At 56.2% G+C, this 40,489-nt stretch carries 35 protein-coding genes and 1 tRNA gene; 33 read left to right on the top strand and 3 right to left on the bottom strand.

Going from position 1 to position 40,489, the window contains the following annotated elements; translation table 11 throughout:
* The first annotated feature begins 925 nt into the window (after positions 1-925).
* Both BR83_RS16460 and BR83_RS0111420 read left to right on the top strand, forming a co-directional pair.
* The gene (locus BR83_RS16460) at positions 926-1,339 is read left to right on the top strand and encodes an RNA polymerase sigma factor (protein WP_051618171.1); all 414 of its coding nucleotides are present in this window, start codon (positions 926-928) and stop codon (positions 1,337-1,339) included.
* Positions 1,312-1,818, top strand: a complete 507-nt coding sequence (locus BR83_RS0111420) for a DUF4367 domain-containing protein (protein WP_027357187.1) — start codon at positions 1,312-1,314, stop codon at positions 1,816-1,818. The genes BR83_RS16460 and BR83_RS0111420 overlap by 28 nt, the downstream gene beginning before the upstream one ends.
* A gap of 243 nt (positions 1,819-2,061) precedes the next feature.
* Here the strand turns inward: BR83_RS0111420 and BR83_RS0111425 are convergent, their stop codons facing one another.
* From BR83_RS0111425 to BR83_RS0111440, 3 genes are all read right to left on the bottom strand, one after another.
* Complete coding sequence (locus BR83_RS0111425; protein ID WP_027357188.1) at positions 2,062-2,811, bottom strand: fumarate reductase iron-sulfur subunit; 750 nt, start codon at positions 2,809-2,811, stop codon at positions 2,062-2,064.
* A gap of 282 nt (positions 2,812-3,093) precedes the next feature.
* Positions 3,094-4,944 (bottom strand): fumarate reductase flavoprotein subunit, encoded by a 1,851-nt coding sequence (locus BR83_RS0111435; protein ID WP_027357189.1) that lies wholly within the window; start codon positions 4,942-4,944, stop codon positions 3,094-3,096.
* The gene (locus tag BR83_RS0111440; RefSeq protein ID WP_027357190.1) at positions 4,941-5,579 is read right to left on the bottom strand and encodes a succinate dehydrogenase/fumarate reductase transmembrane subunit; all 639 of its coding nucleotides are present in this window, start codon (positions 5,577-5,579) and stop codon (positions 4,941-4,943) included. The genes BR83_RS0111435 and BR83_RS0111440 overlap by 4 nt, the downstream gene beginning before the upstream one ends.
* Before the next feature lie 384 nt (positions 5,580-5,963).
* Between BR83_RS0111440 and BR83_RS0111450 the strand changes: the two genes are divergently transcribed.
* The 31 genes from BR83_RS0111450 to cas2 all read left to right on the top strand — a co-directional run bounded on the left by BR83_RS0111450 (position 5,964) and on the right by cas2 (position 40,279).
* Positions 5,964-6,221 (top strand): RNA recognition motif domain-containing protein, encoded by a 258-nt coding sequence (locus BR83_RS0111450; RefSeq protein ID WP_027357191.1) that lies wholly within the window; start codon positions 5,964-5,966, stop codon positions 6,219-6,221.
* A gap of 187 nt (positions 6,222-6,408) precedes the next feature.
* The gene (rsfS, locus tag BR83_RS0111455) at positions 6,409-6,765 is read left to right on the top strand and encodes a ribosome silencing factor (RefSeq protein ID WP_027357192.1); all 357 of its coding nucleotides are present in this window, start codon (positions 6,409-6,411) and stop codon (positions 6,763-6,765) included.
* A 247-nt stretch (positions 6,766-7,012) separates the two neighbouring features.
* A tRNA-Ala gene (locus tag BR83_RS0111460) sits at positions 7,013-7,087 on the top strand.
* Between the two features lie 172 nt (positions 7,088-7,259).
* A complete protein-coding gene (locus tag BR83_RS0111465; RefSeq protein WP_027357193.1) occupies positions 7,260-8,924 on the top strand; it encodes an AMP-binding protein in 1,665 nt (554 codons plus the stop codon).
* Between the two features lie 422 nt (positions 8,925-9,346).
* Positions 9,347-11,830: a leucine--tRNA ligase gene (gene leuS / locus BR83_RS0111470; RefSeq protein ID WP_027357194.1), complete on the top strand. Its 2,484-nt coding sequence runs from the start codon at positions 9,347-9,349 to the stop codon at positions 11,828-11,830.
* A gap of 115 nt (positions 11,831-11,945) precedes the next feature.
* Complete coding sequence (locus BR83_RS0111475; RefSeq protein ID WP_027357195.1) at positions 11,946-14,045, top strand: sigma-54-dependent Fis family transcriptional regulator; 2,100 nt, start codon at positions 11,946-11,948, stop codon at positions 14,043-14,045.
* 156 nt (positions 14,046-14,201) lie between these two features.
* The gene (gene lpdA / locus BR83_RS0111485; protein WP_027357196.1) at positions 14,202-15,581 is read left to right on the top strand and encodes a dihydrolipoyl dehydrogenase; all 1,380 of its coding nucleotides are present in this window, start codon (positions 14,202-14,204) and stop codon (positions 15,579-15,581) included.
* 253 nt (positions 15,582-15,834) lie between these two features.
* Positions 15,835-17,469 carry a sodium:solute symporter family protein gene (locus BR83_RS0111490; RefSeq protein WP_027357197.1) on the top strand — a complete coding sequence of 545 codons (1,635 nt, stop codon included), beginning with the start codon at positions 15,835-15,837 and terminating at the stop codon, positions 17,467-17,469.
* Between the two features lie 52 nt (positions 17,470-17,521).
* Positions 17,522-17,968, top strand: a complete 447-nt coding sequence (locus BR83_RS0111495; protein ID WP_027357198.1) for an OsmC family protein — start codon at positions 17,522-17,524, stop codon at positions 17,966-17,968.
* A gap of 14 nt (positions 17,969-17,982) precedes the next feature.
* A complete protein-coding gene (gene gcvH / locus BR83_RS0111500; protein WP_027357199.1) occupies positions 17,983-18,366 on the top strand; it encodes a glycine cleavage system protein GcvH in 384 nt (127 codons plus the stop codon).
* A gap of 21 nt (positions 18,367-18,387) precedes the next feature.
* Entirely contained in the window at positions 18,388-19,278 is an 891-nt protein-coding gene (locus BR83_RS0111505) for a radical SAM protein (RefSeq protein WP_051618173.1), read from the top strand.
* A gap of 44 nt (positions 19,279-19,322) precedes the next feature.
* Positions 19,323-20,282: a radical SAM protein gene (locus BR83_RS0111510; protein ID WP_027357201.1), complete on the top strand. Its 960-nt coding sequence runs from the start codon at positions 19,323-19,325 to the stop codon at positions 20,280-20,282.
* A gap of 361 nt (positions 20,283-20,643) precedes the next feature.
* A complete protein-coding gene (locus BR83_RS0111515; protein ID WP_027357202.1) occupies positions 20,644-21,543 on the top strand; it encodes a CRISPR-associated protein Csx14 in 900 nt (299 codons plus the stop codon).
* Positions 21,540-21,920, top strand: coding sequence for a CRISPR-associated protein Csx15 (csx15, locus tag BR83_RS0111520; protein ID WP_027357203.1), 381 nt, complete (start codon positions 21,540-21,542; stop codon positions 21,918-21,920). The genes BR83_RS0111515 and csx15 overlap by 4 nt, the downstream gene beginning before the upstream one ends.
* Positions 21,921-21,960: 40 nt before the next feature.
* A complete protein-coding gene (locus BR83_RS0111525) occupies positions 21,961-24,270 on the top strand; it encodes a Cas10/Cmr2 second palm domain-containing protein (RefSeq protein ID WP_027357204.1) in 2,310 nt (769 codons plus the stop codon).
* Entirely contained in the window at positions 24,267-24,875 is a 609-nt protein-coding gene (locus tag BR83_RS0111530; protein WP_027357205.1) for an RAMP superfamily CRISPR-associated protein, read from the top strand. Before BR83_RS0111525 ends, BR83_RS0111530 begins: the two co-directional genes overlap by 4 nt.
* On the top strand, positions 24,872-26,035 hold the full coding sequence (locus tag BR83_RS0111535; RefSeq protein ID WP_027357206.1) for a hypothetical protein: 1,164 nt from the start codon (positions 24,872-24,874) through the stop codon (positions 26,033-26,035). The genes BR83_RS0111530 and BR83_RS0111535 overlap by 4 nt, the downstream gene beginning before the upstream one ends.
* Positions 26,022-26,522 (top strand): hypothetical protein, encoded by a 501-nt coding sequence (locus BR83_RS0111540; protein ID WP_027357207.1) that lies wholly within the window; start codon positions 26,022-26,024, stop codon positions 26,520-26,522. The genes BR83_RS0111535 and BR83_RS0111540 overlap by 14 nt, the downstream gene beginning before the upstream one ends.
* Positions 26,506-27,324: a type III CRISPR-associated RAMP protein Csx7 gene (gene csx7, locus BR83_RS15800; RefSeq protein WP_051618175.1), complete on the top strand. Its 819-nt coding sequence runs from the start codon at positions 26,506-26,508 to the stop codon at positions 27,322-27,324. The genes BR83_RS0111540 and csx7 overlap by 17 nt, the downstream gene beginning before the upstream one ends.
* Positions 27,317-28,195, top strand: coding sequence for an RAMP superfamily CRISPR-associated protein (locus tag BR83_RS15805; protein ID WP_051618177.1), 879 nt, complete (start codon positions 27,317-27,319; stop codon positions 28,193-28,195). The genes csx7 and BR83_RS15805 overlap by 8 nt, the downstream gene beginning before the upstream one ends.
* The gene (locus BR83_RS0111555) at positions 28,188-29,285 is read left to right on the top strand and encodes an RAMP superfamily CRISPR-associated protein (protein WP_157833010.1); all 1,098 of its coding nucleotides are present in this window, start codon (positions 28,188-28,190) and stop codon (positions 29,283-29,285) included. Before BR83_RS15805 ends, BR83_RS0111555 begins: the two co-directional genes overlap by 8 nt.
* Positions 29,286-29,314: 29 nt before the next feature.
* On the top strand, positions 29,315-29,908 hold the full coding sequence (locus tag BR83_RS0111560) for a hypothetical protein (RefSeq protein ID WP_027357209.1): 594 nt from the start codon (positions 29,315-29,317) through the stop codon (positions 29,906-29,908).
* A gap of 80 nt (positions 29,909-29,988) precedes the next feature.
* Positions 29,989-31,134 (top strand): hypothetical protein, encoded by a 1,146-nt coding sequence (locus tag BR83_RS0111565; RefSeq protein WP_027357210.1) that lies wholly within the window; start codon positions 29,989-29,991, stop codon positions 31,132-31,134.
* 36 nt (positions 31,135-31,170) lie between these two features.
* Positions 31,171-31,914, top strand: coding sequence for a CRISPR-associated endoribonuclease Cas6 (cas6, locus tag BR83_RS0111570; protein WP_027357211.1), 744 nt, complete (start codon positions 31,171-31,173; stop codon positions 31,912-31,914).
* Between the two features lie 132 nt (positions 31,915-32,046).
* On the top strand, positions 32,047-34,041 hold the full coding sequence (locus BR83_RS0111575; protein WP_157833011.1) for a TIGR02556 family CRISPR-associated protein: 1,995 nt from the start codon (positions 32,047-32,049) through the stop codon (positions 34,039-34,041).
* Between the two features lie 15 nt (positions 34,042-34,056).
* A complete protein-coding gene (gene cas7b, locus BR83_RS0111580; protein WP_027357213.1) occupies positions 34,057-35,028 on the top strand; it encodes a type I-B CRISPR-associated protein Cas7/Csh2 in 972 nt (323 codons plus the stop codon).
* A gap of 4 nt (positions 35,029-35,032) precedes the next feature.
* Positions 35,033-35,800, top strand: a complete 768-nt coding sequence (gene cas5, locus BR83_RS0111585; RefSeq protein WP_027357214.1) for a CRISPR-associated protein Cas5 — start codon at positions 35,033-35,035, stop codon at positions 35,798-35,800.
* 1 nt (position 35,801) lies between these two features.
* Positions 35,802-38,282: a CRISPR-associated helicase/endonuclease Cas3 gene (locus tag BR83_RS0111590; protein ID WP_027357215.1), complete on the top strand. Its 2,481-nt coding sequence runs from the start codon at positions 35,802-35,804 to the stop codon at positions 38,280-38,282.
* A gap of 68 nt (positions 38,283-38,350) precedes the next feature.
* Positions 38,351-38,854, top strand: a complete 504-nt coding sequence (cas4, locus tag BR83_RS0111595; RefSeq protein ID WP_027357216.1) for a CRISPR-associated protein Cas4 — start codon at positions 38,351-38,353, stop codon at positions 38,852-38,854.
* Between the two features lie 66 nt (positions 38,855-38,920).
* Positions 38,921-39,916, top strand: coding sequence for a type I-B CRISPR-associated endonuclease Cas1b (cas1b, locus tag BR83_RS0111600; RefSeq protein WP_027357217.1), 996 nt, complete (start codon positions 38,921-38,923; stop codon positions 39,914-39,916).
* Positions 39,917-40,015: 99 nt separating this feature from the next.
* Positions 40,016-40,279 carry a CRISPR-associated endonuclease Cas2 gene (gene cas2 / locus BR83_RS0111605; protein ID WP_027357218.1) on the top strand — a complete coding sequence of 88 codons (264 nt, stop codon included), beginning with the start codon at positions 40,016-40,018 and terminating at the stop codon, positions 40,277-40,279.
* Positions 40,280-40,489 lie beyond the last annotated feature (210 nt).

A 40,489-nucleotide genomic window follows, 5' to 3' on the forward strand; every position in this document is an offset into this window, starting at 1 on the left:
GGCCTGGTTTGCTGCCGTGTTCAGAGAAAAGTTGCTGGAAGCACGGGCGGAAATTCTGGCCCTTAAGAAAAAATATCCGTTTAACCGGTTTTGAGCGGTATTACCACCGGCTGCCTCTTTCGGGTAGCCGGTTTTTCTTTTTTGGGTTTTCGATGGAAATGCCAGCGGAATTTAAAAATTATTTTTATGATTACCGGTTTAAAATGAGAATTTCCTTTGTTCCACCAGTTGGTTGCTCCAATTTAATTTGAAGATTTTTCCCGAATCAATTTGAAAATCTACACATTACTAATGCCAATACAATGATAAATTTTAATTTTTTCACCTTATCCCTCCTAGTGTATTTGTTTATGAGATGAAAAAAGCCGGCACGAACACAATTTTAAGCTTTACCTGCTGGCCCTGTAACAGCTCACGGGCCAGGAGCCCCCTGAGATTACTGAAGAGTTCCCCGAACTGTATGCGAACTTATCCTCCAGTGATTTGCGGATCTGCTTATAGATTGTGGATGACACCTCCTTCCCCAAGAAAGGATTATTACTCCTGATTACAGAAAGCTAAGCAATTAAAAATTTAATCACATTCCAATCTCATTTTTCTAAATTACTTAAACACTTTTTCAAGCTTTTAAAACTGTGAAATTACTGTTCACTATAAAGACGGATCAAAAGAATTTTTGGATCCCTTATTTCTAAAAATGAAATGTTATATTTTTTAGAACTAGCTCCCCTAAAACATTTTTAGACAGAAGGAACTTTTATACATTCTGTAGAATGTTTACCAGGAAATAAAAGGATAAATCTAGATAAACGACCAGTATGCAAGGCCACGGTTTAAGGCTTCAGGGAGGCTAAGCGGGCCAGAATGCTGCAAAAAGAAACAGGCCCCCCTGTTCTCCAAAAAAGTTTCAGGGAGGGTTTTTCATTTGGAGAAGGAAACACTCCTGCAAAAATTAAAAAATAAAGATCCTCAGGCTCTGAGATTTCTTTACGAAATGTTTTATAAGCCCTTATTTCAGGCTGCTTTTTTTATCGTTAATGACGTTGGTCTTGCCGAGGATGTGGTGCATGAAGTATTTTTAAAGCTTCACCATAAAATTGATCAGCTCCAGGATCCTTCGAAGTTAGGGGTATGGCTTCGGCGGATGGCCGTGAACAAGGCCTGGGATATGGTCCGCAGCCGCGCTAAAGGTACGCTAATCCCCGAAGCAAAGATTGGTTATACTGATGAACAGTTTATTTCGCCGGAATTAATCTGTTTGGACAAGGAAGAAAGATTGCTTGTTCAAAAAGCCCTCAGGGGTCTCATACAATGGAAACCTTTCTTGGCGGCACATTAATGAACATCAGGACGGAATACAAGCATGATGAATCTGACCGGGTTCCGCCACCGCCGGAAGGCTTCCGAGAAATTACTGTGGAAAAAGTGAGGGTTGTTTCTTTGGAAGAAGCCAAATCAGCTTCACCTTTCCCTGTTGCCACACCGCAGTATATGCCTGGTGGCTTTAAACTTACCGAAGTTAAATTTCAAAAGTTGATCAAAAATGCGGCCCAGGTTCAGTTAAAATATACTGCTTCCGGTTCGAGATATTTCGAGATCACAGAAAAAAACACCCCCGCAGGTTATGTCCAGGGGTACGGATACGATATCGAAGATGCTGTTGTTCAGGATATTAAAATTGGGAATACCAGCGGCAAGATGATCGTATTTAAAGACAAGAGCCTAAAAATTAGGTGGATAAAGCTGGGGATAGTTTATCAACTGGAAGGAAATATTAGCAAAGAAGAAGCCTTAAAAATAGTTGAGTCTTTGCATTAAACAAATCACGGCTGGTGCTTTACTTTATATAAATTGCCGATGAATAAGACTCCGCGGGCTTGCTGGGTTCGGTTACCCCGTCATTGGTCAGGCTGTGCTCGCCTCTTACTCGATAATAATAGGCATAAAGGGGAAAAGGGACAACCGACTCCTTTTCCCCTTTACCACATATGGCTGGACAACCGGCCCCCTCTTTTACATGCGGCCGCCTCTGTCCATGGTTTTTAAGGAAAGCTTCGTAAACTAACCGGCCCTGGTTTGCGGCCTGGCCGCCAGGCCCGCCGCGGCCATCTTGCGGCGCACGTAGGCCAGCTGCATCTGCAGGGGCAGACCCATGGGGCAGTTATCTTCGCAGGCCATGAGGCCCACGCAGCCGAAGGCACCCTCTTCCGTGCCCACCACTTCAAAGTATTCCTGCGGGCTGCGCTCGTCCCGGGGGTCCAGCATAAACCGGGCCACCCGGTTTATGCCCGCCGCCCCGAGGAAGTCTTCCCGGATGTTGGCCGTGGCGCAGCCGGCAATGCAGCACCCGCATTCGATGCAGCGCTCAGCCTCGTAAATTTTCAGGGCCGTTTCGTTGTCCATACGCTCTTCCCGGGCCCGGGGATCGAACTCCCTGGTTGTGTGGATCCAGGCCTCCGTTTTCAGGGACATGTGCCTGAACCAGGTGCCCGTGTCCACCGAAAGGTCCCCTATCAGCTTGAATACCGGCAGGGGAAGGAGGGTGATCCTGGACGGCAGGTCTTTGGTCAGGGTCTTGCATGCCAGGCGGGGCTTCCCGTTGACCAGCATGGCGCAGGAGCCGCAGATGGCCGCCCGGCACACGAAGTCAAACATCAGGGAGGGGTCCTGTTCCTCCCGGATTTTATTCAAGGCCACAAACAGGGTCATGCCCGGCATTTCTTCGAGCTTGTACTCCTGCATGTAGGGCTTTATTTCCGGCGTGTTGGGGTTGTAGCGGAAGATGCTGAAAGTCAGCAGGCGTTCAGCCATGATTCTCCTCCTTATCATGTGCGTGGACTGAAATTCACCCGGGTAACGCTTGCCTTTAAAACTGGCTTGCCCTGCTTGCCGTTTGCACCCACGTTCGCTCCGGTTCGCCTCGCAGGCCAAACTGGCGCTCGGGCTTCAAGCTCCGGCGGGGTTCCCGGCCCATTCGGCTTCCTGCCTCAGGGGGCCGGTCGAGCGCATCCCGCGCTCGACCCCGCCTCCGCTTTCGCCCTCGCCAAGTTTGGCCTCTGCTCGCTCAAGTCGCTCACTTTGTGCAAACGGCAATCACTTTTTGTTCTCCTGGGTATGGTTGCCGGATTTTGCGGCGTTTGCCGCTGATGATTCGCCGTAACCCCGGTCCCCCGGCGGGAGTTCGGTGATCTTAACCGGTTCATATTTCAGCACCGGCAGTTCGGCACCCGGCGGCCAGTAGGCCAGGGTGCGCTTGAGCCAGTTTACATCGTCCCGGTAAGGGTAGTCTTCCCGGGCGTGGCTGCCCCGGCTCTCGGTGCGGTTTAGAGCGCCGTAGGCTATGCACAGGGCCAGGCGGATCATGCCGGGCAGCCTTAAGGCGGAGGCCAGTTCCGGGCTGGCGTACTTCCCGCTGGACCGCAGCCCCAGCTTTAAGGAGCGCCGGTAGAGCTCCTGGAGCTTGTCCACGGCCTTTTGCAGGTCGGGACCGTTGCGGAAAATACCCACGTATTCCATCAGGGTGTTTTCCATCTCCCTGCGGATCTCGTAAACATTCTCTTTGCCCAGCCGGCCGGAAATCAGGTCGTTGATCCTGTTTTCCTGGCGCTTGACGTGTTCGTTCACCAGCTGGAGGGGGCAGTCCAGGGTGGCTCCCAGGGTATACTCGGCCACCTTTTTGCCCACTATCATGCCGGCCACAATGGTTTCGGCCAGGGAATTGCCCCCCAGGCGGTTGAAGCCGTGCAGGTCCCAGCAGGCGGCCTCCCCTACGGCAAAGAGGCCCTTTAACCCGTAAGCATGGCCGTCGATGTTGGTTCTCACTCCCCCCATGCTGTAATGCTGGGTGGGACGTACGGGAATCAGATCTTCGGCCGGGTCAATGCCGGCAAAGTTCTTACATATATTGGCAATTTCCCGCAGGTTGGTGTAGATATGTTTCCGTCCCAGGTGGCGTATGTCCAGCCACAGGTGGGGCCCCCACTTGCTCTCCACACCGTAGCCCTTGCGGATATGCTGGATCATGCGCCGGGAGACCACGTCCCGGGAAGCCAGTTCCTTTTTCTTCGGCTCGTAGTCGGGCATGAAGCGATGCAGGTTTTTGTCCAGCAGGTACCCGCCGTCACCCCGGGCGCCTTCCGTGATCAGGATTCCCACCGGCACCATTCCCGTGGGGTGGAACTGGACCGCTTCCATATTGCCCAGGGGCACGACGCCCGTTTCCAGGGCCAGGAACATGCCGCTGCCCTCGTTGATCACGGCGTTGGTGGAGACCCCGTACAGCCGGCCGTAGCCACCCGTGGCAATGACCGTGGACCGGGCCAGGTAGGCGTGGAGCTGGCCGGTGCGCAGGCAGCGGGCTACCGCCCCGTAACATTTCTCCCCGTCGTGAATGAGGGCGATGGCTTCCATGCGGTCGTGGACGGTGATCCCCATCTTAATGACGATGCTGTCCATGGTGTACTGCAGGGTGTGCCCCGTGCCATCGGAAGTGTAGCAGGTACGCCACTTGGCCGTACCGCCGAAGTCCCGGGCCGTAATCAGCCCTTCGTATTCCTTCAAATCCTCTATTTCCCGGCCGTCGGGGAGTTTTTTCCTGCCGGCCACCACCCGGTTCCAGGGAACCCCCCAGTAGGCCATCTGCCGTACAGCAATGGGGGCGGTGTTGGCGAAGAGGCGGGCCACATCCTGGTCGCACCCCCAGTCGGAGCCCTTCACTGTATCCTCGAAGTGGATATCCGGGTTGTCACCGTAGCCCATGGCGCAGTTACCCAGGGATGCCTGCATTCCACCCTGGGCTGCGGTGCTGTGGGAGCGCCTGGGGGGAACCAGGCTCAGGATGATCACATCCAGCCCGTGAGTTGCCGCCTCAATGGCCGTGCGCTCTCCGGCCAGGCCGGCACCAATTACCAGGACGTCCGTGGTATGGGTTTGGTAGACGCTCATTGTGCACCTCCCAGCCGCATGAAGGCCCAGAGGGTGACTGCTCCCAGGGCCACAATGATTACCGTGATGGTTTTCAGCACAGCTCCGATGGTATGCCGGTTAATCCAGCCCCATTTTACAAACTGGCGGTAGAGGCCGAAGCCGGCGTGATACTCACCTGCCAGGAGCAGGATGATGTAGAACCAGAGAAAGGATTGTATCCGCTCGGCGCTGGTAACGGCCCGGATGGGCCAGCCGGTCAGGACCATCCAGACGTGAATTCCGGCCAGTACCAGGATGGCCATGCCGGTAATGGTCTGGAAGACCCATATCCAGGTGTCGGTATGCCCCAGCATTTTACTGTGGCGCAGGATAATGCGCTGTTCCTTCCATTTGTTGGGGATCCGCCGCCCGGCCACCACTATGTGCACCAGGGCTACCAGGAGAATAAAGGGGATACCGATGTAGGAAAGGTAGTATTCGTCCAGAAATGCGGACAAACGGTCAAAAGTTGTGACCCCGAGCAGTATGGCAGCCACAAACAGCATGTGGGTCCACAGGAAACCTACCAATAAAATGCCGCTGGCCAGTTCGACCAGATCCACCAGCATATCAGCCCGGGGATTGCGTGTGAGCAGTTTTTCCTGCGTATTCATGGAACCCTCCTTTCCGGTGGTGACGTTTGGTGATATTTTTTGCCGCGGCACCTGCAGTATTTTCGCAATTTTCGTGCCAAGCTTTCAAAGTTTGCGGGTGAGGGCCGGGGTGCCGGGAGCCTGAAAAAACTGGACCATTCAGGTATAATTAAGACTTATAAAATTTATAAGCCCTGCTAGCTTCTAAAAATATGAATTCTTAAAATTAGAAATGGTTATAATGTTATAAAACTTGAGGTAACTTTTGCCAGTGGAGGCTTCCTATTCTCCGGCAGGCACTGGTAAGAATGGCAGGGTTTTTAAGCCCGCGGGCAGTATGAGGCGCATACCTTTAGCAAATAATATGTGTGCATTCCCGGACAGGCGCAGGAAAGAGGTGAAAAGATGGTTCGCACGCTGTATGTGGGAAATTTACCCTGGGCGACCAGGGCTGAGGATCTGGAAGAGGCCTTTTCCCGCTATGGAGAAATTATCAGCGCCCGGGTAATCACAGACCGCCAGACCGGGCGCTCAAGGGGATTTGGTTTTGTTGAGGTGGCTGATGAGGATGCCGAGGCCATCATAGCTGCTTTGAACGGAACGGAGTTCAATGGGCGGGTAATTACAGTTAATGAAGCCAGGCCCAGGGAAGAACGTTCCTGAAAAAGCAAACCCCCCGGATCCTCCGGACCGGGAGGTTTTCTTTTTACCGGCAAAATTATCTTCTTTTTTTAAGCAGGAATTTTCTTTTCCAGTTAGAATACTATATATCCTAACCAGATGGATCCTGACTTAAATAAAATTAAATAAAATTAAATAAAATAAATTAAAAATTAAGGAGGCATGCCTTTTGACCATTGATCCGCAGGCGCTGGTTAAGGTTGTCGTTGAGGCGGCGGAAGATAAAAAAGCTTACGACATCACCGTACTGGATATCAGCAGGATATCCATTATCGCCGATTACTTTGTTATCTTAAGCGGGCGCTCTACAACCCAGGTCCAGGCCATTGCAGAGGAAATTATCAGGGTGGTACAGGAGAGGGCCGGTCTTGTTCCCCGGCAGGAAGGTATGCGGGAAGGGCGCTGGGTGCTGCTGGATTACGGTGACGTGGTGGTTCATGTCTTCCTGGAGTCTGAACGGCAATTTTATAACCTGGAACGTCTGTGGGGAGATGCCCGGGTAGTGGCCATGTCCGTGAACCTGTAAAAAATTTTGCTTTCAGGCTGTTGACAAACGGGCGGGCATGTCGTACAATTGTAGATGTCTGCAGCAAAGTATAAAATTTAATGACGGTGATGGGGAGCAGTAAGCAGCTTGCGGTGTCCACAGAGAGCCGCCGGTGGGTGCGAGGCGGTGAACCGGGTTGCTGAACTCGCCCCGGAGTTGCCCGGGGGAAAGTAAAAGTACTTCGGGCCGGTGTGTGACCGTTAGAGCACATGAAGAGGGTAAATATGGGGCTGTGGCGCAGAGGGAGCGCGCTTCCTTGGCATGGAAGAGGCCGCGGGTTCGATTCCCGCCAGCTCCACCATTTACCAAGTAGGGTGGTACCGCGGGAAAACCTCCCGTCCCTAAGAGGGGCGGGAGGTTTTAGTTTTACATACATCGTGGAAAGCGGGCCAGAACGGTCGTTTACTGTAACTTTATTCCTTTATTAAGTTAATATTTTAAAGTTTTAAAACATTATTTAGGAGGTCGGTGGGATGGACCGCTTTGACCAGCTTACCATGGGGGAATTGCTCGACAGGACAACTGCTCTTTACCCCGATAATGAGGCCCTGGTTTACGCGGACCGGGGGTTGCGCTATACATACAGGCAATTTCAAGAATTATGCAACCGTGTGGCCAGGGGTTTGATGGCTCTGGGTATAAAGCGGGGTGAGCACATCGCCCTGTGGGCTACCAACATACCCGAGTGGGTATTGCTGCAGTTTGCCTCGGCCAAGATCGGTGCCGTGCTGGTGACGGTAAATACCAACTATAAAACCAGGGAACTGGAGTACCTGCTGCGGCAGTCCGATGCCACCACCCTCCTGCTTATAAGCGGAACGAAGGAATCCAGTTACGTAGAAATGCTTTATGAACTGTGTCCGGAACTGGGCCATTGCCTGCCCGGCCGGCTGAATGCGAAAAAGTTCCCCATGCTGCGCAATGTGGTTTTGATAGGGGATGAAGAACATCCCGGTATGTACACCTGGGAACAGGTGCTGGGGATGGCGGGGGCCATTTCCGAACAGGAGCTGGCAGCCCGGCAGGCTTCCCTGGATCCCGATGATGTAATCAACATGCAGTACACCTCCGGGACCACCGGTTTCCCCAAGGGTGTTATGCTGACCCACAGGAATCTGGTCATGAATGCCAGGAGTGTGGCCGAGTGCCTTAATTTCAGCTCCCGGGACCGCCTGTGCATTCCGGTACCCTTCTTCCACTGCTTTGGCTGTGTGCTGGGAACCCTGACCTGCGTGGTGGCGGGAGCCACCATGGTACCCCTGGAAACCTTCAATCCGGTGCGGGTCCTGGAAACGGTGGAAAAGGAAAAGTGCACCGCCCTGCACGGCGTGCCCACCATGTTCATCACCGAGCTGGAAGTGCTGGATAAACAGCATTTTGATACCTCTTCCCTGCGCACGGGCATCATGGCCGGGGCCCCCTGTCCCATGGAAGTCATGAAGGCGGTGGTAAACCGCATGGGGATGCGGGAGATAGTCATCACCTACGGCCAGACCGAGGCCTCGCCGGGAATTACCATGACCAGGACCGATGACCCCCTGGAAATCCGGGTGTCCACCGTGGGCCGGCCCCTGCCGGGGGTGGAGGTCAAGGTGGTGGATCCGGCTACCGGGGAAGAGGTGCCCCGGGGCTACCAGGGTGAGATTTGCGCCCGGGGTTACAACGTGATGAAGGGTTACTATAAAATGCCCGAGGCTACGGCCAGCACCATCGACGCGGAGGGCTGGCTGCACACCGGCGACCTGGGGATAATGGATGAACAGGGGTACGTCCGTATTACGGGACGGATCAAGGATATGATCATCCGGGGCGGGGAAAACATCTACCCCCGGGAAATTGAAGAGTTCCTGCACACCCACCCCAAGATTAAGGATGTACAGGTGGTGGGAGTGCCCAGTGAAAAATACGGTGAAGAGGTAATGGCCTTTATCCAGCTCAAGGATGGCTGTACCGCCACGGCCGAGGAGATCAGGGAGTTCTGCAAAGGCAAGATTGCCCGCTATAAAATACCGCAGTATATTCAGTTTGTGTCCAGTTACCCCACCACGGCCAACGGGAAGGTGCAGAAGTTCAAGCTGCGGGAGCAGGCCATCCGGGAGCTTAACCTGTACCGGGCGGCCCGGGTAGTAACAGCCTGAAAGTAGCCTGTTGCCCCCGGGGTGGTGAAGACATCTGGTTGTCCACCACCCCGTTTTTCTCTTTTCACCGGGGTGAACTGCCCTGTTTTGGCTCCCGCTCGCTCCAGTGAGCCTCGCGGGCCAAACTGGTGCTCAGCTCAAAGCTCCGGCAGGCTTCCCGGCAAATTCGGCATCCTACCTCAGTTGCCGGCCTCGGGCATCCATGCCCTCGGGCCTGCCTTCGCTTTTCGCCTCGCCAAGTTTGGCTAACCGCTCGGCTCAAGTTGCTCGCTACCGAGCCAAAACAGGGTTCAAAACTGGGGATCTCTCAGGATAACTCATTCTTGTCCCGGGCATGACATTTGTGATAAAATGACACTTATGATGAAATGCCGTCGAAATAGAGGATTGGTGGTTCAGGCATACGCAAGGAGGATGCTCAGGTGAAGGAACGCTACGATTTCAGGGAGATTGAAGCCAAATGGCAGAAACGCTGGGCTGAGGAAAATATATACAAGACTGCGGATTTCTCGGAGCGCCCGAAATATTACTGCCTGGAGATGTTTCCCTACCCTTCCGGCAAGCTGCACATGGGCCACGTGAGAAATTACTCCATCGGTGATGTGGTGGCCCGCTTTAAAACCATGCAGGGTTATCACGTCCTGCACCCCATGGGGTGGGATGCCTTCGGCCTGCCGGCGGAGAACGCGGCCATCAAGCACGGCAACATCCACCCCGCCGACTGGACCATGGATAACATCAGGGCCATGCGTACCCAGTTGAAGCAGCTGGGCATCAGTTACGACTGGGACCGGGAGATCGCCACCTGTCACCCCGGATACTATAAATGGACCCAGTGGCTCTTCCTGCAGCTCTACCACAAAGGGCTGGCCTATAAGAAGAAGGCGGCGGTGAACTGGTGCCCCTCCTGCGCCACGGTGCTGGCCAACGAGCAGGTCAAGGAGGGCGCCTGCGAGCGCTGCAAGACGCCCGTGGAAAAACGGGAACTGGAGCAGTGGTTCTTTAAAATCACCGCCTATGCCGAGCGTCTGCTCAAGGACCTGGAGCTGCTGGAGGGCTGGCCGGAGAAGGTCAAAATCATGCAGGAAAACTGGATCGGCCGCAGCGAGGGGGCGGAAATCCGCTTTCCCGTGGACGGTATGGATGAGGAGATCGTGGTCTTTACCACCCGTCCCGACACGGTGTTTGGAGTCACGTACATGGTGCTGGCCCCGGAACATCCCCTGGTGGAAAAGCTCATTGAGGGCAGGCCCGAGGCCGGGGCGGTGCGCGACTTTGTACGGCGGGTGCGCAATTTGAGCGAAATTGCCCGGACAGCCACCGACTCGGAAAAGGAGGGGCTGTTTACAGGGGCGTACTGCATCAATCCTCTGAACGGCGAACGGGTACCCATACTGGTGGCCAATTATGTCCTGATGGAATACGGTACCGGGGCGGTTATGGGTGTGCCCGCCCACGACCAGCGGGACTTTGAATTTGCCCGCAAGTACAACCTCCCCATCCGGGTGGTCATCCAGCCGCCCGGGATGGAACTGGACCCGCAGGCCATGACCGAAGCCTATGCCGGCGACGGGGTGATGGTGAACTCGGGTCAGTTCAACGGGCTGTCCAAAGATGAGGGGATCCGGGCGGTTATTGCCTACCTGGAAGAGAAAGGCCTGGGCCGCGGCCAGGTGAACTACCGCCTGCGGGACTGGTTGATTTCCCGCCAGCGCTACTGGGGGGCGCCCATCCCCATTGTTTACTGCGAGCGGTGCGGTATTGTCCCCGTGCCGGAGGAGGACCTGCCCGTGCTCCTGCCCCGGGACGTGGAATTCAAGCCCACCGGGCAGTCGCCCCTGGCCGACTGCCCGGAGTTCGTCAACACCAGCTGCCCCCGGTGCGGCGGGCCGGCCCGGCGGGAGACCGATACCATGGATACCTTCATGTGTTCTTCCTGGTACTACTACCGCTACACCAGCCCCCGGGACGATAAACAGCCCTGGGACCGGGCCAGGGTGGACTACTGGCTGCCCGTGGATCAGTACATTGGCGGGGTAGAGCACGCCATTCTACACCTTCTGTATTCCCGTTTCTTCACCAAAGTGCTCTATGACCTGGGCCTGGTGAGCATCCAGGAGCCCTTTACCAACCTGTTAACCCAGGGCATGGTGTTGAAAGACGGGGCCAAGATGTCCAAGTCCAGGGGGAACGTGGTCAGCCCCGAGGAGATTGTGGCCAGATACGGTGCCGATACCGCCCGGCTGTTCATCCTCTTTGCCGCGCCTCCCGAGCGGGATCTGGAGTGGAGCGACCAGGGGGTGGAGGGCTGCTACCGGTTCCTCAACCGGGTCTGGCGGCTGGTCACCTCCGTGGCCGAAGGCCTGCTGGAAGCGCCGCCGAAGCCCGCGGGCAGGCTGGTGGGGGTGAACCGCCAGATGCACCGCCTGACCCACCTGACCATTAAAAAAGTCACCGAGGATGTCGGCAACCGGTTTAACTTCAACACTGCCGTCAGCGCCATCATGGAGCTGGTCAATGCCCTCTATCAATATAAGGAAGTTCCGGAAACTGACCGGGATCCGGCGGTTTTGCGGGAGGCCGTTGAGCACCTGCTCATCCTGCTGGCCCCCTTTGCTCCCCACATAACCGAGGAGTTGTGGGAAATTACCGGCCATACGGAGAGCATCCACAGGCAGCCCTGGCCGTCTTACGACCCCGAAGCCATTGTGGAAGACGAGATTACCATTGTGGTCCAGATCAACGGCCGGGTACGGGAGCGGGTGCTGGTGCCGGCGGACATCACCCCGGAACAAATGAAAGAGGTGGTCCTGGCCCAGCCCCGGGTGCAGAAACTGGTGGAGGGCAAGCAAATAGTGAAGGTCATTCCCGTGCCGGGGAAACTGGTGAATATCGTGGTGAAGTGACAAAAGGGCCGCTGGCGTTTCACCAGCGGTCTTTCATATAAGTCCGGCTTCCTTTCCGGCCCGTTGCAGACCAACGAAATCTCTGGATACGCCAAAAAACAGGAGGAAGTTTGCCTTGCTGGTAAAACAGGTAATGCTGGAAAATCCCCGGACTCTTTATCCCTGGCAAACCCTGACTGACGCTTGCGAGGTTTACCGGCGGCAGGGGGTGAACTGCGCCCCGGTTATTGATGATGACGGTAAGGTTATTGGTATCCTGACTGTTTTTCAGGTTCTCCAGGCCCTGCAGAGGGGTGCTTCCTTTGATACCCCTGTGGAACAGGTAATGGAGCGGGATATTACGACCATATACGAGGATATGCATTTTAACGAGGTAAGTAACCTGCCCATAGACCGCCTGGTCATTCTCAACCGGCAGGGTGGACTGGCCGGGGTCCTGACCCGCATAGACCTGATCAATAAAGTGCACAGCGCCCTGGAGGCCACCGAGTATAAGCTGGCGGTGATTCTCCAGTCGGTGCATAATGGTATCATTGCCGTGGATGCCCGGGGTGATGTTTGTCACTTCAACGCAGCCGCAGAAAAGTTAACCGGCATCCCGGCGGTCAAGGTGCTGGGACGGCCGGCCGGACCTTTGCTTGAACAGCTGGGTCTTGGCCGGGTGGATCCCGGGGTTGATGCCTATTTGGGGCGCTTTAAGGTGGGGGATAAGGCGTTGATCATCCGGCAGAGCCCCATTTTAAAGGATGATCAGGCTCAGGGCTTTGTGCTGGTTTTGCAGGACATTTCGGATCTGGAAGACATATCCAGTCAGCTGGATTCGGTGCGCAATTTGAATAAAGAGCTGGCCGGGGTTATCCAGTCCTGTTACGACGGTATAGTGGTAATCGATGGGCAGGGGAATGTAGAACGGGTTAACGCCAGCTACGGCCGGATTACCGGCATGGATTCACCGGAGGAAATCCAGGGGAAAAACGTGGCCGAACTGGCTTTGGGGCGGCATAAACATCTTTTAAAAATCTACAATGAGATTATGTCCGGCAAGTCCCTATATATCATGGCGGTGCACACGGATGAAGGAGCGGAGCTCATCTTTTCCGGTAGCGCGGTGGCCGGGGAGAGGGGGGAAGTGGACCGGATTGTCATCAACCTGCGGGATATAACCGAGCTCAACCGGTTAAAGGAGGAGGCTGCCCGGGCTTCTGCGGAGCTGAAGGAATTGCGGGCCAGGCGGCTGGCCGGCGAGGAAATCATTGCCGAAAGTCCCCAGATGCGCCGGGTGGTGGAACAGGCCCTGCGGGTGGCCACCGTGGACTCTACGGTGCTCATCACCGGCCCTTCGGGGGTGGGTAAGGAGAGGCTGGCCAGGCTCATTCACCGCTACAGCCCCAGGGCGGATAAGCCTTTTATCGAAATCAACTGCGGGGCCATTCCGGAACCCCTCCTGGAGTCCGAGCTTTTCGGTTACGAAAAGGGAGCCTTCACCGGAGCCCAGAAGGAGGGAAAGCTGGGGCTGTTGGAGATTGCCAACGGTGGTACAGTGTTCCTGGACGAAATCGGGGACATGCCCTTGAACCTGCAGGTCAAGTTGCTGCGGGTGCTTCAAGAGCAGGTCATTTACCGGGTGGGAGGGCGCAGGCCCATCAAGCTGAATATTCGCATAATTGCTGCTACCAACAAGGATTTAAAACATCTCATTGCCGAGAAAAAGTTTCGGGAAGACCTGTACTACCGGCTGAATGTGGTGCCCATCAGCATCCCGCCATTGAAAGAACGCCGGGAAGATATTCTGCCCCTGGCTACCCATTTTCTCAACCGCTTTAACGCCAGGCACGGCACCAGGAAGCGCCTGGGTATGGAAACCTGCCGTTTGTTGGAGAGCTACTCCTGGCCGGGGAACGTCAGGGAGCTGATCAACCTTATTGAGCGCCTGGTGATCATGTGCGAGGAGGAGGTAATTGAGCCCCACCATCTGCCCGGCGAACTTATGGAAGCCCTGGGCAGGGAAGGGTGGCGTCCCCAGATTATGGAGATTGTGTCCCTGCAGGAGGCCAGGGAGGCTACGGAAAAAGAATTAATCAGGATGGCCCTTGAAAAATACCGTAGCCTGCGCCGGGCAGGACAGGTTTTGGGAATTTCCCACTCCACCCTTCTGCGTAAGGCCCGCCAGTATGGCCTGGTGGTACAGAACTGTACCGATGCGGTGCAAAACTAAACCGTTCTATGTGCACAATAAAGAAGGTCCCCGGTTGATTTTTGCCGCTGAAACCAGCAGGGGCTTTTTCTTTTGCCTTCGCATGGAGTTTGCGTGGAAAATATGCCGTAAAAAATCTTGAAAGTTACAAACTATAAACAAGATGAGGTGAAGGGTATGCGTTACAGGATTATCGTGATCGGTGGGGGGCCCGGCGGTTATGTGGCGGCTATCCGGGCGGCCCAGCTGGGGGCCCGGGTGGCGCTGGTGGAGAAGGAGGAACTGGGAGGAACCTGTCTGAACCGTGGCTGCATTCCCACCAAGGTGCTGGCCGCGGCTGCGGATATGCTGGCCGGTATTAAGAGGGCGGGCGAATTTGGTATCTCCACCGGAGCGGTGGAGGTGGACATGGCCGCCCTGATGGAGCGCAAGCGCCAGGTGGTCGGGCGGCTTGTTTCCGGCATTCAATTTTTGCTTAAGAAGAACAAGGTGGAGCTGGTCCGCGGGACGGCTGTGCTGACCTCGCCGCGTACAGTTAAAGTAATCCTTTCCGACGGGGCTGAACAGGAGCTGGAGGCAGAGAATATTATCCTGGCCACCGGTTCCGGCCCGGCGCTCATCAAGAGCCTGGGGTATGACGGCCGGCAGGTGATTACCTCGGACGAAGCTTTAAACCTGACCTCGGTTCCGGAACGGTTGCTTATTGTCGGCGGGGGTGTGGTGGGATGCGAGTTTGCTTCCATTATGGCCGCCCTGGGCAGCAGGGTTACCCTGGTGGAAATGATGCCCTCCATCCTGCCCGGCGCGGATCTGGAAGTATCCCGGTACCTGCAGGGAATTTTTAAACGTCAGGGGATTACCGTCAGGACCGGGACCACCATCAAGGCCGTCCGCAAGGAAGCCGGCGGTGTGATGGCCGAACTGGATGGCGGGGAGGAAATTGCCGCCGATCTGGTCCTTATCTCTGTGGGCCGTGTTTTGAATACCGGTGGACTGGGGCTGGCGGAAGCGGGAGTGGCCCTGGGCCAGCGGGGTGAGGTGCTGGTGAATGAACGTATGGAAACCTCGGTGCCGGGCATTTACGCCGTCGGGGACATCACCGGTAAGATCCAGCTGGCCCACGTGGCTTCGGCCCAGGGACTGGTGGCCGTCCACAATATTATGGGCGAGAACAGGGAAATGGACTACCGGGTGGTGCCGTCCTGCATCTTCACCCGTCCCGAGGTGGGAATGGTCGGCCTGACCACGGAGCAAGCCCGGGCTCAGGGCTATGAAGTGAAAACAGCCAAATTCCCCATGATGGCCAGCGGTAAGGCCCAGGCCATGGGAGAAACCGAAGGTTTTGTCAAGATGGTGGCTGACGCCCGTACCGGTTTCCTTCTGGGGGTACACATAGTAGGTCCCCATGCTTCCGACCTGGTAGCCGAAGCGGCCGTAGCTCTGGAAATGAATATGTCGGCTGAGCAGCTGGCCCGGGTGATCCATGCCCATCCTACCCTGGCCGAAACGATTATGGAAGCGGCGGAAGGAATTCACGGTTTATCCATTCATGCCTGACCCGGGTTGCAGGAAAATGCAGTTTCCGTGGTGAGGTTTGGTTTTGCACCGGAATGGTGCGACAGTGAACCGGCCTGTTCTGAACGGACAGGCCTTTATTGGTGCGAAAATGAACCAGTATTGGTGAGGCCGGAGATTGCACCTGACCTTTGTCGCCCGGCTGACATATGGCACGCTTTTTGCTGCCATAAGTAAACGTAATAGCGCCGGCGCGGGGATATGCAAAATATCATGAAAGGAACGGGGGGAAAGTATGAATTCTTATGGCTACTGGATACTGGGACTGGCCGTCTTATATACGGCGGTGCTCATAGTTCTGGGCAATATTGTCCGTCGCAGGGCTACCTCTGCCGAGGGGTTCTGGGTGGGTGGCCGGTCCTTCAGGCCCTGGATGGTATTTGCGTGCATTACCGGCCTCTTCTCTGGTTCTACCTTTATCGCTGTTATGGAACTGGCTTATCTTAAAGGAGTATCCGCCGCGTGGTATGGTGTGGCGGAAATGGTGCATGTGCTCATTATCGCAATTGTGCTCCTGGGGATGTTTCGCCGGAAATTGGTTGTTACCATTTCCGGCCTGATTGGCGACCACTTTGGCCGGTTTGCTCTGGGAGTGGCAGGGCTGATTACAGCCTTAACCTTCCCTATGTGGTCGGTGGCAACCGCCCTTTCCTTTGCCTCCGCGGTTTCCGCCTTTACCAACCTGCCCATTACGGTTTCCGTGATTATCAGCGCCCTGTTGCTGCTGATATACCTTCAGGCTGGTGGTATGTGGTCGGTGGTTATGACCCAAACCGCCAACACCATTATGTTCGCCCTCATGTTTATTATAGGCGCCGTTGCTTTCTTCATCAAACCGGGGATTGGTGGTCTGACCCAGCTGGCCGCGAGCAGACCCGAGATGTTTGACCCCGCCGGGGTAGGCCTGCAGGTAATTATTGCCTGGTTCGCTACCTTTCTCATCAACGTGCTGCTGGCCCAGGCCGCCTTACAGATGGCCCTGTCCTGCCGCACGGTGGAAGAGGGGCGCAGGGGGCTACTTATGGCTGTTGGTGCTAACATTTTCTTCATCTTCTTCGGCGTTCTCTTCGGCCTGGCTGCTGCGACGGTAGTTCCCGGCGGTGCCAGGGGAATGATCCAGGTACCCCTCTACCTGGCGCAGGTGCTTCCCGCCCCCCTGGTGGGATTGTTCTTCCTCGGTGTTTGGGCCTGCGCCCTGGGCTGGGGAGCACCCTGCCAGTTCTCCGGTTCCACCAGTCTGGGCAGGGACTTCATGGGTGCGGTTAACCCCGGATTAGCCGACGAACAAAAAGTTCGTTATACCAGGATCTCCCTGGTGATTTTAACCGGATTGATGATCCTGCTCAGCTTTCTGCGCAGCGATCAGGCCGCCTGGTGGAACGTGCTGGCCTGGACCCTGCGCAACGGGGCCACCTTTGCCCCGGTGGTGGCGGCTCTGTTCTGGCCCCTGGCTACACGGCGGGCTGCGGTTACCGCCATGCTCTGCGGGTTCCTATTCGGCCTGGCCTGGTATTACCTGGGCGGCTGGCATCCGAGTAATTTCTACCTGAACATTCACCCGGTGTTTGTGGGCATGTCGGCCAATATCCTGGGTTTGGTTGTGGTAACTCTGGTGGAACAGGCCGGGAAATGGCGTATAGGCGGACCCAACCTGGCAGCTGTACGCCGGTCCCTGGCCCTGTTTTCCGGCACCGCTACCGCAGCGGTTCTGTTCCTGATCCTCACCAGCTTCGGCTGGCTGCATAAAAAGGGATTATTGGGCCTGGCCCTCTTCCTGGTGGTAACAGGTCTCTATCTCCTGATTTTGTCCGTGGTGGTGCCCAAAGAGGAAATGGTGGCCGATATGGAAACGGACCCCGCCACGGCATGATTACCTGGGGTTGAAGTAATTTTCAATAAATTTTAGGAAGGAGACATGGGTTATGTCAGAAGTGATCGTGAAATGGGAAGGGAATATGAAATTCGTGGGCATTGATGAAGCCGGGCGGCAGGTGGCCATGGATGCCAGCCAGATATATGGAGGCATGAATCAGGGTGTAAGGCCCATGGAGTTACTGCTGATGGCTCTTGGCGGTTGTTCCGGAATTGAACTGGCTCACATTTTAAAAAAGATGCGGGTTCAATTTGACAGCCTGCTCATAGAAGTGGAAGGGAAGCGGGCGGAAGATCACCCCAAAGTTTTTGAGAATATCAATATAGTTTATAAATTAACTGGACCCAACTTGCCACCGGAAAAGATCTACCACGCTTTGAAGCTTACCGATGAAAAATATTGCTCCGTATCCAACATGGTGAATAAGGCGGCTGCTATTTCTTATGCCTTCGAGTTAAACGGTACCAGGTTTGTATATCCTGCCCGGGAAGAATAAAAGGAGGTCTGACAATGGTGTATCCGCAGGAATTAAAGTATCACCGGGAGCACGCCTGGGTAAGGGTGGAAGGTGAAAAAGCCCGTATTGGTGTGACGGATTATGCTCAAAAACAGCTGGGCGACATTTTATTTGCCGATCTGCCGTCAAAAGGTGATGTGATTGTTGCCGGGGAGCCATTCGGCCGGCTGGAATCGGTAAAATCGGTTTCCGATGTCATTGCTCCGGTGAGCGGGACGGTGCTGGAGGTTAACGAGCAGGTGGTGGAGCACCCGGACCTGGTAAACCTGGATCCCTATGGTGAAGGGTGGTTGATCCTGGTTCAAATGTCCAGCACTGCGGAGATTGAACAGTTGCTAAATGCAGCGGAGTATGCAACAATAGTGCAGGAAGAATAAGAGGAGTCGGAGTGATGTCCTGTGAGCGGGGGTAGCGGTCTTCCCCTGGAGCGGCTGCTGGAAGAGGCCTGGCGGGTGCGGTGGCGGAACTTTGCCCGCCAGGTGGAGTTCGTGCGGCCCACCGCCACCCGGTCGGTTAGCGTTACCGGCACCTCCTGTGCCCTTAACTGCGCCCACTGCGGGGGCCACTTTCTCCAGGGGATGCTGCCCCTGCCCCGGCTGATGGAGCGCTGGCAAAGGGGCGAGGAACTGCCCTGGACCAGCCTGCTTGTTTCGGGCGGCTGCGACCCTGAAGGGGTGGTGCCCGTGGCGCGCCACCTGGACCAGTTGCGGGAACTGGCGGCCCGCTTTAAACTGAACCTGCACCCGGGCCTGGTGGACGAAAAAACGGCCCGGCTCATCGGTCAGGTAGCCAGCGCGGTTTCCTTTGATTTAATCCTGGATGGTGATACCATTGCCGAGGTGCTGGGGCTTTCCTGCGGCCCGCAGGACTACCTGCGGGTCTACCGCCAGCTCAGACGTTACAGCCGGGTTTTCCCCCACCTGGTGGTGGGGCTGAAGGGCGGCCGCCTCCGCGGGGAGTACCGGGTGCTGGAAGCGCTGGCCGATCTGGGGGCGGAGGCCCTGGTGGTCATTGTGTTCTTTCCGGTGCCCGGCACCGCTTACAGCGGTTGCCGCCCTCCTGATGTAGAAGAGGTGGCGCGCCTTCTGGCCACTGCCCGGCTCATGCTCCCCCGGCTGCCCATCTACCTGGGGTGCATGCGTCCGGCGGGGAGCTACCGGGCCCGGCTGGACGCCCTGGCGGTGCGGGCGGGGGTGAACCGGCTGGTGCTGCCCGCCCCGCCGGCCCGGGAACTGGCCCGGGAGCTGGGACTGGAGGTGGCCTGGCGCCGGGAATGCTGCGTGCTGTAATCACCGGGGCCTTCCGGCCCCTTCTTTGATTGGGGTGGTAAGATTTGCACTGGTATGTTTCCGAAGGGACGGCGGCGGTGCTGGGCCTTCTCCCCGTGCGGCTGGACGAGGCGCCGACCACCGCTTACCTGATGACCGGAGAACACTGCGCCCGGGACTGCGCCTTCTGTGCCCAGGCCCGCTCCAGCCGGGGGCGGGCCCACCGCCTGTCCCGGGTGATCTGGCCTCCTTTTGCTGTTGCAGAGGTCCTGCCCCGCCTTGTTGATGCCTGCCGTGCCGGGCGGATTCGCCGGGTTTGCTTTCAGGTGGTGCACTCGGCAGGCTACTTCCAGCGGGTCCGGCAGGCCGTTGCCGCGGTGCGCCGGGAGGTGGACATCCCTTTGTGCGTTTCCGTCGGGCTGCAAACGGTGGAGGAGGTAGGGGAGCTGCTGGAGGAGGGGGTGGATGTGGTGGGCCTGCCCCTGGATGCGGCCACCCCGCAGCTCTACCGGGAGCTGAAAGGCGGCAGCTGGGAGCGGCACCTTCGCCTGCTGCAGGAAGCGGCGGCGCAGTTTCCGGGCCGGGTGGGCACACACCTGATCATCGGCCTGGGCGAAAGCGAGGAAGAGGCCATCCGGTTGATGGGGGAACTGCTGTCCTGCGGGGTGGGGGTGGCCCTCTTTGCTTTCACCCCGCTGCCGGGCACCAGGCTGGAGCATCACCGGCCTCCCGACCTGAGGACCTACCGGCGGATCCAGGCAGCCCATTACCTTTTGAAGCGGGGCCTGGTGCGGCCGGGCGGGATAAAATTTGAAGGCGGCAGGCTCGTGGACTGGGGCATTCCCCGGGAGGAACTGACCCATCACCTGGCGGATGGTGAGGCCTTCCGCACCACGGGCTGCCCGGACTGCAACCGGCCCTACTACAACGAGCGGCCCGGAAAAACCCCCTACAACTATCCCCGTCCCCTGCAGCCCCGGGAAGCCGGGGAGGCGGTAAAGCTGGTGCTGGAAGGGGGAAAATAAACGCAGCGGTTGCACCGCTGCTTTTTTATCTGTGGATGATGGAGAATTGTGCCAGGGCAAGTGATCTGATGGTAGATTCGTCCTGTTTCTGGCAGGAGTGTGCGCATGCATGTCGAATAGCTGCTATAGACTGGTAAAACGAACCAGGCAACCTGAGATTATGGTATAAAGTTACTATTTTTATTGGTAGGTACGGCTCTGGCTGCACCGGCCGCCGGCGGTTAAGGTAAGAGAAGGGGGCGGGTATCCTGCAGGTAAATGCCGTCACCCCGCAGGCAGCCTGCCTTTAGCCGGGATCAGGGGTGAGTTCCCGGAATGTTCCGGCAGCCGGAGCCGGCCTGCGCGGCGAAAGGTGGTTCGGATGAGCTATTCTCCCCTCTCCCCCGACAAAGGCAGCCGCCGTAACGGTATACTGGTAGCCACCCTGGGCGTGGAACCCCAGGTGGTGACCATCACGCTGGATCACCTGCTGTCAGGTGGAGAGGCCATTGTTGAAGTGGTGGTAATCTACACGGAAACCGCCAGGGTGCGGGAAGCCCTGGAAGTTATCGGGGAAGAGTTTCGGAAAGCGTCCTATCCGGGTATACGGCTGCGGGCCGTTCCCGTTTCTTCTGCGGACGGGCCCGTGGGGGATTTCTGTACCGATGAGGACCTGCGGGCTCTCCTGCGCACCCTGTACGGGGAAATCCGCCGCGCCCGCCAGGCGGGGGTTGTCCACCTCTGCATATCCGGCGGGCGCAAGGTTATGGGCATCCTGGGCATGGTGGTGGCCCAGCTCCTTTTCGGGCCGGAGGATCGGGTCTGGCACCTGATCACGGAAGGCTGGCAGCCCGGTTCCGAGCGCCGGCTGCATCTCTCCCCCGAAGATAAGGCCTGGCTGGTATCCGTGCCGGTTCTCCGCTGGAGTGAAGCCGGGGTGCTGATGCAGACCGTGGCCGAAATGAATGACCCTGCCGAAGTGGTGGCCTGGTACGAGAAACTCAGCCGGGCCAACCGGATCAAAAGGCAGCGGGAATTCATTGAGCGCTGGCTGACCCGTGCCGAAAGGGAGGTGGTCCGCCTGGCCTGCCGGGGCCTGGACAATGCCGCCATTGCCGCCGCCCTCTTCAAGCAGGAGCAGACGGTGGCCAACCAGCTGCGGGGAGTTTACGAAAAACTGCGGGACTGGCTGGGTTACCCTGACGGTAACGTGGACCGCAGCAAACTGATCGCCGAGTTTGCGCCATATTTTGCCCTGGTGGAGGGAAGTGAGAGCAAGTGAGGATAATTAATTTTTCTCACCCTTTGACGGAGCAGAATTTGCGGGAAATTGAAAACCTGACCGGGTGTCCGGTTTCAGAGGTGATTGAAGTACCCAGCCAGGTGGACCTGCAGAGCCCTCTGGAACCGCAGATTGCGTCCCGGCTGGACGAACTGGGGTTAAGCTCCCGGGATTGGCAGACCGAGCCACTGCTGCTCAACCTGCCCTCCCTGAACTGCAGTGCAGCCGTGGTTCTGGTCATCGTGCACGGGCGGATGGGCTATTTCCCACCCGTTCTGCGCCTGCGTCCCGATAATGACGGCCTGGTGCCGCGATTTACCGTCGCGGAGATATTAAACCTCCAGGCCATCCGCGAGCGGGCCCGGGGGAAGCGGTAAAAGGAGAGATTATGATTCAGCAGATGGAGGTGATAAGAATTTGTCCCTTATTCACTGGCTAGAAGATGTTGGTAATCCTTTGGGGAAACCGGCACAGAAAGAGGAGGTGCCCCCGCAGGCCATTCTCTGGCGTCACCCCGTTACGGGTACGCAGTATTACCTTGATGTCATCCAGGCTGGCGAAATAAACCGCCAGGGATTGGCTCTGGCCATGGCTCTGTGGAAAAAGAATGGGCCTGAATATGCCGCCGAAAAACTGTCGGATTTTTTTGCCCTGCGTGACATTTTTGTTAGGAAAAAATGGCTTGAGGATAATGGTTTTCTAACTGAGAATGGGGAGGTGGCAAAGAGTCATGTCCCGCTGGCAGCTTTATGGCCGGAATTACCCTTTCCCGGTCAAATCTTTACAAGAACGGCCAGGAAAAGCACGCCGTTAGGATGGTTACGTGGTGAGGGGAAACCGTGCATACGCCTGGCTGATTTTTTATTGTTAAGAACGGGATTATTTCATGCCCTGGCGTCTGACCGGATTTCCGGGGAAGAATGGTGCACTCTTCGCCTGACCAGTCTCCTGGAGGGAAGCGATGTTTTTGCGCCGGAAAAAGAGCTGACCAACTTAAGGCCGGTTCCGGACACCCTCCGGTCAATTTACGAAACAGCATCATGGCTGGCCGGTTATTCAGATGAGGTTGAGATAGGGCGAGAACTGGGGCAGTTGAAAGTAGACGTAGTTGAGGGTGGGGCCTTCAAAATTAAGGAATATTATCTGGAAACAAACCGCATCAGCGAAATTCGCGGTGCCAGTGTGCTTCTGGATGGCATCAACCGCCGTCGTTATATCCAGATGTTTCGGGAATTACCCGGACTAACCACAGAGTCAATCATCTACGCTGGCGGAGGGCACTTGATGGCGGTGGTGCCGGCGGGAAAAGGTGAAAAGGTAGCAGAGGAAATAGAGCGCGTTCACCGGGAGGTTTGTCTTACAGCCCGCGCTGTCGGGGTATCGCAAACAGTAACAGTGTCAGAACTTGGTAATAAATTAGATGAATTGCGGGAACGTCTGGCTGAAAAAATGGCTGATCGTCGCAGTGTACTGGTACCGGCATGGGAAAAAGCCGAAGGGGTGATCGACCTCTACGAAAAAGAATTCCATCTGTCTGTGGAGCCAAACCTGCTACCGGCGAAGACAAAAGATATTTGTGACTCGTGCGGTATTCGTCCAGCCTACAGGCAGTGGCAATATGAAGATGAAAGCCGCGATCTATGCGCCTCCTGCCTGCGGAAACATATTGTGGGGCAGGATGCCAAAAAGTCTATTTTCCTGGAAGAATACCGGCAATTCTGGCAGGCCCGGGGAACAAAGGTGTATCTTAAAGTGGCTGGTGAAATTGATGAAATTGCCGACAGCAACAACGAAATCGCTGTAATTTATGCAGATGGCAACAATTTCGGGCCCCTTTTTGGCCGGTGCAAATCCCTGCCGGAATTGCGTCTCTTAAGCCAGTTCAGTGAAAACGCAGCCTATACCGCTGTTTTTACAGCCCTCGAAGAAAAACATATATTACTGGAAGGGCGGGCAGTGGAAATCATTGCCCTGGGCGGAGATGATATCTTTCTGCTCGTTCCGGCCCGGGCGGCACTACCCCTGGCCGTTACTATAGGAGAGTATTTTGACCGATTGTTCGAGAATCTCTCGACTGGCAAGGCTGGTCCCACCCTTTCTTTAGGAGTGGTTATTGCCGGGGCCAAAACGCCGGTGCGCTACCTCTTCGAGATGGCCCAGGGACTCCTTAAAGAAGCGAAAAAACGCATCTATAAGGCCGGGGGAAAAGCCCGGGAAGGCACCCTGGACATAGCCGTGCTGGCCTCCTACGCCACCTATCAGGACCATATCGTTTCTTACCGCCAGAGCACCCTGGTGAGGGAAGACGGCATGTGTTTTGAGCCGGATAACCGTAAGCAAAACGCGAAGGCAGGGGCGGTTAAAACCATACTGACGCTGCGTCCTTATACCTTCACTGAAGCACGGCGCTTTATGGAGGCGGTCAACCTGCTTCAAGCGGCTCCAGCTTCCCGGACGCCGGGCCGGAGCTGGTTTTACGGGTTGCGGGTGGCGGCAGAGCAGTACGGCAGGCAGGTGGCAGAGCTCTTTTTCCGCTATCAATATGCCCGCCTGGGCGAAGAACAGCGCGAGACATTGAAAAAGTCCTGGGAGATCATAACGGGGGCAAATTGTGAACCCGGGATGTTTTTCTCCAGTGAGGAACGGGGAAAAGATAGGTATTACTGCCCGTGGCTGGATGTGGTGGAACTCTGGAACTATGTCGGTGCGGAAGGTGATGTCCGGTGAGCCTGGCCAAAGTATGCCTTACTTATCGGCTGGAGTTTATTACGCCGGTACATGTGGGGGCGGGAACAGGGGGGCGTGGTTTCCTGGATAAGTATTTATACCGCGAACGGGATTATAACCGGAAAAAGGATTACCCGGTCATTCCCGGATCAACCATTAAGGGACGACTCCGGGCTGCCATTACCGCTCTGGTACGAGCCCGGGTCTACGGTCCGGAGGAAGTTTGCCGGGAAACCGGGGATTGCTCCTGTCTGGTCTGTCTGATTTTCGGTCAAAAAGGTAATCGCCGGGGACATCTCTACTTTGAGGACGCTCGTCCCGGTGATAGCGAGATCGAGCGGTTGGTCAGCGTACGTTCCGGCGTTGCCATTGACCGTTACCGGCGGGTAGCCCGTGACAACGCCCTTTATACCGTGGAAACAGTTGGGGGAAGAAACGTGGTTTTTCAGGGCCAAGTATGGGGATGGGTTCCGGAAGAAAAACAGCAAAAAGTCGTGGCGGCGCTTAAAGATGCTTTTGCTTTTAACTACGCCCTGGGATTCGGGAAGAGCAGGGGCCTGGGCTGGTTTAGGGTTCAGGTTGTGGAGGAGGAATGCGAAAAATGAGGTACGCCGTAACCCTGAATTTGATGTCGCCCGCCCTGATCGGTGACCGGCGTGAACCTTCGGCTTACTTCCTTCCTTCCCGCGACTTCATTCCCGGCGGGGTACTGCGGGCTGCCCTGGCACGGTTAATTACCGAGAGCTGTCCCTATTATTCTGAGACAAAGGGATATCACTGGGTGCACTTTGCTGCAGAGCCAGATTGTGCTACCTGCATATGGCGCGGCTTTTGTGCCTCATTCGAATGCGTACGCTTCAGCCATTTATATAAGGACGGTGCACGGGTTGCGCCGCTCACAGCTTACCGCTGCAAATTTAATTCCAACCACCCCATTTTCGACACCCTGCTTGCATCCGGGGGGCGCCGCTGTCCCGAATGCAAGAATCGCGTTGAACGCGTTTCGGGATACCTGGATGAGGAAAACCATAATGTAGCGGTAAATCGCCGCCTGATAATGCGCCTGGCCGTCGATCCATACCGTGGTGTAGCCCTGGATCGCCAGCTTTACGCTCTCCGCGTACTGGATGCAGGCCAAACTTTCCAGGGCTGGCTGGATATTCCCGCTACTATTCCAATTTCAGAAACAGTTGAACTCCGCCTGGGGGCAAAAACAACCGTAGGATTAGGGCGGGCTGTTATCCATTTTAAGCAGTTTGAGGAGTCAGGTCCGGATGCCCTGAGACAACGTATTGAAAGGTTTCAGAAAATTATCAGTCAATTAGGTGAATATCAACCGGACTGTACATATTTTTCTCTCACCCTGCTCTCCGACACCCTGCCGGATACGGAGTTGACACCGGCAACCGGGTGGGTTCCCACGCCGTACCTGCGGCAGGAATTGGCCCGGGCCGTTTTTCTGCCCCCGCTGGGATCGGCCGGTGCCGGGGTGGAAGTTACCAGAGCCGTCGCCGATTTTAAGGTTTACGGGGGATACAGCACGGCAGTGAAGGGTGACGGGCGGCAAAGGGCGAGGCTTTACATCACCGCCGGAAGTGTTTTCCTTTGCCGGGTGCGCGGCAGGTTAAATGATGGGCTCGTGCAGGCCCTTTTCCATCTCGAAAAACAGGGTGTGGGAATGAAGACCGAAGACGGCTACGGTGCGCTGAGCGTCTGCAATGAATTTCACCTGGTTAATGGAGGGGTGAGCAATGAAGGTCAGTGAAACGCAAATAACGGATTTCGTGCTCGAGCGGGCCAGGAAAAAAGATCTCGATGAACTGAAGGAAGAGCTGGCGAGAAGGGCAGCAGACTTCTTGAAGGAAAGTAAGCCCAAACCCAAAGAAATCGGGGACAAGCAGATTAAAAACCTGGTCGCAATGGCCCAGATGGCCGCTACACCCCTGGAAATTAAAGCCTTTATCGAATACCAGATGGGACGTGACTCCAGCGGGCAAGGTTGGGCGGCAGAGTTCAATGGAAAGCCTTTTGGCAAAGCCCTCATCGAGGAGATTGAGGAAGTAGAGAAACTGGCCCGGGACAGGCTAAAGGATAGCAACCGCACCGGCGACAGGCGTTTTGTCCTCCTGTGCCTGGCACATTTTTTTGGCTATTTAAGCTGGCGGGTTAAGTACCTGGAGTACCTTTTAAAAGAAAAAAGCCCGGGAAAAAACCGGCGTACCGGGGGTGAACGTGATGACGGCAACCGTTAGCTTTCTTTACGACACCTTCTATAACCGGCGGCGTATTACCGGGCGTTTGATAACCTTAACCCCCTTGCGCATAGGGAGCGGGGAGGCCGTGCCCGACCCCACTGCCATCGACAACCCGGTCATCCGCGATGCTTACGGGCGTCCATTTATCCCGGGTTCCTCATTCAAAGGAGTGTGGCGGAGTTTTGCCGAACAGGTTTTGGGCCGACGTGAAGACGGCACCCGGGGGTGCTGTGATCCTCTAAGTGAACCTTGCTTGTCCAACGAAACGATCAAACAACTAAAGAAAAAGTATAAGGAACTGCGGCAGCTGGCTATAGAAATTTATACTAAGCTGTGCCCGGCGTGTCGTATTTTCGGCAGCCCTCATTTTGCCGGCCGTTTACGGATCAGGGATCTAATCCTGGATGGGTGCACCTGGCCGGGTTTTTGCGAAGTACGTCCCGGCGTCGCCATTGACCGGGATACGCGTACCGCTTACACGAAACGAAAATACGAGATCGAGGCAGTGCCGGCCGGAACAACTTTTGTTTTCGAAGCAATTGTTGAAAACGCCAGCGATGAGGAGTGGCGGGATATACTTCTGTCGCTGTTGCCCTTCTCCCGGGGTGAACTTCCCCTGGGTGGTTGCACCGGCCGTGGACTGGGCCGGGTGCGCCTGGAAAATATACAGGTGGCTTCGGTTACGGCAAGCAACCTGCGTGAATTTCTGACCTTCGGCTGGAACGGTATTTCGGCTACGGATCTGCAAAATGCCTGTAGCGAAGCCGGGCTGGTCACGGGGGGTGCTAAGGGTGTTTAAGAACCTTCGTAACGAGGCGCGTATCTTTTTCTGGTTACATACTGCCGGGCCGCTTTTGATTAAAGGCCCGGATCAGCCGGGACTTGATCCCTTGCTGCCGGATATGCGTTTTATCCGGGCCTGGCATAATGGTCGGGAAGTACCCTACATTCCCGGTTCCAGCCTCAAGGGCGTTTTGCGCAGCCGGGCGGAACAGATAATCCGGGCACTGGCACCGGAAGAGATGACTATTCCCGACCCCTTCCAGCAAGGACGCGATAAAGAGATGAAAGACAAGCCCGGTTGTTACCGCTATTATGCTTCGGATCCCGTAACGCAGCTCTTCGGACAGACTTATCTGGCAGGACGCCTGCGCTGTGCCGACGCCTTTCCGGTAGAGAATAGGCCTCTAATATTGAATGAACGGAATCACGTGGCGATCAACCGGATTACCGGTGCCACGCAGGGAAAGGCGCTTTTTAATCCGGAAGTGGTCGAAGAGGGGACTTTTGCCGCTGAAATCGGCCTGACCAACTTTGCGGTCTGGCAGCTCAAGCTGCTGGGTTTACTGCTGCAGGACCTGGACGATGGTTTTCTTCTGCTCGGGGGCGGCACCACCCGGGGCTACGGCCGGGTGCGTGTTGAAAACGCGCGGGTGCTGGTGCGGGATTACCGTCATGATCCACCCGCAGAAATACTGCGTGGGTATGAACACGATGATACTGTACCGGTCTCCGGTTGTCATTATACCAGCATGGGTTATTGCTGGGAGGTTACCTTTGACGGTTTTAAGTGGCTGCTGAACCTTGAGGTTGACCTGGCGGACACCTTAAAGAAGCTACACCGCAAACAAAGAGAAGTGCAGCAAAAGCGGGTGAATCATGGTGGCTAAAGGAAACGGAACCCTGCTGCGAAACAAGCCTTATACTTTTGTACCCATCCTGCCGGTGCGCCCGGAAGATCGGCGCGAAATTGTGCCCCATAACCGGATTGATCTCCACCGGCTGACCGGACGGCTGGTTCTGGAGCTTGAGGTTATTACTCCGCTGCATATTGGCAGCGGCTCTTACCGGCTTAATGAAGGGCAGATAGTAAGTGCCCTTATGCGTCGGGACCAGGTCCCGGTTATTCCGGGTTCTTCTCTGAAAGGTGTGGTCAGGAGCCTGGCCGAGGCAGCATCACGGAGTTGCCTGTTTCAAGCAGATAAGTTCAACCAGAAAATACAGGCCGCTATTCCGCAGGGAAACCGGCAGCCGTGCAGCGAAAAGGCTGCCTGCATCACCTGCCGGCTCTTCGGTTTTGTTCAAAAGAAAAAGGGTTACCGGGGACGGGTGGTTTTTGGTGAATTTACGCCCTGCGAAGAATCGAAATGGGTTGTTGCAAAGCTGCCTCCACTGGAACAACCGTTTAAAGATTACCCCCGTACGCAGGAAAACCGGGGTTGTGGTAACGAACGCCTTTACTATTGCCAGTTGTACAGGGTCATTGGTTGCGGCGGACCGGTACATTGTTTAGATTGTACCAAGGAGGAGTGGCTGCGCTGGCGGAGCGGTTTAAAAGGCCGGCCACCAGCCCCGGCTTTTCGCGGGCGCAAGTTTTATCTTCAAGGGGAGCCCCGCCAGGGAAACCAGCCCCACGAGGTTATCCCGCCCGGCAGCCGCTTCCAGGGCGAAGTAACCTTTCATAACCTCGACCGGGAAGAGCTGGCCCTTCTTTGTTTTGCCCTCGGCCTGGACGGTGATATCCGCCTGGGCATCGGCTACGGGAAACCTGCTTACTTCGGGGCGGTTCGGCTCAGTTTACGAGAGGCGCGCTGGTATACACGGGAATATCTCCCGGCAAAAGCGATGGAGTTAGACCCCGTAGAACTGGCGCGCAACTACGGCAGCAACGACCTGGATGTAGCCAGGAACGTCGCCCTGCTGCGGGAGATTCTCTCCGGCAAGCGCCGCGGCCCGGCGTGGGGTACGGAGGGATATTAGCAGAAGGGCAAAAGGAGGTTCGTGTCCAGATGGCCCTGGATAAAGAACGTCTTTTGGAGCTGGCCTACCAGCTTATCAGGGAGCCGGGTTGGTCCGGCGGTGGCCAGAAACCAGGCAGCAGTGCCATTGGAACGGTGGCTGAGATCTTTCGAGAATTTAGCCGCAGGCCGGCGGAGGAAGACCGCCTGCGTCAGGCGCTATCTGTTATTGAACGACTGCCGGAAAGCCCGCTGGCGCGCACCAGGAGTATGCGTGTTCAATACCGTGGGATTGTTCAAGCCCTGGGCGTACGAAATGGTCAGGTCAAGCATCCGGTACTAAAAAACCTTTCTTTTGAAGAACTGGCCTATGTAATCGGGTGGGTCGCCCGGTTGCACCGGTCATTAACCGGTTCGGTTACAGACCTGCCGGAAGGTGTGACACCGGGGCGTAAATCGTGGAAAGATCCTGCCGGCAGGCAAAGCCGGCCGGAAAACGCCAGCTTCGAGAAATCCGGTCAACCCGGCAAAACATCTCCAGGGGAAAAGAAATACAGTGATGCTGATGATATCGACCCGAGGCTGGCCGTGCTAAAAAACTGGCCCGGTTTTAAAAATGAAACCACACGGAAACCGGAATCTTAGTGTTAAGTGAATTACTTGAAAAAACGCCGCCAAGATTGCCCGTATCAAAGAAATTCTGGAGGACGGGGAGGGATAATAACTTGCCTGAGCTGATTCTTTCCACGGTGGGGACCAGCCTGCTGACCAACTATGTAAACAAGCAAAGTGATCGGGATTTGAAGTCGCTTTTTATTACCACGGCCAACATGGTTGAAAAAGAGCTGTCGCCTTACCAGAAAGATGTGATTGACAGGGTGGTGGCAGAAGTCGCTGAGGTACTTGAAAGTGCCGGTTTTGAAGAAATGCGGCAGTTGTGTGCCGAGCTTAACGGCCTGCTGGGTTATTACGGTCGGGATATTTATTCCGGGGATTTCAGCAGGGACCATCACGTCCTGGTGGCCACTGATACTTACCAGGGTCATGCAGCAGCGCGTTTGCTTGCTGAACATTTAAAAAGGCTCGGGTTCAACTCCGTGGAGCTTATGGTTCCACCCAGGCTCAGCACCAGGGACTGCTCCAGTTTTACCCTGGGCATAAATGAGGTGGTCAGGTGGTGTGAAGAAACCCTGCCGGGTTACCGCCAGAGCCGTTACCGGATAATTTTCAACCTGGTGGGTGGGTTTAAGAGCCTGCAGGGCTATATGAACACCCTCGGCATGTTCTATGCCGACGAAATTATCTACATTTTCGAAGCACCAACAGCGGATCTCATTCGCATTCCCCGCCTGCCGGTGGTCATGGATGAAATTCCCGTGCTCCGGGAGAAGGCTGTTCTTTTTGCCCTCATGGAAAACGGTTATATCGCCGGGAAGGAAGAGATCCGGGGCATTCCGGAAATCTATCTGGAATCCGATGAACAGGGCGGTTACACCCTCAGCACGTGGGGATTGCTGATCTGGAAGAGGAATAAACAGAAAATCCTGGGGGGTGAATTGCTGGCATTTCCGTCCCTGGCCTACGAAAGGTCCTTTGAAAAGGATTTCCAGGCCATAACAAACAGTGCCCGCAGGGCAGAAATACAAACTACGCTGGCTAAAGTGTCCCTTCTTTACCGTGAAAACGGCCTGGCAGGGTTGCGCAAGGATGGGGGATTGCTATACGAGGATTACCAGAATGAAAAAGACCATGCGGGAAAGAAAATTGGCCACTTCCGGATTAACCTGCAGTGGCGAATTTCCTGTGTTCCCGATGGCGGGATCCTTCGCCTGCGCCATGTCGGCCCCCATGAGGTAAATGATAACCCGTGAAATACAGGTGGAAATAAGAGAGCGAGGAATGAATATATGCAGCTCACCATCTTTTTCTCCGCCCCCGGGCCGGTGGTCCTGCCCGTTCAGTACGGGCACCTGCTCCAGGGGCTGATCTACCGCCAGATGGATAACCCGGTGCTCAGGAGCTACCTGCACGAGCACGGCTTTGTCCTGGAGAAACGGCGGTTCAAGCTTTTCACCTTTTCCCGCTTGATGGGCAGGGCGGCCCGTTTTGACCGGTCCAGCGGGTCCATAGTGCTTGATCCCCCCCTGCGCCTGGTCATTTGTTCGCCCATTCCCTTCATACTGCAGGAACTGGGTACCGGTTTCCTGCGGCAGGGCAGGGTGCACCTGGGCGGTGTCCCGCTGGAGGTGAAGGAAATGGCCACCGCCGCCCCCCGCGTTACCGGCCGGAGCATCCGCGTGCGCATGCTCTCCCCCGTGGTGGTTTACAGCACGTTTAGCGGCGAGGGGCGGAAATATACCTATTATTACTCGCCCTTTGAGCCGCGCTTCAGCGAGCTGGTGGCCGGTAACCTGGCCAAAAAGCATCTCCTGGTCCACGGCCGCCGGGCTTCCACGGATGGGTTTGCCATCCGGCCGCTGCGGGTGGAGGACCGGGACCTGAAGGTTACCTATTACAAGGAAACGGTGATCAAGGGCTGGATGGGGGAATACGAACTCTCCGGCGACCCGGACCTTTTGCAGCTGGCCCTGGATACCGGCCTGGGGTCGAAAAATTCCCAGGGCTACGGGTGCTGCTCGTTAATTATTTAGTAATGCGTTACCAATAAAAATGTTAGGCAGTGCTCTCGCCGGGGATCAGGATAATGGGATAATCTTGAACAGGGAAAGACAAAAAATGGTCAGCCCCTCATGGTATGCTGTTTTAAGAAGAAAAAACAGGAGGTGATTGTCCTGCTGGAAGCTGTTGCGCTTGTGGGCAGAACCCTGGCCCGGGACGGCGACCCCATAGAGGACCTGGTTCTGCCCCCTCCCAGACCATCCAGGGGGGATAAGCAGTATCTCGTAGGGTTGAACTTTCTGATGGCCGGGACAAAGCGGGGACTGTCGGCCGATATGGTGGAAATAGATCCCGCCGTGCTTTCCCGGTACCGGTGGGTGGGGAATGAAAAGGGTAGCCGACCTCAGTTTTACTTGACTACAAACCAGCTCAAGTACTTGGTGGGTCAGGCGCCGGTGAATCTTTTAGCGCGGCTTGAGGAAGCTGGGCTTAAAAACGGCAGCCTTTACCGGCGGCTTTCGGCCCTTGTAAAGTCCTTCTTTCGCCAACTTCCGGGCGGGAGCCACGTGCTTGACCCGCAGCGGCTGGGATTGACAACAGAGGACGTTCTGGCTGCCGTATGGGAAGAAAATAAAGCCGGTAAGTCGCTAAGGCGTACGAAAGCTGTGGTCGCAGCAGTAACCGATGTCTTGAAAAAATGGGTTCTGAAGCAGCTTGAGCTGAAAGCGTCGGAAGTGGTTCTGTGGACGGTGCTAGTCGATGATGTCCCTCTAGTTACCGATCCGGATTATGCCCGTGTTTTACTACTCGGTAAGGAAGGAGCGGTGTATAAGGGTGAGCAGGGTGTTTGCTTGGTTTGCGGTGCGGAAGACCGTCCGGTAACGCCGGATTTTAAAAGGCTAAGTTTTCTGAAATATTACATCAACGACAAACTGGGGGCGGCCTCGGGAATAGCTGAGGAGGGGTTTGCGCGCAACTTCCAAGCGTGCAAGGATTGCTATCATGGGCTCTTGCTGGCAGAAAGATTCATCCAGGAACGTTTGAGCCTCCGGGTTGGCCGGCTGTCCTTCTTGGTCCTGCCGGCCTTTCTGTGGGAAATAGATTTCTCCCGTACGGACCTGGAGTTCTGGGCGGAGAAGCTTAAAGCTCGCGTAAAGGCCATCACTAACACTTCTGGTTGGAACGAGAGCCTAGCCGGGCTTAAGAGGCTAGATGACGAGCTTCAAGACTTGTTAGAAGATCTGCCGTATGATAACGCGGCGCTTTTAAACTTCCTCTTCTACCACTACCAGGGAGGCCAGAGCGAATTCCGGGTCCTGGCCCTGGTGAAGGATGTGGCCCCCAGCCGGATTACACATCTCTTGCGCCACAGTTACCGGGTGGCAACAAAGGGGGAAGCCCTGCTGGGTGCCGACCGGGCCTGGTGGCTGGATCTCACCCGCATCTATCAGCTCATACCCATCAACGAGGGCAGGCGGGGAGTGGAACATAAAAAGCTGCTTTACATTTATGAAGCCCTGCTGGACCAGCGGCCGGTGAGTTACCATTTTCTGGTGGAACAGTTTGTAGCCCTGGCCGCCATTTACCACACGGGTGGCTTCACAGGCACCAATATTCATCCCCCGGCACCGGGGTATGAGGAACTGGAGATGGGGCACCGCATGCTCCAGGCCAATTTGCTCCTGATGTTCCTGAGGGAGGAGCAGCTTTTGGAAGGAGGTATGTCCTTGAACGGATCGCCGGAACTGGAAGGTTTGAGCGGGGAAATGCAGGATTACCTGCGGGAAATGAAGTACGGGGAGCCGGCCACGGCCCTGTTTCTCCTTGGTTATCTGATGAACCAGATCGGGCGGAGGCAGGCGGAGGCGGGTTACAGGCAAAAACCCGTCCTGGAAAAGATCAATTACGCCGGCATGCCCTGGGGCAAGGTGATGCAGTTGACCAATATTGTATTCAGCCAGCTGAGGCAGTACGACATCCTGCGTTACAATGAAGGGCTTTTCGCCACCATGAAAAGATTGCTGGACGCCCACCGGAAAGAGTGGCCCCTTTCTCCCCAGGAAAATGTCTTTTTCATTCTCTCCGGTTATGCCTACGCCAGCCGGGCGGCCATCAGAGCAAGGGAAGAAAATGCAAATGACAATAACGCCAGTGAGTGAAGGGGGAGTATAAGAATGGGCGGAGTGATTAAGCAAAATGGAGAAATCCTGTTCCTGTATGATGCCAAAATGTGTAATCCCAACGGGGACCCGGATGATGAGAACCGGCCGCGCATGGACACCGATCGGGAGCGCTGCCTGGTTTCGGATGTGCGTTTAAAGCGGTATATCAGGGATTACCTGCAGGAGAGGGGACATACCATCTACGTTACCAAAGCCGAGGGTCTGGTGGAAGCGACGGAGCGCCTGAAAAAGCTGCTGAACAAGGATGATCCGACCGGTGCCGACCTGCCCGTATTGTTGAAAAAATTAATTGATGTCCGTTTGTTTGGGGCGACCATGCCCATCAAGGGAGACCGGCGGGGCGGGGGTGAAGCGGTGAACTTGACCGGCCCGGTGCAGTTTACCTGGGGCTATTCCCTGAACAGGGTGCAGCTGGTGGATTCGGTGACCATTTCCTCCCAGTTTGCCACCCGTGAAAGTGCACGGCAGGGCACTTTCGGCAAAGACTACCGGCTTTATTACGCTCTAATCGGTTTCCACGGGGTGATCAGTGCCCGGCGGGCCGGGGCGGTGCTGGACAGGGCCGGGGGTGATGAAGAGGCGGCCACCAGTGAAGCGGATCTGGCTCTCCTGGACGAGGCCATGCTCAAGGCCATTCCCCTGCTGGCCACCCGCTCCAAGATCGGTCAGTACCCCCGGCTGTACCTCCGTTTTGTTTTTACCGACAGCGAAACTTTCATGGGCGACCTGCGCGAGGATCTGCGCCTGGAGCCGGATAGCGGCCTGCGCGCCGTAAAAGACTTCGCCCTGGAAATTGGCGGCCTGGCCGGCCGCCTGGAACGGGTGCAGGAACGCGTTGAACGGGTATATATCTGGCAGGATGCGGACCTGCGCACCGTTCTGGATGGGGAGGAGGTTTCCCTGGCCGCATGGATGGGCGATTTACTGGGTCCCGACAGGGTAGAGATTATAGAGGGGATCTGATATCTTGAAGCGGGTACTCATTTTTGACCTCACCGGTCCGATGGCCCACTTTCGCAAGTATTATACCAACTCCTCATCCCTGACCTACGGTTTCCCGCCGCGCACCGTGTTGATGGGTGTGGTGGCAGCTATTCTGGGATACGAGCGGGACTCGTACTATGAGCTGCTTGACCGGGGGCGCTTTGCGGTGGCCATAAAGGTGCCCGTGCGGCGGCTGATACAGACGGTTAATTACGTGCGGACGAAAAAGGAGGACCTCACCGAATTAAGGCGCCTGGGCCGGGTACGGGGAACCCAGACGCCGGTGGAATTTCTTTTGCCCGGGGACAACCACCGCAGGTTGCGCTTCCGCGTCTTCTTTTCCCACCCGGATGCCGGGCTGGTGGAGGAGGCTGCTGCCCGCCTGCGGGAAAACAGGACGTGTTATCCCCTGTACCTGGGGCTGACCGAGTGTATTGCCGCGGGGGAGTTTGTGGCCCTGGCCGGTTCGGGGGATTATGATGTTCTCCCGGCCGGGAGGGCAATCGAGCTTTCTTCGGTTCTCAATGCCGGCCTGCTGCAGGAAATCCTGCTGGCCGGAGAAGCGCCGTTCCGCCGCCTGGTCCGGGAGCGGGCGCCCTACAGTTTCGGACCGGGGCGCGCCTTGCGCCCACCGGTATCGGTTGTCTACGAAGCCCGGGCACAATCTATAAACGTGCGCTTGACTGTACCCGCCTGCCGTTTCACTCTCCGTGACAACGTGGTGGAAACGGCGGCTTTTCTGGAGGGATAGAATGCCATACTACGCCCATAAAGATGGCCGGCGCTTTCATCTTTTGAGCGTGCACCTGGCCCGGGTGGCGGCAGGAGCCGCCGCCCGGGTGCAGTCCCTGCCGGGCCGGCGGGAACTTGCCCCGGCGGCGGTGCTGGCCGGTTTGACCCATGATTTCGGCAAGTACACCACTTATTTTCAGCGCTACCTGCGGCAGGGGCAGGGCGGCCCGGCCAAACAGCACGCCTTTATTTCGGGTCTCTGGGCGGCTCACCTGGCCGGCCGGCTTGATCTTCCCGCCTCACTGCGGCTGGCGGTTTTTCTGGCCGTAATCCGTCATCACCGGGAGCTGGCCGCCCCCGATGAGTTCCTGGTATCCCCGCGGGAATTATCCCTGCCCTCCTGGGATGAACTTGACCCGGCAACCGGGGGTCGATTGCGCGTGATTAAAGACCAGGTGGCCGACCTGCGCAGTCAGGCGGGTGCGGTAGCCGGCTCTTTATTCTGGGCTGCCAGGCGGGCTGTGCTGTTCCTGGACGGGCAGGGCCTGGAGGCGCCTCCCTGGCTGGAGATGGACTGGTCCGGGGCATTAGAGGAATTCCTTGACCGGTGGACAGTCGCCTATGGAGAGCTTTACGGTCAATGGCGAAAGCTGAAGCGCCGGGCTAATAAGGACCTGAAGAACTACTTCGAGCTTTTAAGTCTCTTTTCCGCCCTCATTGATGCGGATAAAATTCATGCCGCGGGTGTGGAAGAAGATAAACGGGCCGTTATTCCCGCCGGAGAGGAACTGGTGGAACGTTACCGTGCGGCCAGGTTCACCACGCCCCGGACGGCCATGGAAATGTTGCGGGAAAACCTCTACCGGAATGTTTCGGCCAGGATAAAGGAAGCCCCGCCGGAGCAGAAAATTTTTACCATCACCGCTCCAACCGGCTCCGGGAAGACGCTGGCCGGAATGCAGGCCGCTTTTTACCTGCGCCACCGGTTGGCTTCCGCCTCCGGCTTGCCGCCCCGCATTATATACGCCCTGCCCTTTACCAGTATCATTGACCAGACCCATGGTGTTTGTGAGGAGGTAATGCGGGCGGCTCCCGGTTTTACCGGTGCCCGCGTTCCCACCTCCTGGCTCTTAAAACACCATCACCTGGCGGAAATTGACTACCGGCAAGAAGATGACGGGGGTATAAGACCCCTGGATGAAGCGCTCCTGCTTATCGAGAGCTGGCAGAGCGAGATGGTGATTACCACCTTTGTGCAGCTTTTTCATACATTAATTGGCTATGAAAACAGGATGCTGAAGAAATTTTGCCGGCTGGGAGGGGCCATCCTCATTCTGGACGAGGTGCAGAATATTCCGGTGGAATACTGGCCTCTGGTGGAAGAAACCCTGCGCCGGGCGTGCGAGCAGCTGGACCTGCGGCTCATCCTTATGACGGCCACCCGTCCGGAGTGGTTCGGTGAGCATGAAATCCTGGAACTGGCCGGGGATCCGGAAACCGTCCGGCAGCAATTCCGGGTTTTAAACCGGGTAAATGTTTTCACGGACATGATTCCGCTTACGGTGGAGCAGGCGGCAGCAGAATTCCTGCGCTGCTACCGTCCCGGACTTTCCTACCTGGTGGTCTTGAATACCATCAAAAGCTCCATATCCTTTTACACGGCCCTTGAGGAAGAGTGGGGCGGGAAGGGGCCTCCCCTTTATTACCTTTCCACAAATATCGTTCCGGCGGAGCGGGAGCGGCGCCTGCAGGAAATACGTACCCGGCTGGCGCGGGGCGAAAAGCCGGTGCTGGTTTCCACCCAGGTGGTGGAGGCCGGTGTGGATCTTGATTTCGATGAAGTGTGGCGGGACCTGGGGCCGGTGGATTCGGTGGTTCAGGTGGCCGGGCGCTGCAACCGCCACTTTCAGCGGCCGCAGGCAAAAGTTCGCCTGCTGCACCTGGTTGATCGGGCAGGTGATGGGGGCCGCTCCCTGGCTTCATATGTCTATGGCAGGATTCACACCCTGGCCGCCCGCCGGCTCTTTGCGGCCCGGCCCCGCCTTGAGGAACCGGACTTTTTTGATGCTGTGGACGATTACTTCCGTGCCGTGCGCCAGGGCAAATCCATGGCCGAAAGCCGGGGGCTGCTGGAGGCCATGGCGGGGTGGCGTTTCACCGGGGGAGGGGATGGCCCGTCCGTTAAGGATTTCGCCCTGATCCGGGATCTACCGCGCTATGTCCAGGTTTTCGTCTGTACGGATGCCGCGGCGGAAGAGGTATGGAACCGCTACCGGGCCACCGTGGCCTGTGAGCGGGACATAAGGCGCCGGCGGGAGGCCTTCCTCGCAATCAAAAGGGATTTCCTGCGCTACCTGATTTCCGTGCCGGCAGAACTCCTGCTGCACCGGCTGGTCGCCGAATCGCAGCCGCCGGTGATACCTGCTCACCTGCTCGAAGAGTTTTACGACGCCCGGACCGGTTTTAAGCGGATTATAGATGAAGGTGCCCTTATCTTTTAGCCTGAAAGTGAGAGATGGCCGGCCACAGCCGGCAGTAACGGTTTTACCTGGTGGGTGGTGAAAAGGATGTGGCAGCGGATATCCGGGTGATCGGGAGTTATGTGCAGGCCATGATGATCTGCCCGCGGCAGGTCTGGCTCATGTCGCGGCAGATCTGCCCCGATGAGGACAACGTATACCTTGAGCTGGGCCGCCTGATAGGGTCACAGGCCTACGGTCGTGAACGAAAGGAAATACACCTGGGGCACCTGTGCCTGGACCTGGTGCGCCGCGGCGGGCGTGAATTTGTGGTAGGTGAAGTCAAGAAATCGTCCCGGGCCCGGGAGGCGGCCCGTATGCAGCTGGCCTTTTATCTTTACGAACTGCGGGAAATGGGAGTGGAGGCCGAAGGAGAACTCCTTTTTCCCGAGGAACGGCGGCGGGAGAGGGTAGTTCTGGATGCGAATCTGGCGCAGCAGGTGGAGGAGCTGAAGAAGCGCATTCTTGCCGTTATTTACCGGGATAAACCTCCGCCGCCACAAAAAATACCCTTTTGCTCCAAATGCGCTTATGCTGAATTGTGCTGGGCATAGAAACGGCTTTGGTAAACTTACCTGCCTCCAGAAATTAAGGCGAACAGGTTCCTGTGAGGTGGTTCCATGCAGAAAACCCTGTATCTGTTTGCCAGCGGCCGGCTGAAACGAAAAGATAACACCATCTGCGTGGAAAGTGAAGAGGGTACGAAATATTTCCCTGTGACCAGCCTGCGGGACATTGTTGTTTTTGGCGAGGTGGATTTGAATAAAAAGCTGCTGGAGTTCCTGCAGGAAAATGAAATCGTCCTGCACTTTTTCGGCCATTACGGTAATTATGTGGGAAGCTTTTATCCCCGGGAGCATTACAATTCCGGGTATATCATCCTCCGCCAGGCGGAACATTACCTGGATCCCGGCCTCCGCCTCAATCTGGCCCGGAAGTTTGTGGAAGGAGCCCTGTCCAATATCCTGCAGGTGCTGCGCTACTACCAGAACAGGGGGAAAGAGTTATCTGCGTACATAGAAGCTATTGCCAGCCTGGCGGAGGAACGACTGCCCTTTTGCGGCAGCGTGGAAGAACTCATGGCCATCGAAGGCAATGCCCGGGGTTATTATTACGACAGCTTTAACATTATCCTGGAGGGTGCGCCGTTTGTCATCAAGGGGCGCAGCAAACGGCCCCCTGCCGACCCCCTCAATGCTCTGATCAGCTTTGGTAACTCGCTGGTCTACACCAGAGTCCTCACCGAGATTTACAAAACTCACCTGGACCCGCGCATCGGCTATTTGCACGCCACGAATTTCCGCCGCTTTACCCTGAACCTGGATGTGGCAGAAATTTTTAAACCTATTTTTGCCGACCGGGTACTTTTTACTCTGGTGGGCAAAAAGATGATCGGTCCGGGTGACTTTGAGCGCCACGGTGCGGCTGTTCTGCTTAAGGAAGCGGGCCGCCGTCTTTACGTCAAAGAACTGGAGGATAAGCTGCAGACCACCTTCCATCACCGGCGGCTCAAACGCAATGTCAGCTATCAGACCCTGATACGGCTGGAATTGTACAAGCTGGAGAAGCATCTTATGGGAGAGGAAACATATGAACCTTTTGTAAGCCGCTGGTAACGGGCGTTCAACCTGCTGCTGGAAAGCCGATTCCATATCGGGAACTGTGGAGAGGCCGGTATAATTCACATTGTTTGGCTTTTGAGCCAGGTGAGGCAGATGTATATCATTCTCGTTTATGATGTAAATGTTGCCCGCGTGGGAAAAGTATTAAAGATCGCCAGAAAATATCTGAACTGGGTGCAAAACTCGGTTCTGGAGGGTGAGCTGACCGAAGCAACCTTTCGCGCCCTGAAGTTCGATCTGGAGCGGATTATCAATCCGGAAGAGGATTCGCTCCTCTTTTATGTCCTGGGAAATCGGAAATACGCTAAAAGAGAGCTCATCGGGGTTAAAAAAGGTGGAGAGGAATGGATCTTTTAGCAGGAATTTTTGTCGTCGATGTCCAATAATGCAAAAAACACTGGAGATCGACGACAACCCGCCAACAGGCGGAAAGCGGCTTGCAGAGCGGCATAAAGATAAATTAGGGCCGGTAGAACTCAGGAATAAAATTTCAACCGCTTTAAAAAGAGTCCTTATTTTATGCGCCACAAATGGGTTCCGAGCCTACCTATGAGGGATTGAAACAAC

Source organism: Desulfofundulus thermocisternus DSM 10259, from assembly GCF_000686645.1.
Taxonomy (GTDB): domain Bacteria; phylum Bacillota; class Desulfotomaculia; order Desulfotomaculales; family Desulfovirgulaceae; genus Desulfofundulus; species Desulfofundulus australicus.

Excerpts from the sequence above, each read along its gene's own strand:
- BR83_RS0111495 (WP_027357198.1), top strand. The coding sequence starts at position 17,522 with ATGTCAGAAGTGATCGTGAAATGGGAAGGGAATATGAAATTCGTGGGC.
- BR83_RS0111490 (WP_027357197.1), top strand. The coding sequence starts at position 15,835 with ATGAATTCTTATGGCTACTGGATACTGGGACTGGCCGTCTTATATACG.
- cas2 (WP_027357218.1), top strand. The coding sequence starts at position 40,016 with ATGTATATCATTCTCGTTTATGATGTAAATGTTGCCCGCGTGGGAAAA.
- BR83_RS0111420 (WP_027357187.1), top strand. The coding sequence starts at position 1,312 with ATGGAAACCTTTCTTGGCGGCACATTAATGAACATCAGGACGGAATAC.
- BR83_RS0111435 (WP_027357189.1), bottom strand. The coding sequence starts at position 4,944 with ATGAGCGTCTACCAAACCCATACCACGGACGTCCTGGTAATTGGTGCC.
- lpdA (WP_027357196.1), top strand. The coding sequence starts at position 14,202 with ATGCGTTACAGGATTATCGTGATCGGTGGGGGGCCCGGCGGTTATGTG.
- BR83_RS0111515 (WP_027357202.1), top strand. The coding sequence starts at position 20,644 with ATGAGCTATTCTCCCCTCTCCCCCGACAAAGGCAGCCGCCGTAACGGT.
- BR83_RS0111540 (WP_027357207.1), top strand. The coding sequence starts at position 26,022 with ATGAAGGTCAGTGAAACGCAAATAACGGATTTCGTGCTCGAGCGGGCC.
- BR83_RS0111425 (WP_027357188.1), bottom strand. The coding sequence starts at position 2,811 with ATGGCTGAACGCCTGCTGACTTTCAGCATCTTCCGCTACAACCCCAAC.
- BR83_RS0111440 (WP_027357190.1), bottom strand. The coding sequence starts at position 5,579 with ATGAATACGCAGGAAAAACTGCTCACACGCAATCCCCGGGCTGATATG.
- BR83_RS0111560 (WP_027357209.1), top strand. The coding sequence starts at position 29,315 with ATGGCCCTGGATAAAGAACGTCTTTTGGAGCTGGCCTACCAGCTTATC.
- BR83_RS0111450 (WP_027357191.1), top strand. The coding sequence starts at position 5,964 with ATGGTTCGCACGCTGTATGTGGGAAATTTACCCTGGGCGACCAGGGCT.
- cas6 (WP_027357211.1), top strand. The coding sequence starts at position 31,171 with ATGCAGCTCACCATCTTTTTCTCCGCCCCCGGGCCGGTGGTCCTGCCC.
- csx7 (WP_051618175.1), top strand. The coding sequence starts at position 26,506 with ATGACGGCAACCGTTAGCTTTCTTTACGACACCTTCTATAACCGGCGG.
- BR83_RS0111535 (WP_027357206.1), top strand. The coding sequence starts at position 24,872 with ATGAGGTACGCCGTAACCCTGAATTTGATGTCGCCCGCCCTGATCGGT.
- cas7b (WP_027357213.1), top strand. The coding sequence starts at position 34,057 with ATGGGCGGAGTGATTAAGCAAAATGGAGAAATCCTGTTCCTGTATGAT.
- cas1b (WP_027357217.1), top strand. The coding sequence starts at position 38,921 with ATGCAGAAAACCCTGTATCTGTTTGCCAGCGGCCGGCTGAAACGAAAA.
- BR83_RS0111590 (WP_027357215.1), top strand. The coding sequence starts at position 35,802 with ATGCCATACTACGCCCATAAAGATGGCCGGCGCTTTCATCTTTTGAGC.
- gcvH (WP_027357199.1), top strand. The coding sequence starts at position 17,983 with ATGGTGTATCCGCAGGAATTAAAGTATCACCGGGAGCACGCCTGGGTA.
- BR83_RS0111465 (WP_027357193.1), top strand. The coding sequence starts at position 7,260 with ATGGACCGCTTTGACCAGCTTACCATGGGGGAATTGCTCGACAGGACA.